General features: G+C 63.3%; 38 protein-coding genes and 2 tRNA genes (1 of these 40 only partly in view). 35 read left to right on the forward strand and 5 right to left on the reverse strand.

Going from position 1 to position 48,316, the window contains the following annotated elements; genetic code table 11:
- The 23 genes from eno to HMPREF1155_RS05140 all read left to right on the forward strand — a co-directional run.
- Positions 1-891, forward strand: partial view of a phosphopyruvate hydratase gene (eno, locus tag HMPREF1155_RS05030; protein ID WP_006363196.1) — the 3' portion only. The gene continues 411 nt to the left of window position 1, outside the view; only the last 891 of its 1,302 coding nucleotides appear in the window; its start codon lies beyond the left edge, outside the window; it ends in the stop codon at positions 889-891.
- A gap of 422 nt (positions 892-1,313) precedes the next feature.
- The gene (locus HMPREF1155_RS05035; protein WP_039993392.1) at positions 1,314-2,783 is read left to right on the forward strand and encodes a basic amino acid/polyamine antiporter; all 1,470 of its coding nucleotides are present in this window, start codon (positions 1,314-1,316) and stop codon (positions 2,781-2,783) included.
- Positions 2,784-3,118: 335 nt separating this feature from the next.
- Complete coding sequence (locus HMPREF1155_RS05040) at positions 3,119-4,027, forward strand: septum formation initiator family protein (RefSeq protein WP_009077937.1); 909 nt, start codon at positions 3,119-3,121, stop codon at positions 4,025-4,027.
- 42 nt (positions 4,028-4,069) lie between these two features.
- Positions 4,070-5,059: a Ppx/GppA phosphatase family protein gene (locus HMPREF1155_RS05045; protein ID WP_009078051.1), complete on the forward strand. Its 990-nt coding sequence runs from the start codon at positions 4,070-4,072 to the stop codon at positions 5,057-5,059.
- A 52-nt stretch (positions 5,060-5,111) separates the two neighbouring features.
- Positions 5,112-5,196, forward strand: a tRNA-Leu gene (locus HMPREF1155_RS05050).
- Positions 5,197-5,275: 79 nt separating this feature from the next.
- Positions 5,276-6,337, forward strand: a complete 1,062-nt coding sequence (locus HMPREF1155_RS05055) for a polyprenyl synthetase family protein (RefSeq protein WP_039993394.1) — start codon at positions 5,276-5,278, stop codon at positions 6,335-6,337.
- Positions 6,338-6,393: 56 nt separating this feature from the next.
- Entirely contained in the window at positions 6,394-7,137 is a 744-nt protein-coding gene (locus HMPREF1155_RS05060) for a peptidoglycan-binding protein (RefSeq protein WP_006363189.1), read from the forward strand.
- Between the two features lie 143 nt (positions 7,138-7,280).
- Entirely contained in the window at positions 7,281-8,432 is a 1,152-nt protein-coding gene (locus HMPREF1155_RS05065; protein ID WP_009077968.1) for a C40 family peptidase, read from the forward strand.
- Between the two features lie 542 nt (positions 8,433-8,974).
- A complete protein-coding gene (locus tag HMPREF1155_RS05070; RefSeq protein ID WP_009077749.1) occupies positions 8,975-10,255 on the forward strand; it encodes a C40 family peptidase in 1,281 nt (426 codons plus the stop codon).
- 112 nt (positions 10,256-10,367) lie between these two features.
- Positions 10,368-10,444, forward strand: a tRNA-Pro gene (locus tag HMPREF1155_RS05075).
- 61 nt (positions 10,445-10,505) lie between these two features.
- The gene (gene tatA, locus HMPREF1155_RS05080) at positions 10,506-10,766 is read left to right on the forward strand and encodes a twin-arginine translocase TatA/TatE family subunit (RefSeq protein WP_006363183.1); all 261 of its coding nucleotides are present in this window, start codon (positions 10,506-10,508) and stop codon (positions 10,764-10,766) included.
- Positions 10,767-10,865: 99 nt separating this feature from the next.
- Positions 10,866-11,333, forward strand: coding sequence for a transcription elongation factor GreA (gene greA, locus HMPREF1155_RS05085; protein WP_174222057.1), 468 nt, complete (start codon positions 10,866-10,868; stop codon positions 11,331-11,333).
- Positions 11,334-11,435: 102 nt separating this feature from the next.
- The gene (gene lysS, locus HMPREF1155_RS05090; RefSeq protein ID WP_009077895.1) at positions 11,436-12,944 is read left to right on the forward strand and encodes a lysine--tRNA ligase; all 1,509 of its coding nucleotides are present in this window, start codon (positions 11,436-11,438) and stop codon (positions 12,942-12,944) included.
- 364 nt (positions 12,945-13,308) lie between these two features.
- On the forward strand, positions 13,309-15,906 hold the full coding sequence (locus tag HMPREF1155_RS05095; protein WP_009078064.1) for an ATP-dependent Clp protease ATP-binding subunit: 2,598 nt from the start codon (positions 13,309-13,311) through the stop codon (positions 15,904-15,906).
- A 111-nt stretch (positions 15,907-16,017) separates the two neighbouring features.
- Positions 16,018-16,851: a 2-C-methyl-D-erythritol 4-phosphate cytidylyltransferase gene (ispD, locus tag HMPREF1155_RS05100; RefSeq protein ID WP_006363178.1), complete on the forward strand. Its 834-nt coding sequence runs from the start codon at positions 16,018-16,020 to the stop codon at positions 16,849-16,851.
- A 12-nt stretch (positions 16,852-16,863) separates the two neighbouring features.
- The gene (gene ispF, locus HMPREF1155_RS05105; RefSeq protein WP_009077856.1) at positions 16,864-17,364 is read left to right on the forward strand and encodes a 2-C-methyl-D-erythritol 2,4-cyclodiphosphate synthase; all 501 of its coding nucleotides are present in this window, start codon (positions 16,864-16,866) and stop codon (positions 17,362-17,364) included.
- A 141-nt stretch (positions 17,365-17,505) separates the two neighbouring features.
- The gene (gene cysS, locus HMPREF1155_RS05110; protein WP_009077810.1) at positions 17,506-19,011 is read left to right on the forward strand and encodes a cysteine--tRNA ligase; all 1,506 of its coding nucleotides are present in this window, start codon (positions 17,506-17,508) and stop codon (positions 19,009-19,011) included.
- Positions 19,012-19,803: a 23S rRNA (guanosine(2251)-2'-O)-methyltransferase RlmB gene (gene rlmB / locus HMPREF1155_RS05115; RefSeq protein WP_009078073.1), complete on the forward strand. Its 792-nt coding sequence runs from the start codon at positions 19,012-19,014 to the stop codon at positions 19,801-19,803. It begins immediately after the preceding gene.
- Between the two features lie 6 nt (positions 19,804-19,809).
- Entirely contained in the window at positions 19,810-20,391 is a 582-nt protein-coding gene (locus HMPREF1155_RS05120) for an NYN domain-containing protein (RefSeq protein ID WP_006363173.1), read from the forward strand.
- Positions 20,388-20,858: a 23S rRNA (pseudouridine(1915)-N(3))-methyltransferase RlmH gene (gene rlmH, locus HMPREF1155_RS05125; protein ID WP_009077950.1), complete on the forward strand. Its 471-nt coding sequence runs from the start codon at positions 20,388-20,390 to the stop codon at positions 20,856-20,858. Before HMPREF1155_RS05120 ends, rlmH begins: the two co-directional genes overlap by 4 nt.
- 82 nt (positions 20,859-20,940) lie before the next feature.
- Positions 20,941-23,670 carry a DUF3825 domain-containing protein gene (locus HMPREF1155_RS05130; protein ID WP_009078053.1) on the forward strand — a complete coding sequence of 910 codons (2,730 nt, stop codon included), beginning with the start codon at positions 20,941-20,943 and terminating at the stop codon, positions 23,668-23,670.
- A 141-nt stretch (positions 23,671-23,811) separates the two neighbouring features.
- Positions 23,812-24,297, forward strand: coding sequence for a rhodanese-like domain-containing protein (locus HMPREF1155_RS05135; protein WP_006363170.1), 486 nt, complete (start codon positions 23,812-23,814; stop codon positions 24,295-24,297).
- A gap of 192 nt (positions 24,298-24,489) precedes the next feature.
- The gene (locus tag HMPREF1155_RS05140; RefSeq protein ID WP_009078055.1) at positions 24,490-25,275 is read left to right on the forward strand and encodes an enoyl-CoA hydratase/isomerase family protein; all 786 of its coding nucleotides are present in this window, start codon (positions 24,490-24,492) and stop codon (positions 25,273-25,275) included.
- A gap of 335 nt (positions 25,276-25,610) precedes the next feature.
- On the opposite strand, the gene HMPREF1155_RS05145 is transcribed toward HMPREF1155_RS05140, so the two are convergent.
- Positions 25,611-27,164, reverse strand: a complete 1,554-nt coding sequence (locus HMPREF1155_RS05145; protein ID WP_009077838.1) for a helix-turn-helix transcriptional regulator — start codon at positions 27,162-27,164, stop codon at positions 25,611-25,613.
- 742 nt (positions 27,165-27,906) lie between these two features.
- On the opposite strand from HMPREF1155_RS05145, the gene HMPREF1155_RS05155 reads away from it, so the two are divergent.
- The 7 genes from HMPREF1155_RS05155 to HMPREF1155_RS05185 all read left to right on the forward strand — a co-directional run bounded on the left by HMPREF1155_RS05155 (position 27,907) and on the right by HMPREF1155_RS05185 (position 36,471).
- The gene (locus HMPREF1155_RS05155) at positions 27,907-29,196 is read left to right on the forward strand and encodes an MFS transporter (protein WP_006363164.1); all 1,290 of its coding nucleotides are present in this window, start codon (positions 27,907-27,909) and stop codon (positions 29,194-29,196) included.
- A gap of 73 nt (positions 29,197-29,269) precedes the next feature.
- Positions 29,270-30,250: an acetyl esterase gene (gene aes / locus HMPREF1155_RS05160; protein WP_006363163.1), complete on the forward strand. Its 981-nt coding sequence runs from the start codon at positions 29,270-29,272 to the stop codon at positions 30,248-30,250.
- Positions 30,251-30,343: 93 nt separating this feature from the next.
- The gene (gene caiA / locus HMPREF1155_RS05165) at positions 30,344-31,492 is read left to right on the forward strand and encodes a crotonobetainyl-CoA dehydrogenase (RefSeq protein WP_009077932.1); all 1,149 of its coding nucleotides are present in this window, start codon (positions 30,344-30,346) and stop codon (positions 31,490-31,492) included.
- A gap of 118 nt (positions 31,493-31,610) precedes the next feature.
- Positions 31,611-32,822: an L-carnitine CoA-transferase gene (gene caiB, locus HMPREF1155_RS05170; protein ID WP_009077861.1), complete on the forward strand. Its 1,212-nt coding sequence runs from the start codon at positions 31,611-31,613 to the stop codon at positions 32,820-32,822.
- Positions 32,823-32,905: 83 nt separating this feature from the next.
- Positions 32,906-34,462 carry a crotonobetaine/carnitine-CoA ligase gene (locus HMPREF1155_RS05175; RefSeq protein ID WP_009078076.1) on the forward strand — a complete coding sequence of 519 codons (1,557 nt, stop codon included), beginning with the start codon at positions 32,906-32,908 and terminating at the stop codon, positions 34,460-34,462.
- A 124-nt stretch (positions 34,463-34,586) separates the two neighbouring features.
- Positions 34,587-35,954 (forward strand): MFS transporter, encoded by a 1,368-nt coding sequence (locus tag HMPREF1155_RS05180; RefSeq protein ID WP_009077864.1) that lies wholly within the window; start codon positions 34,587-34,589, stop codon positions 35,952-35,954.
- 34 nt (positions 35,955-35,988) lie between these two features.
- Positions 35,989-36,471, forward strand: coding sequence for a hypothetical protein (locus HMPREF1155_RS05185; protein WP_009078036.1), 483 nt, complete (start codon positions 35,989-35,991; stop codon positions 36,469-36,471).
- Positions 36,472-36,620: 149 nt separating this feature from the next.
- Here HMPREF1155_RS05185 and HMPREF1155_RS05190 read toward each other — a convergent pair whose 3' ends face one another.
- Positions 36,621-38,747, reverse strand: a complete 2,127-nt coding sequence (locus HMPREF1155_RS05190; RefSeq protein ID WP_009077802.1) for a heavy metal translocating P-type ATPase — start codon at positions 38,745-38,747, stop codon at positions 36,621-36,623.
- A gap of 120 nt (positions 38,748-38,867) precedes the next feature.
- Positions 38,868-39,101 carry a DUF6110 family protein gene (locus tag HMPREF1155_RS05195; protein ID WP_006363156.1) on the reverse strand — a complete coding sequence of 78 codons (234 nt, stop codon included), beginning with the start codon at positions 39,099-39,101 and terminating at the stop codon, positions 38,868-38,870.
- Positions 39,102-39,526: 425 nt separating this feature from the next.
- On the opposite strand from HMPREF1155_RS05195, the gene HMPREF1155_RS05200 reads away from it, so the two are divergent.
- The 4 genes from HMPREF1155_RS05200 (at position 39,527) to fusA (ending at position 44,703) form a co-directional block, all read left to right on the forward strand.
- A complete protein-coding gene (locus HMPREF1155_RS05200) occupies positions 39,527-39,931 on the forward strand; it encodes a heavy-metal-associated domain-containing protein (protein ID WP_006363155.1) in 405 nt (134 codons plus the stop codon).
- Between the two features lie 223 nt (positions 39,932-40,154).
- Entirely contained in the window at positions 40,155-41,399 is a 1,245-nt protein-coding gene (locus HMPREF1155_RS05205; RefSeq protein ID WP_009077929.1) for an MFS transporter, read from the forward strand.
- 257 nt (positions 41,400-41,656) lie between these two features.
- Positions 41,657-42,460, forward strand: coding sequence for a TM2 domain-containing protein (locus HMPREF1155_RS05210; RefSeq protein ID WP_009077866.1), 804 nt, complete (start codon positions 41,657-41,659; stop codon positions 42,458-42,460).
- A gap of 173 nt (positions 42,461-42,633) precedes the next feature.
- Positions 42,634-44,703, forward strand: coding sequence for an elongation factor G (fusA, locus tag HMPREF1155_RS05215; RefSeq protein ID WP_006363151.1), 2,070 nt, complete (start codon positions 42,634-42,636; stop codon positions 44,701-44,703).
- 249 nt (positions 44,704-44,952) lie between these two features.
- Here the strand turns inward: fusA and HMPREF1155_RS05220 are convergent, their stop codons facing one another.
- Both HMPREF1155_RS05220 and HMPREF1155_RS05225 read right to left on the reverse strand, forming a co-directional pair.
- Positions 44,953-45,738, reverse strand: coding sequence for an ABC transporter ATP-binding protein (locus tag HMPREF1155_RS05220; protein WP_009077816.1), 786 nt, complete (start codon positions 45,736-45,738; stop codon positions 44,953-44,955).
- Positions 45,739-45,762: 24 nt separating this feature from the next.
- Complete coding sequence (locus HMPREF1155_RS05225) at positions 45,763-46,881, reverse strand: iron ABC transporter permease (RefSeq protein ID WP_009077782.1); 1,119 nt, start codon at positions 46,879-46,881, stop codon at positions 45,763-45,765.
- 151 nt (positions 46,882-47,032) lie between these two features.
- Here HMPREF1155_RS05225 and HMPREF1155_RS05230 point away from each other — a divergent pair, with 151 nt between their 5' ends.
- Positions 47,033-48,148 carry an ABC transporter substrate-binding protein gene (locus tag HMPREF1155_RS05230; RefSeq protein ID WP_009077972.1) on the forward strand — a complete coding sequence of 372 codons (1,116 nt, stop codon included), beginning with the start codon at positions 47,033-47,035 and terminating at the stop codon, positions 48,146-48,148.
- Positions 48,149-48,316 lie beyond the last annotated feature (168 nt).

Here is a 48,316-nt window from a genome sequence, read left to right on the forward strand (position 1 = left end):
AATGCGCACCTGCTCCCCACGCCCATGATGAACATCCTCAACGGCGGCGTGCATGCGGACAACAACGTCGACTTCCAGGAATTCATGATCATGCCGGTCGGCGCCTCGTCGTTCGCGGAGGCCCTGCGCTGGTGCTCCGAGATCTATCACGCGCTCAAGCGCGTCCTGCATGAAGCCGGGCTCGGCGGCGGCGTTGGGGACGAAGGCGGCTTCGCTCCGAACCTCAGGACGAACGAAGAGCCCTTCGCCTACATCATCCAGGCGTGCGAGGAAGCAGGCTACAAGCCCGGCGTCGACATCCTCTTCGCGATGGATCCGGCATCCACCGAGTTCTACGATGCCGAACGCGGCCGGTACGTGCTGGCGGGCGAAGGCGTCGAATACACGAGCGAGCAGATGGTCGATTACTGGGAGGCGTTGGTCGACAAATATCCGATCGTCTCCATCGAAGACGGCATGGCTGAAGAGGACTGGGAAGGCTGGAAGATGCTGACCGATCGCATCGGCGATCGCGTCCAGCTCGTCGGCGACGATCTGTTCGTCACGAATCCCGACCGTCTTGCGCGCGGCATCGAAACGGGCGTCGCGAACGCCATCCTGATCAAGGTGAACCAGATCGGCACGCTGACCGAGGCGCTCGATGCCATCCAGATGGCCAAGCAGGCTGGGTATGCCTGCATCATCAGCCATCGTTCCGGCGAAACGGAGGACACCACGATCGCCGACCTCTCGGTTGCCGTGAATGCGGGGCAGATCAAGACCGGCGCGCCGTGCCGCAGCGATCGCGTCGCGAAGTACAATCAGCTCATTCGCATCGAAGAGGAGCTGCATGCCACGGCTCGTTACGCCGGACTCGGGGCGTTCTACAACATCGACGCCTCCGAGCGCTGACGCGCAGCGGGTCCGTCGAGCCTATCGATCGAAGATGAAGCCGGCCTTCGGGAAGAGGGTCGGCTTCGTTGCGCTACGGCATGCATAGCCCGCTACGGTATGCATAACCCCGCCACGGTATGCATAGCCGTTGGCTCGGCGCTGCGGGCGCCCCTTTCTCCCATCAGGGTATTCGAATGCGTAAACCTGTAATAAATCTAGAAAATATGCATATAGATGCAAGAAATATCGAAAAATCTAGTGTTTCATGCATACCGCGCAACCGTCTCCGTAGTATTGTGTAGCAAGCCGCGAAGCGCATGATGCGCGTGCGCCGTCTGCAGGGTCTGCCGATTCGCCGATCCGGCGGGCGCGTATGCAGTGCGAAGAGGGCGCGGCAGGATGCACCATTCGTCTCATTTCGAAGAAAGTGGGTTTTCAGCATGGCAGATAGGGAAGGCTTGCGGGTCAACGACCCCAATGGCCTGGGGATGCCTCATCTCATCGCCGCCATCGTCACGGCGGTCGTCGGCGGCGGCGTGTTCACCATGGTCGGCGACATGGCGCATTCCGGCGCGCATACGGGCGCGGTGCTCATCGCTTGGCTCATCTGCGGCATCGGCGTGTTTGCGCTCATGATGTGCTTCTACGGGCTCAATAGGTTCAAGCCCGAGCTGACGGGCGGCATCTACAGCTATGCGCGTGCGGGCTTCGGTAAGTTCATGGGCTTCGTCTCGGCATACAGCTACTGGGTCAGCGCCTTCATGGCCACGGTCTCCTATACGGTGCTCCTGTTCGCGGCGATCGGGTACTTCTTCCCGGTCTTCGGAGAGGGAAACAACCTTCCGTCCATGATCGGCGCTTCCATCATCGTCTGGATCTGCTGGTTTCTGGTCACGCGCGGCGTGAAGGAAGCGGCTTCGGTCAATATCGTGACCACGATCGCCAAGATCGTCCCGATCTTCGTCGCGCTGTTCGCCATCATCTTCGCCATGAAATTCGACCCGCAGATCTTCATGAGCAACTTCTGGGGCACCGCCGACGGCGCATTCAACGGTGGGGATGTGTATAACCAGATCGTAAGCGTTATGAGCGTCACGCTCTGGGTCTTCCTGGGCGTCGAGGGCGCGGTGGCCATCTCCGGGCGCGCCAAGTACTCCAAAGACGTCGGTCGCGCGACCGTCGTCGCCTTCGTGTGCATCTTGGCGCTGTACCTGATGATTTCCATCCTGTCCATGGGCGTTCTGACGCAGGAGGAGCTCGCCGAGCTCCCGAACCCGGCGCTCGCGGGCGTGCTCGAAGCCGTCGTGGGTCCGTGGGGCGCCATGCTCGTCAACGCCGGCGTCGCGCTTTCGCTGCTCGGATCCATGCTCGGCTACACGCTGCTTTCGTCCGAGAGCGCTTTCGAAGCCGCCGAGCAGGGCGTCCTGCCGGTCCAGTTCGCCAAGCACAACGACAAGGGTGCGCCGATCTTCACCGTCACGCTGACGTGCGGCATCGTCGAGCTCTTCCTGATCGCGACGATCTTCTCGGCATCCACCTACCAGTTCTTCTACAACGTCTCGTTGTCGCTGATCCTCATCCCGTACTTCTTCAGCGCGTTCTACTTCGTTTTCGTGACGTTCAAGAAAGACGGCATTGACGGCCTGAGCGCAGGGCGTATCAACTTCTACCGCGTGATCGCGATCATCGGCGCCATCTATTCGATCTTCCTGATCTATTCCGGCGGCCTTGCGTACTTCATGATCACGACGATCTTCATCGGTCCCGGTCTTGCGCTCTACATCCTGGGCGAGAAGCAGCGCAACGAGCCTATCCTGCCGAACGTGGGCGACAAGATCATGGCGGCCGTCATCGTGATCTTCTTCTTCATCAGCGTGTATTGCATCGCGACAGGGATCATCGTTCCCTAAGCGCAGGCATTCCGCGAGCATTGCATGCCCGGGCCTCGATTCTGAGGCTCGGGCTTTTCTGCGCGTTCGGGGGTGGATGCCATCACGGCCATGTTCGTCGCCGACCTGTTTTCGGCTTGTTCTGCGCGTTCAGAGGCGGGGTGCGGCGTCCATCCGTTCGCTTCATGGATTTCCGGCTTCGAGGAGCCGGTTCTTCCCGGCCGTTGGTCCGTCTCGCTCGTTTTGGGGAATTCCTCTCGTGCGCAGCGAGAAACCGTGCGGGCTGATACCATAATGGAGTTATGCGGCGCAATCACGGCATCTCAACGCACCACGCCACCAGGAGTTCTTACCATATGCCAACGAACAGGGATAACGTCATTTCCTTCGATGAAGCGCATGCGCGCCGCCGACGCTCGTCGCGCGCGGGCGTCCGTGCGCCGGAGACGCCGGCGTTCGACGATGGCGAGATTCCAGCCGATTTTTCCTCCGCGTACGAGGATGCGGGTGCGGGTTCCCCACGTTCATCGGCGCGCTCGTCCATCGCCGGCGCCGACGGCACCCCTTGCGCGGCGCTGTATTCCGGCAACGCTTCCTCCGACACCGAGACGAAGCGTCGTCGGCGCAGCAAGGAACGGGCGTCGCGCATGTTCGACAGGCAGTTCGGATCGGACGATGCGCCCGCATCGTCGTCTCGTGCGGCCCTCTATCGCGGCGAGCTCGGGCGTTCCCATCGCCGCGCGATAAGCGAACTCGACGGGGATTCGTCGCGCGCGCGGGCCTCCTCGTCGCGCCTTGCCTCGCGCACCGCACGTCGAGGCGGACCGCCGGCCCTGTTCATCGTCGCAGTCGTCGTCGGCGTCGTCGCGTTCGCCGGCCTGTTCCTGTATTCCCCGGCGAAGAGCCTCTATACGCAGGTCCGCGACGAGCAGCGGGCCGAAGCCGAGTACCAGGCCGTCGTCGAGCGCAACGAAGCCATGACCGACGATATCGAGGCGCTCAAGACCGATGAGGGCATCGAGGATGAAGCGCGCTCGCAGCTCGGATGGGTGTCGGAAGGCGAGGAGGCGGTCGTGGTCAAGGGGCTTGACGACAAGAAATCCGCCAACGCGAACGACGCCGTGCATTCCGCCGTCGTCTCGTCCGAGGTGAAGGCGCCGGCAACATGGTACTCGCCGTTGCTCGACAAGATGTTCGACTATCCGTACGGCCCTGACGAGGACGCATCCGATACGGATGCGTCCTCCCCGTCATCCGGTTCGTAGGGCGCCGCATGCCCGCCATCGCAGCAAGACCGAGGAGCACGCATGAGAATCGCAGCCATCGATATCGGGACGGTCACGAGCCGGCTCTTCATCGCCGATGTGGATGCATCCGGCGTTCGTCCCGTCGAACGCATGAGCGTCATCACCAACCTCGGCGAGGGCGTCGATGCCACGGGCCGTCTGTCCGCAGAGGCGGTCGATCGCACGATCGGCCGAATCGCGCAGTACCGTCGGAGAATCGACGCCTGCGGAGAAGAGGGCGTCCCGGTCGATCGGGTGGTGGCCGTCGCCACGAGCGCAAGCCGCGACGCCGAGAACTCCGCCGATTTCGCGGTGCGCCTCGAAGGCATCGGCATCACGTTGAGCGTCATCCCCGGCGAACGCGAAGCGGAGCTTTCGTTTCTCGGCGCCGCGAACGGGTATCGCGGGCGCAACGTCGCCGTGGTCGACATCGGCGGCGGATCGACGGAGGTCGTCTTCGGGCGTGCCGAAGGCGCTCCCGACCAGATGGTTCCGCACGTGAACATCAGCGCGCGTCGCTCGTTCGACGTAGGATGCCGCCGCATGGCCGAACGTTTCCTCGCGGACGATCCCCCTGCGCCGCGACAGATCGCGGACGCGCGTGGATGGGTGGAATCCGAGATGGCGGATTTCCTGCGCGCATCGCTGCGGGCCTGCCCGATCGACGAGCTCGTGGCCGTGGCGGGAACGCCGACGAGCGTCGTCGCGGTACGGGATCGTCTGGTGCCCTACGATCGGGAACGCGTGCATGGCGCAGTCGTGACCAGGGACGAATTGGAGAAGGTCTCGCGCGATATGTGCGCGCTCACGCTCGAGGCGCGCATGCGCGTTCCGGGCCTGCAGCCGCAGCGCGCCTCGGTCTTTCCCTCGGGGCTCGTGATTCTCTCCGCCGTGATGGATATGCTCGGTGCGCGCTCGTTCCGCGCAAGCGAAGCCGATCTGCTGCTCGGCATCGTCTTGGACGCCGCGCGCGGCCTTGGCGAGATTCGTGCAGACTTCCGCATGGCGTGAAAGGTACGGCCCTCCTTTGCTATCATGGCCTTTTGTCTGGCATGATGCATGCGGGAGCGTGGCGGAATCGGCATACGCAGAGGACTTAAAATCCTTCGCCTTCGGGATTGTGGGTTCGAGTCCCACCGCTCCTACCATATAGGGCGCATGCGCATCCGGACGACGGCTTCGGTTCGCGCTTCGTCTTGAGGAGATCTGGTTTTGAGCACGCCTTCTATGGAATCACATGCGGCACTGGTGGACGATCTGCTTGCCGGGGTCGTCAATCCTCCCGAGACGTTCGAGGAATACCTCTCTTCTTATGCGCAGGTCGTCGGCGACCTTGTGAACGACTTCATTCCGAGCGGCTCGCACGACGGCATGGACGACTACCTCTACGCCCCGCTGCTCGGCTACAGCCGAAACGGCGGCAAGCGCCATCGTCCGCTCATCTGCCTGGCCGCCTGCGTGGCGGTCGGCGGCGACGTGCGGCGCGCGGTCTCTTCCGCGGCCGCCATCGAGCACTTCCATACCGCCGCGCTCATCCACGACGACATCGCGGACGAGGCGACGCTGCGCCGCGGCGAGCCCTGCTTGCATCTCACGCAGGGCCTCGGTCTTGCCATCAATATGGGCGATCTCGGGCTTTCCCTGGTCAACGGCACCGTGGTGCGGGATCCTCTGCTGGAAGACGGCGTCAAGGTCCGCGTCATCGCCGAGCTCATCGAAATGACGCGTCGCACGATCGAAGGCCAGGCCCTCGATCTGGGCTGGGCCCGCGACGAGCGCTACGACATCACGCCCGAGGATTACCTGGTCATGGCGACGCACAAGACCGCCCACTATTCAGGGGCCGTGCCGCTTGCCGTCGGCGCCATCGTCGGCGGGGGATCGGAAGCCGAGATCGAAGGCCTGCGCGCGTACGGCCTCGACACCGGCCTCGCATTCCAGATCCAAGACGACCTTCTCAATATCGAGGGCGATCCCGCCGTGGTCGGCAAGGATTTCTGCAGCGACATCACCGAGGGGAAGCGCACGCTCATGGTCGTGCATGCCCTGCAGAACTCTGCGGATCGCAGCCGGCTCGTCGACATCCTCTCGGCGAAGACGACCGATGCCGACACGCTGCGCGAGGCGGTCGCCATCATGCGCGCCAGCGGCTCGATCGACTACGCGCGCGCCTATGCCGAAGACCTGACGAACATCGCCAAGGATCGTCTGGTCGGCCTTATCGGTCCGAGCCCGGCCCGCTCCCTCCTGATTTCCATGGCCGACTACTTCGTGAACCGATTGAAATAACCGAGGATCGTCGGCGGGCGCCCTGCCCGCCGCACGCGAACGGGAGTGAACCTTCCATGCAGACCATTCATCGCCAGGACAACGACCAGGAATCCATCGCCTTGGGCGGCAGGCTCCTGTACTTGCGCACGCCCCAGTTCCAAGGCGAAGACGTCGAGGATCTCCAGACGGCTCTCGGCGCGCTCGGGTTCTCGTGCGGCGGCGTCGACGGGACCTTCGGCGCCTATACGGAAGGAGCGCTGCGCAAGTTCCAGGTGAACATGGGTCTCGTGTCCGACGGCATCGCAGGCGTGAAGACCTACGACACCCTCAAGCACCTGCATGGCGCCTGGGCCGACAAGCCGACGCTCGAAACCAGCTCGTACATGGGATTCGCCCGCGCGGCCGACGTTCTCGAGCATCATGCGGTCTGCCTGTTCGGAACAGGTTCTTTTACGCGTAAGATCGCGTCGTACCTTTCGAACCTGGCGCTTGCCACCAATCCGCGTTCCAAGATGCTTTCCGCGGAGACGCTGCTCGTCGTCCCCGACGCATCCATGCTGCTCACGCATATCGTGCTCGAAGGAGAGGGCATGGAGGAAGGCGTTCCTCGCGTCAGCTGCGGCGATGCCGAATCGCTCGCCGTGCGCGTTTCGGGCGCCATCGACGTCGCGCGGAAGAAGGCCGAGGAAGGAGCGCCCCTGCGCATCGCCGTCGAGGTTTCCGTCCCCGATGCCGCAGAAGATTCGCCCGAGTTCGACAAATCCGCCCATCATCACGCGATAGCCCTGCTCGATGCCTTCTGCGTGGCATTTTCATAGCAAAGTCCCCGTTCATCGCGCGTGTACATCGTTATGAGGAAACTCGATGGTAAATGGCGGGCGGCGGAATCCGTCGCGCATGCTTTTGATAGGCTGGACGAGTCGATACCTGCGCTTCCCGTACTGACGTGAAGGAGTCTTACGTGACGCAATTTTCTCGCCGGGCATTTCTCGGGGGTGCCGCCGCTTTCGGCGCCGCACTCGCCGCACCTCGCATCGCATTCGCCGACCCCACCTCAAGCGACGTTCAAGCTCAAGCCGACGCCGTGCGCGTGAAGCTTGACGACATGCAGTCGAAGCTCGAAGCCGCGTCCGATGATTACTACACCGCGCTTTCCCAGCATGACGCCGCCGAATCCAAGATGGAAGAGGCTCAGGACCGCATAGACGATAACAACGCCCGCATCGCCGACCTCCAGGATCGCCTGGGCGGCCGCGCGCGCAACATGTATCGCGACGGCCAGACCACGTTTCTGGATGTGGTGCTCGGGTCGGCCACGATCGATGATTTCGTCAAGAACTGGGATGCGCTCAAGGAAATGAACGCCCAGGACGCCGATCTGGTCGCCGAGACCAAGGCCCTGCGCAAAGCCAATGAAGCCGAGGAGAAGGAATACGCCGACCAGGCGACCCTCGCTCAGCAGAAGATGGACGAGGCCGACAGCATCCGTCTCGAAGCCGAGAAGCTCGTCGAGCAGTACCAGGCCGAGGTCGACTCCCTCGATGCCGAAGTCGCCGCGCTCGTGGAGCAGGAGCGCCAGGCTGCCGCCGAGGCCCAGGCCGCCCAGCTCGCCGCTTCGTTCACGCCTTCGTCGAACGAAGGCTCTTCATCCTCGACGACGTCGTCTTCCTCGTCCTCGTCATCCTCCCATTCATCCAACAACGCGAACGACGACTCCGACGACTCTTCGTCCAACAAGCCGTCTTCTTCGCACTCGAACTCTTCGGGCGGCGGGTCTTCCCACCCCGAAGTCATCGACATCGCGGCGGGCTTCATCGGCGTGCCGTACGTGTGGGGCGGCACCACGCCGGCCGGTTTCGACTGCTCCGGCCTGACGAGCTACTGCTATGCGCAGATCGGCATCAACATCGGGCGCACCACGGGCGCCCAATACGGCACGGCGCATCAGGTCCTGCCTCTTTCCCAGGCCCTTCCGGGCGACGTGCTGTATAGCGGCAATCATGTGGGCATCTGCACCTCGGCCGGCGGCGGGGAATACATCCATGCCCCTCGTCCTGGCGAAAGCGTCTGCTACGCCAGCTGGAATCTCTTCTACTGCGCGCTGCGCTGGTAAGGGCTTTCCGCATTCGTTTTTGCAGGGCAGGGTCGGCTTCGGCATCCGAGCGTCGTGACCCCGCTGCGTTCTCAGGGCTCCGCGTCCTCTTTTCCGCGTGGATGCCGATACGGACGACGGCGTTGCGTGAAGGCGATTCGCCAAGGATCCATGCTCGTGCCGCATGCGATTTCCGATCTTCCGAACCCTGAGCTTCTCGCGAAGCTTCAGAGGCTGCAGTCCGTCTTTTCTGCGGGCATCGGGCGATTTGTCGCCTTTTTCTGTAAAAGGGCGTGCCGGAAATATTTTTTCGCGATGCGTGCAGAGGATTCTTCTTGCGTGCCGTGCAAGTCCGGTACATGCGCTTTCTCAATATCTCGTGGCTTCATCGCCGGCGTCTCTTGCATATGGTGGGTGGCCCAACGCATGCGCCGCGCGTATGCGCGATGCAGAAAAAGAGGCGTGTCATCTGCATCTTTGAAAGGCGTCTCGGGATTTGGTATGCTCGACGGGCTTGGCGTCGCGTATCCGATGCCGGGCCTACATATTCGAAGGGACTCGTTATGAACACTCCAAACGCAGCATTGACGAGGCGGGCCTTCTTCGGCGGAGCGGCGGCGTTCGGCGTCGCGCTTGCGTTGCCGAAGGGCGCATATGCTGACGATCCTGCAACGTCCGACGTGAAGGCGCGCGCAAGCGCCGCGCGTGACAAGCTGAACGATATGACCGTCCGGCTGGGCAAGTCGTCCGATGCCTACAACCAGGCGCTCGAAGACTACGATGCGGCCGTTGCCAGCATGGACGACGCTCAGACGCGCATCGAGGAGAACGATGCGCGGATCGCGGATCTCCAGAGCCGCCTCGGCACGCGCGCCCGCAGCATGTATCGCGAAGGGCAGACCACCTTCCTCGATATCTTCCTGGGATCGTCGTCGTTCGACGACTTCGTCAGGAACTGGGACGCTCTGACCGATATGAACAGCCAGGACGCCGACATGGTCGCGCAGACGAAGGACCTGCGCGTCGACAACGAGATACAGAAGGAAACCTACGCCCAGGCCGCCGCCACGGCCGATCAGAAGCTTCAGGAGGCCGATGCCGAAAAGCAGAACGCCGAAGCCCTGATCAAGCAGTACCAGGCCGAGGTCGACTCTCTCGACTCCCAGGTGGCAGAACTGCTCGAACAGGAACAGCAGGCCGCCGCCGCGGAGGCCGCGAGCGCCGCGGCATCCGTGGGCGCATCGGCTCCTGCGGCATCGAACGGCGGTTCTTCGGGTTCCGGCTCCACATCCGGTTCGAGTTCGTCCTCATCGTCGAACTCGTCGGATTCCGCCCCTGCGGCGCCTTCGCATTCCGATTCGGATTCCGATCCGGATGCAGGCTCGGATTCGGATTCGCGCCCCTCGGCTCCTTCGAGGCCTTCGAGCCCGTCTCATTCGCATTCGTCGGACTCGTCTTCGTCCCGTTCCTCCTCAGGCGGATCGAACTCCTACGGATCAGCGATCCTTGCAGCGGCGGAAAGCCAGCTCGGCGTTCCGTATGTCTACGGCGGCACCGAGCCGGGCGTGGGCCTCGACTGCTCCGGCCTGACGAGCTACTGCTGGCAGGAGGCGACGGGCAGGTGGATCGGGCGCACGACCGATGCCCAGTACGCGTCTGCCGACTGGATCGGTTCGCCGAGCCAGGCGCAGGTGGGCGACGTTCTGTACAAAGACGGCCACGTGGCGATCTGCGCGTCGGCCGGCGCGGGAAGCTACATCCACGCCCCGCTGCCGGGCAAGGTGGTGCAGTACTGCTCGGCATCCTGGTGGAACCCTTGGACCGCGGCCCTGCGCTGGAATTAAGAAGCCTTCGAGGACGCCTTTCGGGGCGTCCTCGTCGTTTGCGGAGGTTTTCTAAAGCGACGTCGCCCTTCGGGGCTTTGTGGTAACATACCCCGTGCTGTTTGCGGGAAGTCGGGACGTGGCTCAGCTTGGTAGAGCGCTGCGTTCGGGACGCAGAGGCCGCAGGTTCAAATCCTGTCGTCCCGACCATGCTCTCGCATGCAATCGAGCGTTCATCCTTGTCGGTTGAGCGAAAACGCTTGGAGGAAGAATGAAAATTTTTGGCCTGGGAATGCCTGAGCTCCTCATCATCCTGGCGGTCGCACTCCTCATCTTCGGCCCCAAGAACCTTCCGAAGCTCGGCAGCGCCCTCGGTCGCACGGTGAAGAACCTGCGCGAAGGCATGGGCGGCGGCAAGCAGGAACTCGAGGAAGAGGTCGCCGAGGAAGAGAAGCCCGTTCGCAAGAAGAAGAAAAAGGCTTCCGGCTCCGAAGCCGCGGAAACCGACGGCGACTCGACGAGCGAAGAATAACGCTCGCAATGCAATTCGAGTGGGCATGCCGATTCGTCGGCATGCCTTTTTTGGTACCGGGCCTCGGCCCGCAGGATACGAATGGAAGCGCGGATCAACATGGCTAACGAAATCGTCCTTACTCCCGAAGGCAAGCAGAAGCTCGAAGAAGAGCTGCATTTCCTCGAAACCGAGAAGCGCGCGGAGGTCGGCGAGCGCATCCGCGTCGCCCGCGAGTTCGGCGACATCTCCGAGAACTCCGAATACGACGACGCCAAGAACGAGCAGGGCCTGATGGAAGCCCGCATCGCGCAGATCAACGACATTCTCTCCAACGCCGTTCTGGTCGAAGCCCCCAAGCGCTCCAACCGCGTGAACATCGGCAGCACGGTCACCGTGGACATGGGCGGCCGCGAGCGCGTCTTCACCATCGTCGGCGCGGCGGAAGCCGATGTCTCCTCGGGCAAGATTTCCAACGAAAGCCCCGTCGGCGCGGCTCTCCTGGGCGGCAAGAAGGGCGACCATTTCACGGCCGAAGGCCCCACGGGCCGCGTCATCGAGATGGATATCGTCAAGATCGAGCACTAAGCCCGTCGGCTGCATCGCCGATCGATCCTGCAGGTTTCCCATGACGCCGCACGCCCCTCATGCCGTTCGGCGTCGTGCTGGATGCGAGCGAAGGAATTCCAGATGACCGAAGTCAACCCCGACGTCGAACGCGCCGAAATCGAAGACGATCCCATCGAGGTCCGCCGCAATAAACGAGCCGCCCTCATCGCTGCCGGCAAGAACCCGTACGGTTCCCGCTTCGAATACTCGCATCATGCGCGCGATCTCGAGGAGGCGTACGCCGATCTGGAGGACGGAGCGTCCACCGAAGACGTGGTGAAGGTCTCGGGCCGCATCATGGCGATTCGCAACCAGGGCAAGATCGCCTTCATCGTGATCCGCGACCTCACGGGCGACATCCAGCTCTTCTGTCGCGTCAACGTCTTGGGTGAAGAAGCATATGACGAGGTGAAAGACCTCGATGTCGGCGATTGGGTCGGCGCCGAGGGCACCGTCATCCGCACGCGTCGGGGCCAGCTCTCCGTCGCGCCCACGTCGGTGCGCCTGCTTTCCAAAAGCCTGCGTCCGCTTCCCGAGAAGTTCCATGGCCTTTCCGACAAGGAAATCCGCTATCGCCAGCGCTATGTCGACCTGGTCATGAATCAGGATGTGCGCGATACCTTCGTGAAGCGGTTCGCCATCGTCTCGGCCATCCGCCGCTATATGGAGTCGCAGGGCTTCTTCGAAGTCGAGACGCCGATGCTCCAGCCGATCATGGGCGGCGCGAACGCCCGTCCCTTCGTCACGCATCACAATGCGCTGGATATGGATTTCTATCTGCGCATCGCCACCGAGCTTCCCCTGAAACGCCTGCTCGTCGGCGGATTGGAGCGCGTTTTCGAGATCGGGCGCATCTTCCGCAACGAAGGCATGGATCCCTATCACAATCCTGAGTTCACGACGATCGAAGCCTACCAGGCGTTTTCCGATCTCGAGGGCATGATGGACCTGACGCGCGGCATGATCCAGGCTGCAGCCCAGGCCGCCTGCGGCACGCTTCAGGTCGAATACCAGGGGCGGGCCATCGATCTTTCCGGCACCTGGACCACGCGCACGATGTGCGATCTTGCCAGCGAATACGCGGGCGAAGAGGTCGGCATGGACCGTTCGTGGGAAGACCTCGCGGCCATCGCGCGGCGCGGCGGCGCTTCTATCGAAGCATCGTGGGGCAAGGGCAAGCTCATTTCCGAGATCTTCGAGGCCTTCGTCGAAGACAAGCTCGTTCAGCCGACGTTCGTGACCGAGCATCCGCTCGAGATCTCGCCCCTTGCGAAGAAGCTTCCCGACAATCCCGAGTTCACCTATCGCTTCGAACTCTTCATCTGCGGCCATGAGTACGCGAACGCGTTCAACGAGCTCAATGACCCGATCGATCAGGAAGAGCGGTTCGCAGCCCAGATGGAGGCGAAAGCCGGCGGCGACGACGAGGCCATGGAATACGACAGCGACTACATCCGCGCGCTCGAATACGGCATGCCGCCCGCAGGCGGCGTGGGCGTGGGCATCGATCGTCTGGTCATGCTCCTGACCGATTCCGAGACCATTCGCGATGTGCTGCTGTTCCCGCACATGCGGCCCGAAGCCAAGTAGGCGCACGGGCGGTTCTTCTCCATAACGGCGCTTCTCCATGGCGCATTCGAAGGCGCGCAGATCGCATACGCGCGCCTTTCCGTCTACGGACCGTCATGCCTCGTGCGGCCGTGCGAGGCGGATCCGACGTTCGGCAACCGTACGGCAACGCCGTATTGCATGCTTGCATGCCATAAAATCTAAGTCGTATAGTGTTAGAAAATATGAAAAGCATGCGTGGAAGTCGTTGCAGAACCATGATAAAGGGCGCGCCTGCCGCCCCGATGCTTCGGGCCTGCATTAGACTGAAACGGAAAACTGGGGCTGCAGGGCATTCATATGCGGGGCATTCCGCAGCATGCAGCCGAACGGAAAGGTGAAGCACATGGCTTTCGAAAAGTTCACCGACAAGGCGCGCCATGTCCTGATTCTCGCTCAAGACGAGGCACGCGCCCTGGGTGCGGCCGAAGTAGGAAGCGAATTCCTTCTGCTCGGGCTCATCCAGGAGCCGGAGGGCATGGCGGCGCAGGCGCTCAGCCAAGTCGGTATCGTCTACGACAAGGCGCGCGCGGTCGCCGCGCGCAGGACCGAGGAATCCAAGAAGGATGCGGTCGAAGCGCCCGAGGGGCAGACGGGCAAGACGCGCCTGTCGTTCTCGTCCGCTGCGAAGCGCATCCTCGAAAACGCGTTGCGCGAGGCCATGCAGATGGGCCAGACCTACATTTCCACCGAGCATCTGCTGCTCGGCATCTTGCGGGAAGACGCCTGCGGCGCGCTTCGCGTTCTCTCGGAGCTCGGCATCGAGGCGGATGCAGTCCGCTCCGCACTGAACGACCTGGTCGGCAAGCCCTCTCCGGTCGCACCCGGCATGCCGTTCTTCAGCGGCGCCGATCCCAAGGGCGACTCGAGCATGCTCGAGGAATTCGGCACCGATCTCACGAAGAAGGCGCGCCGCGGCACGCTCGATCCGGTCATCGGGCGCTCTGCCGAAATCGAGCGCGTGCTGCAGGTGCTTTCGCGTCGCCAGAAGAACAACCCGCTGCTCATCGGCGAGCCGGGCGTCGGCAAGACCGCCGTGGCCGAGGGCCTCGCGGAGCTCATCGCCGCGGGCCAGGTTCCCGACATCATCCGCGACAAGCGCGTCATCACGCTCGACGTGTCCGCGCTCGTGGCCGGCAGCAAGTATCGCGGCGAATTCGAAGACCGCCTGAAGAAGGTCGTCAAGGAGGTCATCAAGGCCGGCGACGTCATCCTGTTCATCGACGAGATGCATACGATCATCGGCGCCGGCTCGGCCGAAGGCTCCATCGATGCGGCCGCCATCCTGAAGCCGCCGCTGTCTCGCGGGGAAATCCAGGTCATCGGCGCGACGACCACCGAGGAATATCGCAAGCATCTCGAAAAGGACACGGCGCTCGCGCGCCGCTTCCAGACCATCACGGTCGGCGAGCCGTCCGAGGAACAGGCCGTGCGCATCCTCGAAGGCCTGCGCGACCGCTATGAGGCGCATCACCATGTCCGGTACACCGACGAAGCCATCCAGTCGGCCGTCTCCATGTCGGTCCGCTACATCCAGGATCGCTTCCTGCCCGACAAGGCCATCGACGTGATGGACGAGGCCGGGGCGCGCGCCCGCATTCGCAACCGCGTGCTTCCTGAAGAGGTTCTCAAGCTCGATGACGAGCTGCGCCGCGTGCGCAACGACCGCGAGGACGCCGTCGCCAAGCAGGAATACGAAAAGGCCGCCAAGCTCCGCGACGAGGAGACGGTGCTGACCGCCAAGCGCGACGAGGCGCAGAAGAAGGCCGAGGAAGAAGCCGACGCCATCGTGTCCGAGATCGGCGAATCCGAAATCGCCGAGGTCGTGAGCCTTGCATCGGGCGTGCCCGTGCACGACCTCACCGAAGACGAGGCGAAAAAGCTTTTGCGCATGGAAGGCGTGCTCCACGAGCGCATCATCGGCCAGGAAGAAGCCGTCACGGCGCTCTCGAAGGCCATCCGCCGCAGCCGCAGCGGATTGAAGGATCCGCGCCGTCCCGCCGGGTCGTTCATCTTCCTCGGGCCGTCGGGCGTCGGCAAGACCGAGCTTTCCAAAGCGCTCGCGGAGTTCCTGTTCAGCAGCGAAGAGGCGCTCATCTCGTTCGACATGTCCGAATACATGGAGAAGCATACGGTCAGCCGCCTGATCGGCTCGCCGCCGGGCTACGTCGGCTTCGACGAGGGCGGTCAGCTCACCAAGGCGGTGCGCCAGCATCCGTACTCGGTCGTGCTCTTCGACGAGATCGAGAAGGCGCATCCCGACGTCTTCAACATCCTGCTGCAGATTCTCGAGGAAGGTCGCCTGACCGACGCCCAGGGCCGTACGGTCGACTTCCGCAACGCGGTCATCATCATGACCTCGAACGTCGGCGCTCGCGACATCGTGGCTTCCGCGCCGCTCGGCTTCGCTCCCGACAATCAGGTCGGCCTGTCCGACAAGGAGATCAAGAGCCGCGTGATGAGCGAGCTCAAGAAGCTCTTCCGTCCCGAGTTCCTGAACCGTCTGGACGAGATCATCGTCTTCAAGAGCCTCACGAAGGATCAGATCGCCCGGATCGTCGAGCTCATGGTCGCCGATCTTCGCGACCGCCTGATCGAACAGAACATGACGATCAACCTGACCGAGGCCGCACGCGATCACATCGCCAAGGAAGGCACCGACACGGCCATGGGCGCCCGCCCGCTGCGCCGCGCCATCCAGCGCCTGCTCGAGGATCCGATCTCCGAGCAGATCCTCGAAGGAACCTGGGTCGACGGATCGGTCATCGACGTCGACTTCGACGGCGAGAAGCTCGTATTCACGCCGGGCGAGGGCGCGATCCCCGCTCCGCGCAAACGTGATAGTATTGCTCGCGAGGCGGAATCGTTGCTGCCGCAGTTCGACCTGAGCCATGCGGGCGTCGCGCCGTCGGCGGGCGGCTTGCAGGGCGGCGCTGCGGATTAAAGGATCATCGGCACGCCGCGCCGGCCGCGTTCTCGGCCGGCGCGGCCGTCGTGCAAGGTCGCATGCGATCGCGCTTCGCCTAAGGGACATGATGGTAAGGAGCAGATCGCAATGTCTGACGTTTTCCCAGGCGGGGTGCATGATCCCGTGCAACATCCGCAGATGCTCGTCGATCCTGCGGCCGACGATGCGGAATGGTCGTTCTCCCTGGCGTTTTCCGGATACGGCAAAGTAGGGAGGAAGGCCAAGGTCGCGGCCATCATCCTGGCGGGCGGCTCGGGCCAGCGGTTCGGGGCCGACGGCGGCAAGCAGATGGTCGGCATCGACGGCCATCCGATGCTGTCCTGGTCGCTTTCCGCATTCGATTTCGTGGAAGACATCGGGCTCATCGTGGTCGTCTGCCCGAAGGAGCGCATGGAGGAATACCGCACGCGCGCGATCGAGCCGTATCCCTTCGTCACACCCATCGCGCTCGCCCCTGCGGGGGATTCCCGCCAGGAAAGCGCGTTCAACGGCTTGGAGGCGACGCCCGAGGAATTCGAGTTCGTCGCCATGCACGACGGCGCCCGCCCTCTCATCACCCCGGCATTGATCGAGCACACGATCAACACCCTCAAAGGCACCATCGACGCGGACGGCGCGATCGTCGCCACGCCCGCCATCGACACGCTCAAGGTCGTGCAGAACGGCGCGATCGTCGGCACGCCCGACCGCACGATGTTCTGGAACGCGCAGACGCCCCAGGTCTTCCGCGCCGGCGTCTATCGTCGCGCGCAGGCCGGCGCCTTGCGCGACGGCTTTCTCGGCACGGACGATTCGTCGCTGCTCGAGCGCATGGGCGGGAAGGTGCTCGTGGTCGAAGGCAAACGCGACAACATCAAGCTGACCGTGCCCGAGGATTACACGGTGCTTTCCGCCGTGGTTCAGGGAACGTCCCTACGTTAGGAGATGAGCAGCATGGAAACCACCAAGTCGGCATTCAGCATGAGGATCGGCATCGGCTACGACGTGCATGCCTTCGCCGAAGGCCGCAAGCTCGTCATCGGCGGCGTCGACATCCCGTACGAGCGCGGGCTCGCGGGGCATTCCGATGCCGACGTGCTTGCGCATGCTATCGCCGATGCCATTCTTTCGGCCGCTCGCGCCGGAGACATCGGCGAACTCTTCCCCGATACCGACCCGGCCTTCGCCGGGGCCGATTCCCTGGCCCTTCTTTCCCAGGCGGCGCATCGCGTCCATGAGCTCGGATTCGAGATCGTGGACGTCGACAGCGTCGTCGTCGCCCAGGCGCCGAAGCTGTCGCCCTATCGCGACCGGATGCGCGAGAATCTGGCATGGGCCTTGGGCGTCACGGCCGATGCCGTTGGCGTGAAGGCCACGACCACCGAGCATCTGGGATTCGAAGGACGGGGCGAGGGAATTTCCGCGCAGGCGGTCGCCCTGCTGGCGCGCGTCTAGCGCGAAGCCCTGCCGACCTGCGACCATTTTCTAGAATGATGGCGCGCGCGATTGTCGCGCGCCTTTTCTATCGTACGATATCCCGTGCCCACGACGCCGGTTTCGCCGCACGTCACGAGCCTTTGCGAGCGAAGGATGCCCATGATTCGACTTTACGATACGCAGAGCCATGCGAAACGCGACTTCCATCCCGTCGAGGAGGGGAAGATCCGCATGTACGTCTGCGGCCCGACGGTCTACAACTACATCCACATCGGCAACGCGCGCACCTTCATCAGCTTCGACGTCATCCGCCGCTATCTCATGTGGCGCGGGTTCGACGTGACGTTCGTCCAGAACGTCACCGACGTCGACGATAAGATCATCAAGAAGGCGAACGAAGAGGGGCGCAGCTCCGCGGAGGTGGCCGCCGAATACACCGAGGCGTTCATAGCCGACATGCATGCGGCGGGCGTGCTGGATCCCGACATCCGTCCGCGCGCGACCGAGGAGATCGATGCGATGATCGACTTGGTCGGACGTCTCGTCGATGCGGGCCATGCCTATGAAGTCGAAGGCGACGTCTACTTCGGCGTGCGGTCGTTTCCCGCCTACGGCGCGCTGTCGAACCGCAATGTGGACGATCTCGAGGGCGGGCATCGTGAGCTGCGCGCCGACGGGCAGGGGCTCGAAGGGCGCAAGCGCGACGAGCTCGACTTCGCCGTCTGGAAGGCCGCGAAGCCAGGCGAGCCGAGCTGGGACAGCCCGTGGGGCAAGGGCCGTCCGGGCTGGCACATCGAATGCAGCGCCATGAGCCGCACGTATCTGGGTCTTCCGCTGGATATCCATGGGGGCGGCTCCGACCTGGTCTTCCCGCACCATGAAAACGAGATCGCCCAGTCTGAAGCCGCGTACGGAGAGACGTTCTGCAACTACTGGATGCACGGCGGCATGCTGCAGATCAACCAGGAGAAGATGTCCAAGAGCCTGGGCAACTTCCTTTTGCTGCGCGACGTCCTGAAAACGACCGACGCGCGCGTCCTGCGCATGCTCATGCTGCAGACGCACTATCGCAGCCCGCTCGACTTCAGCGACGAACGCCTGGACGAGGCGGCGTCTTCGCTCGAGCGCGTGGAGAACTTCATCGACCGCATGGACTGGCTCGTGAAGCATCCCGTCGAAGGGGAGGGAATCGGCACGCAGGCGTTTTCCGTTCCTCTCCAGGCGCTGCGCGAAGGGTTCGTCGCCGCGATGGACGACGACTTCAACACCGCCGGCGCGCTCGGGGCGCTCTTCTCCTGCATCAACGATGTGAACGCCGCGCTCGGCACCGCGTCGCTCGGGCAGGGCGATATCGAAGCCGCCTCCGATGCGCGCGATGAGGTCGTCGAGCTCTTCGGCGTGTTCGGCATCGACGTGCCGGGACGTGCTACGGACGCGCAGGATGCCTATCCTGCCGAAGTCGTGGCGCTTGCGCGCGAGATCGCGTCGTTTGAGGGCGACGACGCGCAGGCCGCCGTCGAGGCCCTGCTCGAGACGCGCGCCCAGGCGCGCGCTTCCAAGATGTGGGCGGTCGCCGACGCGGTGCGCGACGGCATGGGCGCGCTCGGGTTCGTCATCGAAGACACGCCGCAGGGCGCTAAAGTCACGTACGAAGGAAACCGTTAAATGGTCGATTACATCGAAGGGAAGCGACCGGTCATCGAAGCGTTGCGCTCCGAGATGCCGATCCGTCGCGTGCTCATCGCCGACAACCTCAAGCGCGACGGCCAGGTCGCCGACATCCTGCGCAAGGCGCGCAAGTTCGACGTCGAGGTGGTTCCCGTTCCGCGCAAGGAGCTGGATGCGAAGAGCGAACGCGGAAGCCACCAGGGCGTCATGGCGGAGACCGGCCCGTATCGCTATGCAAGCCCGTCGGACATCCTGGACGAGGCGGAACGCCACGCGGCCGACCATGGCGGCGCGGCCCTCGTCGTGGTGCTCGACCATATCACCGATGCCGGCAATCTGGGCGCCATCGCACGCTCGGCCGAGGTCGTGGGCGCGAGCGGCATCATCATCCCGAACAAGCGCAGCGTCTCGGTGACGGCGGCCACGTACAAAAGCTCTGCCGGATCGATCAACCACCTGAAGATCGCCCAGGTCGCGAACCTGAATGCCGTGCTCGAGCGGTTGAAGAAGAACGGTTTCTGGGTGGCCGGCGCCTCCGAGCAGGCGCATCATACGGTCTGGAAGGCTCCTCTCTACGGAAAGATCGCGCTCGTCATGGGCAACGAGGGATCGGGCATCTCCCATCTGATGCAGGACAATTGCGATTTCCTCGTCAAGCTTCCCCAGGAAGGCAAGGTCGGCTCGCTCAATGTGGCGCAGGCTTCCACGGCGGTCATGTACGAATGGCTGCGCCAGTGCACGGCGCGCGCCGAAGAGGCCGCGGCCGGCGCGCCGGCGGGGCGGGCATAGGCGTCCATGGCACGCACGCGCCGCAAGCTGCTCATCATCGACGGATACAACGTCCTGCGTTCGGGGGAACGCTACCTGCATCTGCGCGATGCGGGGCCGAACCCCGATTTCGCCGACGATGCGTTCAACCGCGCACGCGAGGCGCTGATCAACGACGTGGTCATGTATGCGGGCGGGGATGCCGAGGCCGTCATCGTCTTCGACGGCAACCACGAGCCGCCGGGAGATGCGGGCGAGAAGGTCGCCGGGGTCCGCATCGTATTTTCCACCGCAGGCAGCAGCGCCGACCGCGTCATCGAGAAGCTGAGCCGGGACGCGCGCGACCGCGGCATCGAGGTCATGGTGGTCACGAGCGACGCGACCGTCCAGAACACCGTCTTCGGGTTCGGGGTCGATCGCATGAGCGCGAACGGCTTCAGCCGAGCGGTCGCGCGCGACGAGCACGAGCGCTCCCTCGACGAAGCGCCGGGAATCGCCGTCAAGAACACCGTCGCCGAACGCCTGTCGCCGGGCATGGCCGAGAAACTCGCCGCCCTGCGCGACTCGCTGGGCGCTGCGGGCGGAGGCTCTCCGAGAGGAACCGCATGAACATCGAAGTCGTCGCCGTCGGCAGACTCAAGGAGCGCTTCTGGGCGGATGCGTGCGCGGAATACATCAAGCGTCTGTGCGGATACTGCACGCTCGCTGTGCGAGAGGTCCCCGATCGCGACCCGCGGATCTGCGGGGGCGAAGAGGCGTCCCGCACGCTTGAGGGCAAGGGGATTCTGGATGCGCTGCCGTCGCGCGCGCACGTGATCCTTCTCGACATCCAGGGAAAAGCGCTTTCAAGCGAAGACATCGCGTACCGCCTGGACGATCTCAAGCTCTCGGGCGTAAGCGACGTTGCCTTCGTCATCGGAGGATCCGACGGCGTGAGCGCGGACGTGCGCGCCCGTGCGGACGAGCGGGTATCGTTCGGCCGCATCACGCTGCCGCACAACCTCGCGCGCGTGGTCGCGCTCGAACAGATCTACCGTGCCTTCAAGATCAGCAGGCACGAACCGTACCACAAGTAATCGCGGCCCCGTGCCGCATGTCGCGCGGCCTCGTCGGCCGCATCGGCGGCCAGGCGGCCGCCCTATCGAAAAGGAGAAGAAGGTGCCGTCGAAGAACACGCAGCCTCCTACGCTGTCATTCGAGGATGCGCAGCATATCTACCGGATCCTTACCAAGTCGTTCACGTTCGAGGAGGAATATCCGCTTGCGAATCTCGGGTGGTGCTTCGTGCGCGAAGGCATCGACAAGGAATCGTACGGCTTCATCAAGCTGCGCACGATGCTTGCCGAGCTCGAGTTCGTGACGCTTTCATCGCGCGAGATCAGCGGCGAGTTCCAGTCGACCTTCATCCTCCATGAGGCGCCTGGGTATGCACTCGATGCGCCTGAAGGCGCTTCAGGGGAACCAGGCCGGGCCGATACCGCGGATGCGGCCGACGGCGCTGCGGAGACTGGAAGCTCGCGCTTGGATGCGCCCGGCGGCGCCGGTTCGGAAGATGCCGACGGATCGGAAGCGGCGGACGATTCCGCAACCGATGCGCAGGGTTCCGACGAAGCTCCTGCGACGGAAGCCGCTGCGAAAGCATCTTCCGAGATCGCCGCAGCCGAAGAGCCCGCGCCCAGCGTCGAGGCTCAGGCCGAGCCCGAGGCAGAACCGGCCGAAAAAGCCCCGAAGAAGCCCGCGCGCGCACGTGCGACGCGTTCCCGCAAGAAGAAGGAAGAGCCGGCCGCCGACGAGGTCGAGGCGCCTTCGGCCTCGGCCGCATCCGCGTCCGATGCCGCATCCGCTTCGAGCGCCACGCCTGCGGATTCGTATGCCGAGGGGGCCGACGCGAAAAGCGCGCCTGCGGAAGAAGCGGAAAAGGACGCGTCCGACGAGACGTCCGCACCCGCCAAGCCCGCGCGCGCACGTGCGACCCGGACGACCAAAGCCGCCAAAACCACCAGGACGCGCAAGACGGCCAAGAAGGCCGAGGCCGAGAAGCCTGCCGCATCCGACGATGCGGAGGAGCACGCGAATCCCGGCTCGGACGCAGCCTCGACGGCTGCGCCCGACGGCGCGACGGCACCCGTCGCCGATGCCGTTGCCGAGGTTTCGTCTGAAAGCGAAGCGGCCTCTGCTGCGGCCGCCGATGCCGACGCTGCTGCCGAACCTGCGTCTGCACCGGTCAAGAAGACGCGGCGCACCACGCGCAAGAAAGCTGCTCCGAAGACGAAGGCCGCCGATGCCGAACCGGCCGAAGCGGCGGAGGCCGCACCTTCGCAAGCCGATGCGTCCATCTCCGACACGGAGGCGATCGATACGGAAGCCGAGGCCGAGAAGAAGCCCGCACGCACCCGCACGACGCGTCGCCGCACCTCCACGAAGATGAAGACCGAGACGGAATCGGACGATGCCGCCGACGGGGCCGAAGGCGCCTCTGCGTCCGAAGCGGCCGCACCCTCGTCCGAGAAGAGCGCCGCCTCGTCCGAGACGCCCGAGGCACCCGTCGCGTCCGGCAAGAGCGCGTCTGCACCTGCGGAAACCGTCGAGGTGCCTGCGCCCGATGCGTCCTCGTCTTCCGAATCCGCGCCCGAATCGGCATCTGAGGCAACGCCTGAAGCAGCGCCCGCTCCGTCCTCTTCGCGCCGCGGCAGGCGCGGCGGCCGCGGCCGCGGCCGGGGTCGCGGCGATGCGGAGCGGAAAGAGGATGCTTCCGCCGATCAGGGTGCCGAAATATCCGAGCAGTCGGGAGATGCCAAGCCCGCTGCGGGAAGGACGTCTTCGCGCACGCGCGGACGCCAGCAGAAATCCGTGGCGGCATCCGATGTGCTGCGCTCCACGATCAGGCGTAATCGCCGCTACGCGCCCGCACGCGTGTTCGAACGCTTCGCATATCTGGGGCACTGGAAGGATTTCCTGAAGAGCCTTGCGGCCATCGCGCTTCCGGAGCCATGGGACTTCAACGGCGATGCCGACGCCGCTCCGCGTCGATACACCATCCTGAGCAACTACATCCGCTACACGTTCTATCGCCTGACGCTCGAGGACAAGATCGGCTACTCGTCCGACGAGACGTTCTGCGCGTTCAACACCGGGCTCGTGGATACCCATTACGACGACATCTATGCCTGCTTCGAGCGCAACGAGAAGACCGAGGCCTTCCAGCCCTGGTCGTTCACGAGCTTCTGCACGGCGGGCACGGGACGCTACGGCAAGCAGCTCGTGCGCGAGCTCAACCCGCTTCCGCAGCCGGCGAGCTACCTGTCGCGCAAGGAAGACCTGCTGTTCGATCTCGACCGCCAGATCGTGTGCGACATCGAGCATATCGTCATCGACAACATCCATCGCCTGCCGCTCGAATTCTTGCGCGACGAGCTCGCCTCGTCGAAAGAATGCATGGCGGTGCTCGCCGATATCGAATCGGCCCCGGACGCAGAGGCGGAAGCCGAGGCGTATGACAGTCTGCGCACCATCATTTCCACGAAGTCGCGCCTGTTCAGCCGCTTGAGCAATAGCGTGAACGCCGCGATCGACATCGCGCGCCGCCAGGTGCGCTGGAACTACAAGACGGCTGTGCCTGCGTACTATCCGCGGACCAACAACATGAACCTGCTGCTGCCGCTGAACCTGACCGAAGACAACATTCCCGATGTCGCGCTCGTGGTCGAACTGCAGAAATCGGGTAACTACCAGGGGCAGACGATCATCACGATGGTGCAGGCCTATCGCGACGCGCGTCTGGTGTGCCGCCCGTACATCGACTGGCTGTCGCCGGCGACGATCGTCGACGAGATGGATGATGACGACGATGACGACGGGCAGGATCCCGAGGGCGAGACCGAAGCCTGAGCCGGATGAGCCTCGCTCGCGTGCATGGCGCAGCGTGCTCCGGGCAGCCAGGCGTGCATCGGGCCTCGCTGTGCGCCCGTATGCGTGGGTGCATGACGGGGAATCCGAACGGCGCCGTTGGATAACGAGGAAGGAACCACCATGAAGATCGATATGGCCGAGGTCGAAGACCTGCTGGGAGAAGATCCCCATATGCTGCTCGTCGACGTGCGCACGCGTGCGGAATTCGATGAGGGGCACATTCCCGGAGCGGGGAACATGGCCGTGGACGACATCTGCGACTGCCTGTACGACGAAGCGATCGCCGAACGCGGGCTCGATGGGATCGCGCACGCGCGGGGCATGGAACTGTCCGACGACGCATCGGTGATCGTGCTGTATTGCCGAAGCGGCCAGCGCAGCGCGCGTGCCGTCGAGCATATGGAGGCGCTCGGATACATGAACGTGTACGACGCCGGCGGCATCGGCGGCTGGCACGGCGAAGTGGTGACGAGCGCTCAGGAACGGGCCGAGAAGCTTCTCGAAGCGGATAAGGCGGCCGTCGCAGCAGCCCGGAAGACCGGACATGCGCGAGGGCATGGCCATGATCGCGCCTGCAGCTGCGGGCACGATCATGCCGAGGACTGAACCCGTTCTCGGCATGATCGGATTCCCCCGTCCTCTGGCGATCTGAGAACGTCCTGCTCAGATAACTAATGAAAAATTAAGTATTTACGCAAGCGCCTGCTTTGGTTCGTTTCAAGGTAGGCGCCTCCCTCTGTCTTGGACATAGAATCCGCAGTAGAGAGTTCCATATCGAGAGAGAGGGAAGAGGGAGACATGGCGGATTACTTTGGAACCGATACGGTCGCATCCGAACTGCGTGAAGACGGGCTTCTCGTCATTCGCATCAATCGTCCCGACGTCGCGAACGCCTTGAACGGCGAGACTTCCGCGGCGATGGAGAACATCATGAACCATGCCGAGGCCGACAAGGCGGTTCGCGCCATCGTGGTCACGGGCACCGGCAAGGTGTTCTGCGCAGGCGAAGACCTCGGCGAGCTTTCTGCGGGCGGGGAATGCCAGACCGTGACCGAGCACGGCTTCGGCGGCCTGACGGCGCGTCTGTGCTCCAAGCCCGTCATCTGCGCCATGAACGGCTCTGCGGCCGGAGGCGGTCTCGAGATCGCCCTTTCGTGCGACATGGTCGTCGCATCCGAGCGCGCGAAGATGGGATTCACCGAGGTGGGCCTGGGCATCATCGCCTCGACGGGCGGCCTCGTCCGCATGGCGCGCGACGTGAACCGCAAGGATTGCATGGAGCTTCTGCTCACCGGTCGCCGCATCAAGGCCGACCAGGCGAAGGCGCTCGGCATGATCAACTACGTCGTTCCTCCCGAGGAGGTGCTCGACAAGGCGATCGAGCTCGCGGAGGAATGCCTCAAGAACGCGCCGCTCGCCCTCAAATGGACCAAGTACGTCGTGCATGCCGCCGATCAGATGTCCGAGGAGGACGCGATGCGCTACAGCGACGCCGCGTACCGGTTCCTCGAGAAGACCGAGGACGGCATCGAGGGGCCGAAGGCGTTCGTCGAGAAACGCGATCCCGTCTGGGTCGGCCGCTAGGCTTCGATCGGCGCATACGAAAGCCCATCGAAAGGAGGGGTGCGCAGGGCGCGCATCCCTTCTTTTTTCGCGTGTCCCTTCATCCGATGGCGATCGAAGAGGGCGACGGCCGGATTCGTCGTGCGCATATGCGGCGCAAGGAATCTAGGCACGGAATGCGCGAGCGGGGGTTTTCGCGATGCGAGCTAGGCACGGCGGCCTCGATGCGGGCGTCCCTTCGACGCGCGGCCTTGCGGGCGGCACGAGCCTTCCTTCTGGCGCGACCCGCGATCAGGCCTCCCGTTCGGGCGCAACCTGCGATCAGGTTCCTCGTTCTGACGCGATCCGCGACCCTCCTACGAGGGAAACGGCCAGTAGTCGGGAAGCGTGTCGATCGCGGCCCTGTCCGTCGGCGCTGTTTCTCCGGCGGGCACTTTGCGCTTGGTGACGTATTCAATGAGGTCGGACCGCTTGTGGATCTGGGTCTTCGCGTAGATGTGCTGGATATGGGTCTGCGCGGTGTAGCTGGATATGAAGAGCTGCTTGCCGATCGCTTCGGCCGTGTATCCGCGCACGACGTACGAAAGGACGTCCTTTTCGCGCGAGGACAGGCCGAACTCCTTCGCGACGGCTTCGATCTGCAGGTCGAGCTCGGCAAGGGAGTCGATGGGGGCGGTCAGCGCGGCGATCGCGTATTCGCGACGCACGAGCGGGATGATGAGCACGACGAGGATGATCATGAACGCCATGGTCACCGGGGTGAGCAGCAGCTTCTCAAGGGCGGCGTTGTGCTCGAAGACGACGGCGATGCCGTTGCCGACGAGTATGCCGGCGCGTGCGAATCCGCCGGAGAAGCCGAATGCCGTCGCGGGGCTGATATATCCGTTCGACGAGAGGACGCCGATGTACATGAGGAGCAGGATCTCGCAGATGAGGGATATGGTCAGCGCCGTAAGGAAGGCGGGAAGATACAAGGCGACGTCGTTCGCGGCATAGAGGATGACGGCTATGGTCGCGAATGCGAGCATCCAGGGGAACAGACGATAGATGTCGAATTTCCGGGACAGCTTCCCGAATGCGCCTATCACGCCTAAGACGGTGCCTCCGACCAAGGCGCCGACCGTGAACGTCGAATCTCCGAACGCCAGGTCGGGCACGGGAATGATGGCGACCACGAAGTAGCATGCAGCGCATGCGCTGATGCAGATTCCTCCGACGACCAGGGCGTTTCTGAATCCTTTGCTCCGTTCGTTCTGGGGGAGCGGCTTGGGGTAGTCGAGGCACGTCGCGCTCGTGCGGATGCGGATCAGACACCAGCTCGACATGATGGGCAGCAGCGCGACGAACGCGTCGCCTGCCAGCGTCGGCAGGACGATGGTCGCCGCGAGGGAGAAGAGCACGACGGCGCTCACGGTCAGCGCGACCTGTCCGATATGGTATGACGCCTTGATCGTCGCGTACCATTCGCCCCATTGGATCCAGAGCAGCGCGTTGAAAATGCCGAGCGCGATAGGCAAGGCGATGGTCATGACCGGGTTTTCCGTGGTCGAGATGCCGAGGCAGAGCGCGAGCCCTCCCAGGGAAAGGACCGCAGGCGTCACGTAGAGCAGAGGCTTCACGTCCGAGAGGTGCCGTTCGCTGCGCAGAAGCAGGGGCGTGACGAACAGGGCAAGGGTCGAAGAGGCGAGCATGACGAGCCAGGCCACCGTGACCTGCCACGCGAGCAGCTCAACGTTCAGATATGCGTTCGGGACGAACCATATGCAGTGAAACCATGCGATGATGAGCGATATTCCCACGTAGAGCGTGATGGCCGGCTTGCGCTTCTTCGCGGCGGCCTTATCCGTCAGGACGCAGGAATCCTGCGCGGCCCCCTCGTGCGATTTCCTGGATTTCACCTGATCGGCCATAGCGACTGCCAATCCCTTCTTCGCGTTTCCCTATGCATCGGAGGTTCAGAGGCAGGCCGCGTCGAATTATGGAGCCGCGCCTCGTGACGGATGGGATATGAGATTCATCGAGCTTGGTGCTGACGGGTTCATTAGATTAAACCACCCCGGCGACGTTCTGTCATCGGGAAACGGGAAAGGAGAATGCGCCTTTCCTTCGCACGGGGCTTTCAACGGATCGGCTTTCGTCAGCCGATGCGCTCGATGCCGGCATGCACCGTGCGGCGCAGCGCTTCTCGCGCAGCCGTTCCTCCGAAGGAGGAGGACGACTGCGCGTCCCGAGGATCGCGAAAGGTTCGATTCGTTCGGTCCTTCACGGCGGCACGGACGTTCGGGCTGCGTTCCGGCTTTGAGGCCCGGATCGAAAATCGCATCACCATACACAATATATTGACGCATGAAATGAAAAGCACATTATTTTGCGTACTAGAAAACTAAGTAATCGGCCATTACTCGTTTTCGAGCGATGCTTCATGAATCCTCCATGTGGAGAATCTCCATAAAACGACGCCGGAAGGACGGCAATGGATGGGCGTTCTTCCGTGGCGCGTCGTGAAGGGGACCTCACGCGGCGAAGGGAGGCGAGAGAGGCGGGGTCCCGTCCTGCGAGCGCATCTCCCCTATTCCTTTACGGTGACGGGCCTATAAGGAATCGGGGAGCTGCAGGGTTGGATGCATTGCATACTCGAAGAAGGGAAGGCTCATGCTGCTTGCAAAGAGCAAGGGTGAAGTCACCTACAAAGATATCTCCGGACTTCACAAGTGGTTCCTGATCATTCTGATCTCGATGGGTTCATCGGTCGTATACACGCCGATGTATCTGAAGAACATTTTCTACGATCCCCTGATGCAGGCCATCGGATGCAGCAATGCCGACTTGGGCATGATGGTTTCCATGTACGGCATCGCGGCGGTCGTCTGCTACCTGCCTTCGGGCATCGTCGCCGACAAGTTCCGCATGCGCACGCTTGCGACCGTCGGCTTCGTCGGGACGGCGGCTCTCACGTTCGTCTACGCCGCGCTTCCGTCCCTCGTCGTCTGCTACATCATCTTCCTCGGCATGGGAGTCACCTCGATTCTCATCTGGTGGGGCACCCGCTACAAGGTCATCCGCCTGTGCTGCGAGGAAAACGAATACTCTCAGAAGATCGGCATCAGCTATTCGATCTACGGCCTGGCGGGATTGGTCGTCGGCCTCGTCAACACCGCGATCGTCGCATCGTTTGCCGACGCCGTCACGGGCGTGCGCGTCATGATCGTCTTCCTCGGCGCGATCCTGCTCATCATGGGCGTCCTGTCCTATATCCTGATTCCCGACTTCAAGGGTGAGATCAGCCAGAACTCCGGTCTCTTCGATCTCAAGGATGCCGTCGAGGCGTTCAAGTGGCCCGGCGTCATCTGGGCGGCGCTCACGATGTTCTTCGTGTATTCCGTCTATCAGGGCGCGACGTACACCACGCCCTACATGACGCAGGCCTTCGGCGCGGACGACACCCTCGTCAACGTCATCGGCCTCATCCGCACCTACGGAATCGGCCTGCTCGCCGGTCCGGTCGTCGGCTGGCTTGCGACGAAGATCAAGAGCGCTTCCAAGGCCATGGTCATCTGCTTCCTGCTCTCCATCGGCCTGCTCATCGGCTTCATCATCATGCCGACCACTGCCGGCGTGGCCGTCGTCGCCTCCATGGTCGTCCTATTCGGCTTCACGACCTACGGCGCCTTCTCCATCGGTTCTTCTCCGCTGTCCGAGATCAAGATGCCGATGCGCATCTTCGGTACGGCCACCGGCCTGCTGTCCGTCATCGGCTTCATGCCGGACATGTTCATCCACGCTTGGTACGGCTCGATGATCGATGCGAAAGGCCTCGATGCCTATCCGCAGATCTTCGGGATCGAAACCGCTCTCGCCGTGATCGGGATCTTCTGTCTGGCCATGCTTCTCCGCACCGTGAAGAAGCATTCCCAGCAGATCGAAACCGAAGGCACCGAATAACCGGCATCACGTCCGCGTCGGCCGCCTCGAACCTTCGACGGCCGACGCGCATCCGAGACGGAGAGGAGATCTTATGGACAACAAGCTCGATGTCATGCCTCTCATGACGGATCAGATGAAGGCCGTCGTGCGCAAACAGAAAGAGCTCGTGGAGGATGCATTCGCGACGGATGTCGGATACGACGAGATGCGTGCGAACTACATCAAGGAGCGCCGTTTCTGGAACGAAGGCGGCCCCGTGATGTCCTCTACCGAAGAGATGGCCCTCGAAGGCCCGGCAGGCCCGTTCCGCGTGCGTCTGTATCGTCCGACCGCATCGGTCGAGGCGCGCCCTGCGATCGTCTATATCCATGGGGGCGGGTTCGTCGTGGGAAACTGCGATACCCACGACCGCGTCTGCCGGCTGATCGCCGCAGGGACGGATGCCGTCGTCGCGAGCGTCGACTACCATCTGTCTCCCGAATCGAAGTTCCCGACGAATATCCGGGAATGCGCGCTGGCGGCGCGGCACATCCATGAGCATGGTGCCGAGCTCGGCATAGACGGCGACGATATCTCTCTTGCCGGCGACTCGGGCGGCGCGGTGCTTTCCATGGCGACCAACCTATGGCTTCGCGACGAGGTGGGCGATAACGCGTACGTGAAGGCCCTGCTGCTCTACTACGGCTACTACGGCCTGCGCGATTCGTGCTCCCGCCGCCTCTTCGGATCCTCCATCGACGGTCTGAGCAAGGAAGATCTGGCGTATTACGATTCGTGCTGGATAGGCGACCTGACGGATGAGGCGCTGGGCAGCCCGTACTACGACATGCTTTCGAACGATCTCAAGACGTCCATGCCGGGCTGCTACATCGCGTCGGCCGGGCTCGATCCTCTGCGCGACGACAGCGCATGCCTGCATGCGATCCTCGACGAGATGGGCGTTCCCAACGTCTATGAGAATTTCGAAGGCGTCCTGCATGCCTACATCCATCACACGCGCATGCTCGACGAAGCCAACGTCTGCATCGAACACAGCGTCGATTTTTGGAAACGGCGACACGAGTTCGCTTAGCAAGAAGGCCGGCAGCGGGCCTTACGGCCCGCAGGCGCCGGCTCACCCGACGGCGCGCCGCAACGCGCGCCCCCGATACAGAGGAGGACCTCCATGGACTTCAGTTTGACCGATGAGCAGGAGTTGATCGTCGAGAGCTATCGCGACCTCATGGAAAGCGAGAATTGGGAGACGTATTTCCACGAGTGCGACGAGAATCACACGTATCCCCTGCGATGGACGAAGGCGCTCTGCGACCTCGGGTTCGACAGGATCCTTCTTCCGGAGGAGCACGGCGGGCTCGGGCTCGAGGACCCCAACGTCACGCTCATGGCCATCTACGAGGAGCTCGGCCGCTACGGCGCCCCGACCTACGTGCTCTATGAGCTCACCGGCTTCACGACCATCCTGCGCGAGGGCACGCCTGAGCAGATCGACGCCATCCTCAGCTCCCTGGGCTCAGGCGAGCAGATCTTCAACTCCGCCTGCACCGAGCCCGGCGCGGGTTCCGATGTCGGCGGCCTGACCACGACCTACACACGCCGCAATGGGAAGATCTACCTCAACGGCACCAAGACGTTCATCACGTCGTCCAAGGGCGTCAAGTATCTGATCATCATGTGCCGCGATGCCGATAACCCCGATGTCATCAGCGAATTCTTCGTCGATATGTCCAAGCCCGGCATCGAGCTGTCCCCGCTGCCCAAGCTCGGCCTTCGCATGGATTCCTGCTGCGAGGTCTATCTCAACGACGTGGAGATGGAGGAGAAGGACTTCTTCGGCACGGAAGGCAACGGCTTCAACCGCGGCATCGCCGACTTCAATTTCGAACGCTGGCTTGTCGGCGCCTGCGATTACGGCACGGCGATCTGCGCGTTCGAAGATGCCGCGAAGCACGCCTGGCAGCGTATCGCGTTCGGCAAGCCCGTCGCCCGCTTCCAGCTCAACACGCTGAAGTTCTGCACCATGAAGATCAAGCTCGACGCCATGAAGCACATGCTGTACGAGGCGGCCTGGAACGCCGACAGGAACGCGGGGAACTACGACGCCGGCGCGGCCGCGGCATGCAAGTACTACTGCGCGAACGCATCCTTCGAGGTCGTCGACGATGCGATGCAGATCATGGGCGGCATCGCGGTCGCGAGCGAGCATCGGGTCAACCGCATCTGGCGCGACCTGCGCGTCGATCGCGTATCCGGCGGCACCGACGAGATGATGATCCTCACCGCGGGCAAAGCGGCCATCAAGCCGTTCCGCCCGTAGGCCCGCACGTCCATCGAACGATTCGGGAAGAGCGCGGAGTGCGGCCGCCGAGGCCTCGCCGATGCGCGCGACGACGGCGCGTCGCGCTCCGCCTTCATACGAGTAAGGAGACCACACCATGTCACTTCCAACCGAGAAGCCTTCGTTCGGCGTCCTTGATGGCGTGAAAGTCGTGTACGCAGCCGTCGAAGAAGCCGTTCCGCGCGCGTGCGACCTCATGGCCGACTGGGGCGCCGACGTCGTCTGGCTCGAGAACACCGGCGCCGGCGACACCGTGCGCGACACGAAATGGGTCAAGCAGGCCGAGCGCCGCAACCAGCGTTCCGTTTCGATGAACTACTTCAGCGATGAGGGCAAGGAGATCATCCGCAGGCTCGTCGCCGACGCCGATATCTTCATCGAGGCGTCGAAGGGCGGCACGTGGGCGCGCAAGGGCATCACCGACGAATTCCTGTGGGAGGCGAATCCCAAGCTCGTGATCGCCCATGTGTCCGGCTTCGGCCAGACCGGCGATCCGGGCATGGTCAAGCGCGCCGCCTACGACCTGACGGTCATGGCGTATTCGGGCTACATGAGCCAGAACGGCACGCCCGATCAGCCGATGAATCCCGGTCCGTACACGGGAGACTACATCAATTCGCTCATGCTGCTCAGCGCCACGCTTGCGGCGCTGCGCAAGGCCGACCGCACCGGGCAGGGGGAGAGCATCGATTTCGCGATGTACGAGACGTTGCTCACCATGGGTCAGTATTACCTGGTCGATTACTTGAACGAAGGAATCGTCTGGCCGCGCCCCGGCGCCCGCAACCAGAATCTCTGCGGCATCGGCGAATACGCCTGCGCAGACGGCTTCATCGGGCTGTGCCTGTACGGCGTCAGCCAGAACAAGTACCTGCTCGAGACCATCGGGCTCGGCCATCTTTGGGGGACCGAGGACATTCCCGAAGACTGTTCCGCCCTGTGGCTCTCGAACCCGCATGCGGCCGAGATCGAGGCGCGCCTCGACGCCTACTGCCTCGCGCACAGCAAGTTCGACATCGAGCGCGATTTCTCCGAGCACCGCATCGCCGCCCAGGTCGTGAAGGAATTCCCCGATCTGGTCGAGGAAGAGCACATGAAGCTGCGCGAGAACTGGCTCGAATGGGAGATGGAAGACGGCGGTACGTTCAAGGGCCTGAACGTCTTCCCGAAGTTCCAGCAGACGCCCGGCCAGGTCTGGCGTCCGCTGCCTTCCCTGGGTGCGGACACGGCCGACGTCCTTGCGAAGATCGGCTATACGCCCGAGCAGATCGCAGATCTCGAGGCCGCAGGGATCGTGAAGACCGCGTAGCGTGCCTTTCCGCGGGCCGGCCCGTGCGCGGGCGGCCCGCATACGTCATGGCCGCGATCGACAAAGGGGGGCGATAAGGCGTCATGCGTCTGTCCGACAGAGAGACATTGCGTACCTGGTGGACGGGGCTCGTCGAGCGCTGCGGCGATCGGTGCTTCCTGCGTTTCCAGGCATGCGACGCTTCGACGAGGTCGTTCACGTATGCCGAGTTCTACGCGTACGTGAGGCGCATGGCCAACTTCCTCATCGAAGACGGGGTGCGGCCGGGAGAGAACATAGCGGTGCAGCTGTACAACTCTCCGGAGTCGATCGCCGCCCTTTTCGCCATCACCGAGGCAGGCGCGGTTTCGGTGCCGTTGAATATCCAGCATAAGCTGGATGAATGCGTGCGCGTTATCGAATGCTGCAACATAGGGCGCATCATCACGGACCCTGATTTCCAGGAATACTACGATGGGCGCGAAGGATCGTATGCCATGCCCCGTCTGTACGTGAGCCACGCGTCGGACGGAACGCTTTCGCCCGGATCGATCGACTTCGATGCCGCGGTCGCGCGGCAATCGGACGTGCTGTCGGAGGTCAGGCCCCAGGCAAGCGGCGACGTCGTCGAGATCATGTTCACGTCGGGGACGACCTCGGCGCCGAAAGGCGTGGAGGTGACCCATGCCAACTTCGTGCTGAGCGGGCAGTACGGATGCTGGCAGCATGCCATGCGGCCAGACGACGTCTTCTTGACGACGATGCCGGCGTTCCATTCGAACTTCCAGCTTGCCGCCTTGACGCCCGTGCTCGCGGCAGGAGCGACCCTCGTCTTCGTGGCCAAATACAGCGCGCGAAGGTTCTGGTCCCAGGTGGTAAGCCATGGCGCCACGCTCACCCAGATGGTGTCCATGATGGTGAAGACCACGTTGATGCAGCCGGCCGATGCGCACGAGCGCGACCATCGCCTGAGAAGCATCCAGTATTATCTTCCTTTGAGCGAAGAGGAGAAGGATCGCTTCGAGGATCGGTTCCGCGCGCGTCTCCAGAACTGCTACGGGCTGACCGAATCCATCTGCTGGGCGGCGACGGAGCCTCCTTTCGAACGGGGGCCGTGGCCTTCGGTCGGGCGCGTCGGCATCGGATACGCCGTCGAGGTGAGGCGCGCCGACGGCTCGTGCGCCTCTTCCGGCGAAGAAGGGGAGATCTGTATCCAAGGCGTTCCCGGAACGACGCTTATGAAAGGGTACTATCAGGATGCGGCCGCGACCGCGCAGACGCTAGACGGCGACGGATGGCTCCATACCGGCGACGTGGGCGTCTTCGATGAGCGCGGATGGCTCTTCTTCGTCGACCGCGATTCGAACATGATCAAGCGGGCGGGCGAGAACATATCCGCCGCCGAAGTAGAGCATGCGATCATGGAAATGCCCCAGGTGAAGGAAGCTGCCGTCATCGGCGTCGCGGATCCTGTGCGCGACGAGGCCGTGAAGGCCTTCGTGGCGCTGGAAGCCGGCGCGCACGTCTCGGCCGACGAGATCCGGTCGTTCTGCGCGCAGCGTCTCGCGGATTATAAGGTTCCGGGTTTCGTCGTCTTCGTCGATGCCCTTCCGAAGACGAGCGTGGGGAAGGTCGCCAAGAAGCTCTTGCGCGAAGAATAGGTCTTTTCGCATCGATGGGTCAGCGCGTTTCGCTTCACGGCAGGCGTTGCGGCTTTGCATCGGAAGGAGAGGCGTTTCCCGGCGCGCCGCGTTCGCGCCGAATCCGACAAGGAGTGATGCGTTCATGAGCGATATCAAAGGCAAAACCAAGGTCGTGAGTCCGCCGGGTTCGTCCGACCGTTCCGACCCTTCCATCGTCATCGACGATGTTCCCATGACTCCGTTTTTACGCCGCGTCTCGATCTTCTCAAGCGGAGGGTCGTTTCTGGACGGATACGTCCTTTCGCTGATAGGCGTGGCATTGACGCAGATCAAACCCATGTTCGATCTGACGCCGTTCGAGAGCGGAGCCGTCGGAGCCTCGGTCATGCTGGGCATTCTTTTCGGAACGATATTCGGCGGGTATCTGACCGATGCCATCGGACGCAAGCGCATGTTCACGCTCGACGTGATCGCCATCGGGGTCTTCTCGGTCCTAAGCGTCTTCGCGACGACCCCTGCCCTGCTCATAGCCGCCCGTTTCGCCGTCGGCCTCTTCGTCGGAGCGGACTATCCGATCGCCACGTCGCTTATCGCGGAATATACGCCGCGCAAGCACCGGGCGATTTCCATGGGGGCCGTTTCCGCGGCCTGGTACCTCGGCGCCACGGTTGCGGCGTTCGTCGGATACGCCCTGTACTCCGTCGACGGAGGCTGGCGTTGGATGCTCGGAAGCGCGGTCATTCCCTGCGCCGTCCTGCTCATCGGACGGCATGGCATTCCCGAATCGCCCATCTGGCTCGCCCAGAAGGGGCGGGTCGAGGAAGCGCGCAAGATCGTCGAGGACATCTACGGCCCGGGCGTCGAGATTCCGCACGAAGACGTCACGGAGAAGATCCCTCTGGGGCGGCTGCTTGCGAGCGGATACCTCAAGCGCATGCTCTACGTCGCCATCTTCATCATGTGCCAGGTCGTGCCGATGTATGCGATCTACATCTTCGGCCCCGACATCATGTCCGCCTTCGGGCTCGGCGAAGGCAGGGCCTCCATCCTCGGCGAAAGCGCCGTGAGCCTGTTCTTCCTCGTGGGAACGATACCGGCGATGTTCTGGCTCAATTCCATGGGCCGCAGGAAGCTCGTCATCCTCAGCCTTTCCATGATGTTCGTCGGGCTGCTCGTCCTCGGCATCTGGCCGACTGCCCCGATGTACGTCGTCATCGCCGCCTTCGGGCTCTACGCCTTCTTCAGCGGAGGGCCGGGAATCCTGCAGTGGCTGTATCCGAACGAGCTGTTCCCGACTTCGGTGCGCGCTTCTGCGGTCGGCATCGCCATCGCCTTCACGCGCATCTTCACGATCGCGTCGACCTACGGCATGCCGTTGTTCTTGGAAGCCTTCGGGATCGGTGCGACGATGCTGGTTGCGGCCGGGCTCGTGGGGACAGGGCTGGTGCTGTCGTATATCATGGCGCCGGAGACCAAAGGGCAGACGCTTCTGGAGTCGAGCTCTTTGTGAGGGTCGGCATCTCAGGCATGGAAGGGCGTGCGATATGGACGTGAGGATAGCGCTCGATGCGCGGAACAAGAAGATGATCGCGATCGTCGTGCTGGTGCTTGCGGGGACGATCGCGGCCGTCGGCGGGGCCATGGTCGCATTCCCGGACAACGTCCGCGCGCGCCTGGCCGTTCTCGTCCTCGCGCTCGCCGCGGTCGTGGGCGCGGTCTTCTGGATCCTTCAGAAGTTCGTGGCGCGGCGCTCCGAAGAAGACGCGCGGGCGGCGGGCGAGCGCATCATCGACGCGTACCGCGACGGCGGAAGCGTGAAGGGGCTTCTGGGCGAATGCGAACGATACCTCGATGCGAACATAGCCCTCGAGGCGAGGATCGATTTCATGGAGCGCATCGCGCGCATGCTGATCGAAGACGGGCATGCGCGCGATGCGCGCACGGTCGTCGCGTTCATGACCGATCGCAATCTTCTGCCCGACGGGGAGCGCAAGCTGGATGCCGCCGTGCGTCGGCTCGGCATGTGATCGCCTGCATGAAGAACCGCGCCCCCGAATCCCGGAACGAATGGCTTCCTGGTTCTGGGGGTGCGGTTCGGATCTGGGGGAGTGCGGTTCGATAAGGCTTCGCCTTTTCCGTCCATGCGCGCCTGCATGGCCGTCGGCCCTTCGCCGGCTTAAACGGCTTCGCCCTCGACGAGGATCTGCGGCCGTTCGGGCACGGCGATGTAGTTCCTGGTGTTGGCAAGCCCCATGGCCACGGTCGATCCGTTATGCAGGAGCGACGACGTCTGGGGCGTGATGACGCCGGCGATGCCGAGCGCGAGCAGCGCGGAGTTGAACGCCATCGTGCGGACGAACGAGCCGTCCAGCCGCTCGATCAGACCCTGGCTCAGCTTGCGCAGGTTCACGATGCTCTCGAGGTCGGATCCCGTCAGGACGATGTCGGCGACTTCCTTGGCGATGGCCGAGCCCTGGCCCATCGCGATTCCCACATCGGACTTCGAAAGGGCGGGGGAGTCGTTCACGCCGTCGCCCACCATGGCGACCACGTAGCCTTCGGCTTTGAGCTCATCGAGATAGGCGAACTTGTCCTCGGGAAGCATGTTGGCCCTGAATTCGTCGATGCCGGCCTCCGCCGCGATGCGCTCCGCCGTCTTCTCAGCGTCGCCGGTAAGCATGACGATCTTCTTGAAGCCGAGCGTGCGCAGCATATGCAAGGAGGCCTTCACATTGTCCTTCAGCGGATCCTGGAGCCCCAGGACGCCGACGAGCGTGCCGTCGACCGCCAGATAGAGCGGGGAGAGCCCGTGGAAGTCGTCTTCGAGCTTCTTGACGAGCGCGCAGGGAATCTCCACGTGCTCGTCTTCCACGACGAAGTGGCGCGATCCGATGACGACGCGCTTGCCGCCGAGCGATGACGCGATGCCGTGCGCGACGATGTATTCGACCTCGGCGTGGCGCTCGCGATGCTTGATGCCTCGTTCGGCGGCGGCGTTCACGACGGCGCGCGCGACGGGGTGCGGGAAATGCTCTTCCAGGCAGGCGGCCAGACGGAGGATCTCCTCCTCGGGCCATTCCGGGACGATGGGGTCGATCCGCACGAGCTTGGGCGTGGCTTCCGTCAACGTGCCGGTCTTGTCGAAGACGATGGCGTCTGCCTTCGCGAAGGTCTCGAAGTGCTTCGCCCCCTTCGTCATGACGCCCATCTTGGCGGCGTTGCTCATGGCGGTCATGACCGCCACCGACCCGGTCAGCTTGAGCGCGCAGGAATAATCGACCATGAGGGCGGCCGACGTCCTGACGAGGTCGCGCGTGGCGAGCGCGACGATGCCTGCGAGCAGGAAGTTGTACGGCACGATCCGATCCGCCATGCGCTCCATGCGCGACTGCGCCTCGGATTTCAAGGCATCCGATTGCTCCACCATCGTGACGATGCTGCGCAGGCGGGTGTCGCCCGCCTCGGATTTGACGCGCACGAAGATCTCGCCGTCTTCGACGGTGGTGCCCGCGTACACATCGTCTCCGACGCCGCGCGGGATGGCGAGCGGCTCGCCGGTGAGCGTCGCCTGGTTGACGGCGGCCTCGCCGCGTTCGATCACGCCGTCGACGCTGATGGCCATGCCGGTGCGCACGACGATCAGATCACCCGCCGCAAGATCGACGGTCGGGATGGAGATCTCCTGGTCGTCCTCGATCTTCTGCGCGCGCTCGGGAATGTCGAGCAGGGACGTGATGAGCTCGTTCTCGGACGCTGCGCGCGTGTATTCCTCGAACGTTTCTCCGACGTTGAGCAGCAGCATGGTCTCGCCGGCCGTCGCGGGGTCTTTCTTGACGAACGACATGGCGATCGCCGCGGCGTCGAGCACGGGGACGGTCAGCCGCCCTTTGAGCAGCTCGTCGATGCCGGCTTTCAGGAACGGCAGGAACGCGGCGACCGTGAAGGCCGCGCGGATGGGTGCGGGAAGGAACCAGCGCTTGGCGAAGTACGCGCCGATGAGGTTCGCCAGATTCAGGAAGAGGCGGTATGCGCGCGGGGCCAGCGTGATGGCGTATTCGCTGCGGGCCTTCTCGATGTCGTCGGGCCCGATCGAGCACAGGTGCCCGATGACCGACCCGCGCGCGCCCTCGACAGGCGTGTACTCGACCGCCATCTGCGCTATGCGTCCGTATACCCGCACCTTGGTCACGTACATGCACTGGTGCGCGACGGTGATGAGCGCGTCGATATCGCGTTCGGGGACGCGACCGGCGAGCCCGAGGCGCATATGCCCGGGAAATTCCTTCATGATGCGTATCTGCATGTCGCAGCTCCTTGCGATGCGTGTGCGTGCGGGCGGCGGCCCTCCTGACGAGAATCGGCTAGCCTCGTGCGAGGGCTAGCCGATTCGTGAAACGTCCGCGCGAGGCGCGGTCAGGCCGGGTTATTCGGCCTCGGCCTCGGGCGCGGCGTTGATGAAGTTGGCTTCGGAGACGATGTCGTCGACCTCGGCCTTGGCCTGCTCGACGATGTCTTCGTAGCTCTGCTTGGCGCGCAGTCCGGCAGCGACGCCTTGGACATAGCATTTACGCGCGGGCTCGCTCTTCAGGGCCTTCAGGCCGAGGGTGCCGATGAGGAAACCGCACCCGATGAAGCCCCACTCCTTCTTTCCGAACATATCCGCATCCTTTCTCTTAGGTGTCGTGTCTGCGTGAAGGTCGGACGCAGCCTTTCGAAAGGGTCGCGAACGATCTCTTGGCAGTGTTATATCACACGCGCAGCGGTTAATCGCGGTAAACATGAAGCGTCATCCTTTTCTAACAAATATGCAGGTCAAATGCACGTATGCGGTACACTTGGGTAACTTTTCCTCTAGGGCCGCGGCAGGGTTTCGAACGTGTTTCCAGGTTTGGGCGCGATGCGATTCGTCGCGCGAGTTCAGCCGAAAGGTGCAGATTCAGGTAACTTGCGCCGCGAAATGTTAGACTCGGGTGCGATCGAGTGCGCGTATCGCGCGCCGACGCACGGATGGGCGCGTCGCAGCCGTGCGCATGCGCCCGTCGCGGACCCGTGAAATGCCGTAGTTTTCAGAGGAGTTTCTTCATGAATGCTTCAACTTTGGTCATCGTCGCCGTCATCGTCGTGCTCGCGTTCTTCGCCGGGCGTCGCATGTTCGCCGTGTATTTCGGGAACAAGGGGTGCTGCGGGGGCGGATCCACGAAACCGTACGCGAAGAAGTTCGCGAACGTGACGGTCGAAGACACCGACGAGTCGCACTATCCCTATGCGCTCGAGCTTATGATCGGTGGTATGACCTGCTGCAATTGCACGCGCGCGGTCGAGAACGCCATCAACAGCCTGCCGGACGTCTGGGCCACGGTCGACCTCGAAAGCCGCAAGGCCACGGTTCGCTCGAAGCAGCCTCTCGATCAGGATGCCGTCGAATCCCTGGTCGATGCGGCCGGCTATTACATCATCCGCCTTCCCAAAGAGGCCGCGGAGAACTGAGCGACGCATCGGGCTTGCGGCTGAACGGCCGTCACGCCGCGCACGGACGTTCCTGCGCAGCGTGACGGCCGTCGTCGCGCATGCGCCGGCTTGAGGCTGCGTGCGAGCGCCTCGTCCGCATCGCCGGCGCCGCGCCGTCCCGTCCGCGCATCCCTATACGGTATAATCCCTCCCGCTGCTTATCCGCAGCGCCGTTCGGCGCGAACCGACGAGGGGGAACGACGTGGCCATTCGCAAGATGACGAAGGCGGAGAAGAGCTGGATCATGTACGACGTGGGCAATTCCGCGTTCGTGCTGCTCTCGACGGCCTTGATCCCGGTCTATTTCAGCTCGATCGCCACAGGAAACGTCGTTGTGGCTTGGGGATACGCCGAAACCATCGCATCGCTTGCCATCGCGCTCGTCATGCCCGTCCTCGGCAGCCTCGCCGACATGAAGGGCATGCGCAAGAAGTTCGTCGCCGGCACGGTGGGCACAGGCGCCGTCGCCTGCGTGGCCCTCGGCCTGCCTTCGTGCGCGTTCGTGTTCCTGCTCGTGTACGTGATCGCGTCCATCATGCTCAACTCGTCCATGGTCTTCTACGACGCCCTTCTGGTGGACGCCACCGACGAAGACCGGTTCGACATCATCTCCAGCAACGGTTATGCCTGGGGCTATCTGGGAAGCACCGTGCCCTTCATCGCGTGCCTGGGGCTCGTGCTGGGTGCGGGGTCGATCGGGCTGTCAACGCCGACGGCCATGAAGCTCGCCTTCGCCATCACGGCGCTCTGGTGGATCGCGTTCACGATTCCCCTGATGCGCAACGTGCATCAGTCGCATTTCAAGGAACGCCCCGAGCGTCTTTTCGCGGATTCGTTCAAGGGCCTGCTTGCGACGCTGAAGAACATCTGGAGCGAAACGTCGCTGCGCTACTTCATCCTCGCGTACTTCTTCTATATCGACGGCGTGCATACGATCATCCGCCTGTCCACGAGCTACGGCACCGATCTGGGCATCAGTTCGACCCAGCTCGTGCTCGCGCTTCTGGTCACGCAGTTCGTCGCCTTCCCCTCGGCCATCGTCTACGGACGCATGGGCGCCCGCTTCGGCACCAAGCGCATGCTGCTCGTGGGCATCCTGGGCTACGCCTTCATCACGTTCTTCGCGGCGCTCTTCTTGCGCAGCGCCGTCGAGTTCTGGATCCTCGCCATCATGGTCGGCCTGTTCCAAGGCGGAATCCAGGCGCTTTCGCGGTCCGAATTCGGCAAGCTCGTGCCGAAGGAGCACGCCAACGAGTACTTCGGCTTCTTCGACATCTTCGGCAAGTACGCTTCGGTCATGGGAACGTTCCTGGTCAGCACGATCACGGTGCTCACGGGCATGAGCTCGATCGGCGTGTTTTCGCTCGTGCTTTTGTTCGCCGTCGGATTCGTCTTCATGTGGAAGGTTCCGGATTCCGTGCGCGCCGACGGGGCTTCCCAAGGATAGGGAAGGCGTCGCGCGGACGCCGTCCTGAGCGGGCGGAGATTCCGGAAGACGTCTCGCGCGCCGCGGCGCGCCGTATGCAGCGGGCTCGGCGCCGCGGTCCCGCGCCATGCGTCCGCATGCCCGGACGAGCTTCGTCTCGCGGTTTGTGCCCGGAAGGCAACGGAGCGTTGACGAAAGGCGGAGAATCTTCCGGAGCCGCTTGCTTTCATCGCCGTCCCCGCTAGGATGTGCCTCACGAATACACGAGGAGGCGACTCATGAGCGATATGCCCCGGTCCGCTGAGGATGAGATAGAAGAGTTGAAGGCCCGGATCGCGGAAGCGCAATCCCGTATCGATGAGCTGTCGTCTCGGGCGACGGACGCACCTTCGGCTCCGGCATCCGCGGATGAGCCCGCCCAGGATGCACCTTCGGCTCCGGCATCCGCGGATGAGCCCGCCCAGGATGCGGCGTTCGCACCGGCTGCCTCGACGCCGCCCGCAGCTTCCGGAGCCGGCGTCCCGGGCCCTTCGTATCAGCAGGCGCCCGCCCAGCCGTTCTCAGAGGGCATGCCGCAGCCCCCGCAGTCCTTCGCACCGCACGGCCCGTTCGCTGCGGGCAGCGTTTCCGCCCAAGGCCCGTCTTTCCAACGGCCTTCGGACGCGTACGCGTATCGGCAGCCGGAGCCGACGTATCAGGCCGCGGCTCAGCAGCCGGGCCCGGCGCAGCCTTCGGGCGCCCCCTGCGGATGCCGGCAGCAGGCCTCTCGATACCAGGCGTCCGGTCCCGCGTCCTATCCGCCCTACGGGTATCGGGATCCCGCGCCCGCGCAGAAGGATCACGTCGTCGCCGGGCTTCTCGCCATCTTCTTCGGCTGGCTCGGCATCCATAAGTTCTATCTGGGCTACCCGATGCCCGGATTCATCATGCTCGGCATCACGCTGCTCGGAGGGACGGTCACCTTCGGCCTTGCCAGCATCGCCATGGGCATCATCGGCGTCATCGAAGGCATTCTGTACCTGACGCGTTCGCAGCTGGAATTCGAGCAGCTCTACGTCTGCGCGAAGAGGGAATGGTTCTAAGCTCCGAACCTATGGTTCTAAGTCCCGCATCCATGGTTCGAAACCCGAACCCGCCGTCGCTTCTCCACGTGTCCGACCTCATCTGTGTGTTATCTGTGAACGTAATGGGGTAGAATTCGAGCCATCCGAAATTACCGGAGAAAGGGCGAACCTGGAAAGGTACGGTGGTTTTCATGGCAGCTCCTGAGACCTTGCATGTCCGCAACATCGTGTTGGTCGGACAGGATGGTGCGGGCAAGACTTCCCTGGCAGAGGCAATGCTTTATATTTCCGGCCAGACTTCGCGCATGGGCACGACCCACGACGGCAAATCCTGCATGGACTACGATCCCGAGGAAATCAAGCGCAAGTTCACGATGAGCACCTCCATCGCCCCTATTCCCTATAACGACTATAAGATCAATCTGCTCGACACGTCGGGCCATCCCGATTTCATCGGCGATACGCTCGCCACGATGGAAGCCGCCGAAATGGCCATGTTCGTCATCGATGCCGTTGCGGGTCCGCAGGTCATGACCACGCGTCTGTGGCACGAAGCCGAATACATGCGCCTGTCGCGCTCCGTCTTCGTCAACCATATCGACCGCGAGAACGCCAGCTTCGACGTCATCATGGCGCAGCTTCACGCGCGCTTCGGCAGCCGTCTGGGCGCCGTCACCATTCCCATCGGCGTCGATCGTGAATTCCGCGGCATCATCGACGTTCTGCGCATGAAGGCGCATTACATCGATGGGGACAAGGATCGCGTCGAGGAGATTCCGCCCGAATACGCCGACGTGGCGCAAGCCGCGCGCGACAAGCTCTGCGATCTGGTGGCCGAGGCCGACGACGAGCTCATGATGAAGTATCTCGACGGCGAGGAGCAGCTGACGCAGGCCGAGCTCGAAAGCCTGTTCGACAAGGCCATCGCCCAGGAGCTCTTCATCCCCGTGTTCGTCGGCTCGACCATCATCCTTCAGGGCATCAAGAGCCTGATGGACGACATCTGCACCTACTTCCCGCATCCGACGGCGCACGGCCCCATCGCGCTGGCCGACGGCGGCGAGATCCGCGTCACCAAGGAAGACCAGCAGCCCGCGGGCTTCGTGTTCAAGACCCTGTCCGATCCGTACGTCGGCCGCCTGAGCTTCGTGAAGATCATCTCGGGCACCTTCGCGCCGGGCGTTGAGCTCATCAACGCGCGCACGCGCAAGAAGGAGCGCATCGGCCACATCGATATCATGGTCGGCAAGGAGACGCGTGACGTGAAAAGCGCGTTCGCCGGCGACATCATCGTCATCCCCAAGCTTACCGAGACCCGCACGGGAGACACCCTTTCTCATACCGGCGACGTCGAAATCGCCCCGCTCCCGTTCCCCGAGCCTCTGTATCCGGTGGCGATCGAAGCCGCCGAGAAGAAGGAAGAAGGCAAGCTCGGCACGTTCCTGGCCCGCCTGACCGAGACCGATCCGACCATTCGCGTCGAGCGTCGCGAAGAGACGCATCAGACCGTCATCACGACGATGGGCGAGGCGCAGGTCGAGACCATCCTCAACCGCCTGAAGGAACAGGCCGGCATCGACGTCAGGCTCGTCGACGTGCGCATCCCGTATCGCGAGACCATCCGCAAGGCTGCCGAGGCGCAGGGTCGCCACAAGAAGCAGACCGGCGGCTCCGGCCAGTTCGGCGACTGCTGGCTGCGTCTTGAGCCGAATGCCGGCAAGGGCTATGAATTCGTGGATGCGATCAAGGGCGGCGCCATTCCCGGCAGCTTGGTTCCTGCCGTCGACAAGGGCGTTCAGGAAGCCATGCTCGAAGGGTTCCTCGCGGGATATCCGATGGAGGACATCAAGTGCACCGTGTACGACGGGTCGTATCATCCGGTCGACTCGAACGAGATGGCGTTCAAGACCGCCGCGCGCATCGGCTTCAGGGCCGCATGCGAGAAGGCCGATCCCGTGGTGCTCGAGCCTATGGCCGATATGAGCATCGTGGTCGGAGAGGAATTCGCCGGTCCGGTCATGGGCGATGTGTCCACGCGCCGCGGCCGCATCATAGGCACCGATTCCGATGACTGGGGAAATACCGTCATCATGGTGCGCGTTCCGTATGCCGAGGTCGTCACCTATGCGAAGGACCTACGCAGCCTCTCGCGCGGCACCGGCAGCTATTCCATCGAGATCGAAGGCTACGAGCAGGCGCCGTTCGACGTCCAGAAGAAGCTCGTGGAAGCGTATCAGGCACGCAGGGCTGCGGGGAACTAGGCGCGTTTCCAGCGCGCCTGTGCGGCGCCGTTCTGCATCGGCATCGCCGAATGCGGCGCCTCGTTCGGCGACGCCGTTTCGTGTTCGAAGGGCTCCGGCGCAGGCCGGAGCCCTTTTTCATGCGTCAAGGCGAAGTCGGACTATGCAGAGGGAACGAAATGCGGCGATGGCGATTCTTCGCGTGCAGGAAGGATCGCGATAGATGCGGCTTGGATAGGTGCGGCCTGAAAGCGCCGGTGCCGCATGCGTTCACAGTCTGCCGGACACGCAGGCGATGCGGTCGACCGCATCCACATAGGCCAGATGCAGTTCGGTGCCGTACAGCTCGCTTAAGCGCGCGCTGGTCAAGGCGGTTGCGGCATCGCCGACGGCCAGGGTGCCGTCGGCGTTCAGCAAGGCGACCTTCCCGCCTAAAAGGATGGGCTGATCGGGATTATGCGTGGTCATGACCACGGCGTACCCGCGTTCGGTCAGTTCTTTGCATGTGCGCAAGACGCGGATCTGGTTGCCGAAATCAAGCGCGCTCGTGGGCTCGTCGAAGAGGATCGCTTCAGGATCCTGCACGATCGCGCGCGCCACGGCGACGCGTTGGCGCTCGCCTCCTGAAAGGTGCGACACGGTGCGGTCGGCGAGCTTTTTCAGATCGAGCTCGGCGATGGTGCTCTCCACGCGCTCGTAATCCTCCTCTTTCGGCACGGCGAACATGCCGATGCGCGGTGCGGCGCCCATGACCAGGTATTCACGTACCGTATAGCCATATGTCACGGCGATATGCTGGCGCACGTAGCCGATATGCGCGGCAAGCTCGCGCGCCGAGCAATCGCAGACGGGACATCCGTTCACGTTCACGTATCCTCCGGTCGGCGTCGCCAAGCCCGCGATGCAGTTCAGCAGCGTCGATTTCCCGGCGCCGTTCGGTCCGAGCAATGTGAGCATCTCGCCCTTCTCGACGGCGAACGATACGTTTCTGAACACGTCGCCGCGACGGTTCGAATAGCGGAACGCGAGGTCTTGGACTTCGATCAAGGGTGCCATGCGCAAGCCTTTCAGACGGATTCGTTAGTCGACATCGCGTTGCTTGATCAGGATATAGCCGAAAATGGGCGCACCGACGAGGCCCGTCAGGATGCCGAGCGGTATTTCGTAGCCCGATATGTTGCGGGCGAACAGATCGACCACCATCATGAACGCGGCGGCGACGAGGATGACCGTGGGGATGAGCCGTTTGTTGTCGGAACCCACGATGCGCCGCGTCACATGCGGAATGATGAGGCCGACCCAGCCGATGGTGCCGGCGATCGAGACCGCGCTTGCCGTGAGCAGCGTCGACGCGACGATGATGACGGCGCGTTCGCGCTTCAGGTCGACGCCCAGCGACCGCGCGTCCTGCTCGCCTAATGAGATGAGGTTCAGACGCCAGCGCATGGCCACGAGCACGACGGCGGCGACGATCATGACGGGGGCGGTGTAGACAAGCACCTTGAAGTCGACTTTCGCAATGGATCCGAGCTGCCAGTACACGATCTCGGCAAGCTGCGTGTCGGGGTCGGCGACGTATTTCATGAGGCCGAGGATCGATGACATGAACCCGCCCACGATGACGCCGGAAAGCACCATCATCACGTTCGATCGGCGGTGCATGAGCTTCGGGATATTCACGGTGACGAATACGGTGATCAAGCCGCCGACGAACGCGAAGATCTGCGTTTGCCAGGTGTTCATGTACAGCAGGATCGACAGGGCGGCGCCGACGCATGCGCCGTACGACACGCCGAGGATGTCGGGCGAAACCAGCGGATTCTGGAATACGCCCTGATACGAAGCGCCCGATAGGGCGAGCGCCGCACCGACGAGGAAGGCGGCGACGACGCGCGGCAGGCGGATGTTCATGATGACGTTGTATTCATTGGGCGTCCAGGTCGCTTCTTGCCCCGTGAACGGCGACGCGAGGATGGCGAGCGTCGTGCCGATATCGGTCGAGAAGCGGCCGATGCCGAGCGAGGCCACGGCGAGCAGGACGACGACGATCCCGCATGCGGCAAGGACGATGCCGAGGGGTATCTGCCGTGCGCCTTCGACGGTCGCGTCTTCGGCGGCGAACCTTCCGGGCCGGGTCTTCCCGGAACGTGCGGCCCGCATGCCTTCGGGCGTTTCGGCGGGTTTTTCGACGTCTGTCATATGCGTCTCCGAATCATCCTTGCAATTCGCACTGCTCGAAAAACGACGGCAGAAGCTTGTATTTATCCTTGTATGAAAATAATATACTTAATCCAGCATGCATAGGGCCTTGCATGCGGGATTCATGGATGGTCGAAGAGGGAGGGAATGCATGGCACGCTACGATGAGATCTCAAGAAGGCAGTTCGTCAAGATCGGGTCGGGAGTCGCCGCGGCAGGCGTGTTCGCCGGCTTGTTCGGCTGCGCGAAGGGGTCCGACTCGGGTTCGGAGGGTTCTTCCGACGGAGCCGCGACTCCTGAGGCCACGACGACGACCATCACCGACCTTAAGGGCGATCAGGTCGAGGTTCCGACGAAGATCAACACGATCGCCGATCTGTGGCATGCGCACAACCAGGTGGTTCTCATGCTGGGCGCAGGGGACAAGCTGGTAGGCACGACCGAGAACTTCAAGAAGGGCGCGTGGGTGCAGGTCGTGTATCCGAGGATCAACGACGTGGAAACGCTGGTCACGGGAAGCGGCGCGGGCGAAGTGAATTACGAGGAGGCCCTGAGCCTTCAGCCCGATATCGTGTTCACGTCCGATGAAGAGGTGACCGCGAACGCTCGCAAGCAGGGTCTCACGACCGTCAACGTCATGTTCCAGGACTACGAGGGCCTGCGCAACGACGTTGCTCTGACGGCGCAGATCCTCGGCAGCGACGCCCAGGACATCGCCAAAGAGTGGGAGAAGATGCTCGACGAGAACATCGATCTCGTGGCCAAGCGCATGAAGGACGTGGCCGACGCCGACAAGACGAAAGTCCTGCATATCGTCAACGGCAAGGACTACAAGATGGTCGACGGCAGGGGTACCATCGTCGACGAATGGATCAAGCTTGCCGGCGGCGTCAACGCGATCGAGCAGAACGGCAACCGTATCGAAATAACCGAGGAAGAGATCATCGGCGCGAATCCCGATGTCATCATCATCGGATCCGGAACCCCCGATCAGGTCGAGGCCCTGAAGGCCGACAGTGCATGGACGGGCGTGAAGGCCGTGCAGGACGGCGCCGTATACGCCAATCCGTCCGGCGTGTTTCCCTGGGATCGTTATTCCGGAGAGGAAGCGCTGCAGGTTCTGTGGGCCGCCAAGGCTCTGAATCCCGACACGTTCTCCGACATCGACATGGTCAAGGAGGTCAAGAAGTTCTACGATCTGTTCTATGGCTTCGCCATGACCGATGATCAGGCGCAGATGATGCTCGCGGGAGAAAAGCCCGCGTAGCCGCCTGCCGATAAGGCAGGGCGAACGCGCGCGGGACGATGTTTCCTGCAGCTTCGCGATCCGACGGGCGATGTCTGCAGGACGAGAGCGGATCCGGTCGCGTGATATCGTGCCTGCCCGTTTCGGATCGAAGACCCGCACACGGACGGCGGCCCCGCATCAAGCGGG

This window comes from Slackia sp. CM382 (assembly GCF_000293015.1).
In the GTDB taxonomy this organism is placed as follows: Bacteria; Actinomycetota; Coriobacteriia; order Coriobacteriales; family Eggerthellaceae; genus Slackia; species Slackia exigua.

Bases quoted from the DNA above. Each gene is read 5' to 3' on its own strand.
- HMPREF1155_RS05035 (WP_039993392.1), top strand. From the start codon at position 1,314: ATGGCAGATAGGGAAGGCTTGCGGGTCAACGACCCCAATGGCCTGGGG.
- HMPREF1155_RS05040 (WP_009077937.1), top strand. From the start codon at position 3,119: ATGCCAACGAACAGGGATAACGTCATTTCCTTCGATGAAGCGCATGCG.
- HMPREF1155_RS05045 (WP_009078051.1), top strand. From the start codon at position 4,070: ATGAGAATCGCAGCCATCGATATCGGGACGGTCACGAGCCGGCTCTTC.
- HMPREF1155_RS05055 (WP_039993394.1), top strand. From the start codon at position 5,276: ATGGAATCACATGCGGCACTGGTGGACGATCTGCTTGCCGGGGTCGTC.
- HMPREF1155_RS05060 (WP_006363189.1), top strand. From the start codon at position 6,394: ATGCAGACCATTCATCGCCAGGACAACGACCAGGAATCCATCGCCTTG.
- HMPREF1155_RS05070 (WP_009077749.1), top strand. From the start codon at position 8,975: ATGAACACTCCAAACGCAGCATTGACGAGGCGGGCCTTCTTCGGCGGA.
- tatA (WP_006363183.1), top strand. From the start codon at position 10,506: ATGAAAATTTTTGGCCTGGGAATGCCTGAGCTCCTCATCATCCTGGCG.
- greA (WP_174222057.1), top strand. From the start codon at position 10,866: ATGGCTAACGAAATCGTCCTTACTCCCGAAGGCAAGCAGAAGCTCGAA.
- lysS (WP_009077895.1), top strand. From the start codon at position 11,436: ATGACCGAAGTCAACCCCGACGTCGAACGCGCCGAAATCGAAGACGAT.
- HMPREF1155_RS05095 (WP_009078064.1), top strand. From the start codon at position 13,309: ATGGCTTTCGAAAAGTTCACCGACAAGGCGCGCCATGTCCTGATTCTC.
- ispD (WP_006363178.1), top strand. From the start codon at position 16,018: ATGTCTGACGTTTTCCCAGGCGGGGTGCATGATCCCGTGCAACATCCG.
- ispF (WP_009077856.1), top strand. From the start codon at position 16,864: ATGGAAACCACCAAGTCGGCATTCAGCATGAGGATCGGCATCGGCTAC.
- cysS (WP_009077810.1), top strand. From the start codon at position 17,506: ATGATTCGACTTTACGATACGCAGAGCCATGCGAAACGCGACTTCCAT.
- rlmB (WP_009078073.1), top strand. From the start codon at position 19,012: ATGGTCGATTACATCGAAGGGAAGCGACCGGTCATCGAAGCGTTGCGC.
- HMPREF1155_RS05120 (WP_006363173.1), top strand. From the start codon at position 19,810: ATGGCACGCACGCGCCGCAAGCTGCTCATCATCGACGGATACAACGTC.
- rlmH (WP_009077950.1), top strand. From the start codon at position 20,388: ATGAACATCGAAGTCGTCGCCGTCGGCAGACTCAAGGAGCGCTTCTGG.
- HMPREF1155_RS05135 (WP_006363170.1), top strand. From the start codon at position 23,812: ATGAAGATCGATATGGCCGAGGTCGAAGACCTGCTGGGAGAAGATCCC.
- HMPREF1155_RS05140 (WP_009078055.1), top strand. From the start codon at position 24,490: ATGGCGGATTACTTTGGAACCGATACGGTCGCATCCGAACTGCGTGAA.
- HMPREF1155_RS05145 (WP_009077838.1), bottom strand. From the start codon at position 27,164: ATGGCCGATCAGGTGAAATCCAGGAAATCGCACGAGGGGGCCGCGCAG.
- HMPREF1155_RS05155 (WP_006363164.1), top strand. From the start codon at position 27,907: ATGCTGCTTGCAAAGAGCAAGGGTGAAGTCACCTACAAAGATATCTCC.
- aes (WP_006363163.1), top strand. From the start codon at position 29,270: ATGGACAACAAGCTCGATGTCATGCCTCTCATGACGGATCAGATGAAG.
- caiA (WP_009077932.1), top strand. From the start codon at position 30,344: ATGGACTTCAGTTTGACCGATGAGCAGGAGTTGATCGTCGAGAGCTAT.
- caiB (WP_009077861.1), top strand. From the start codon at position 31,611: ATGTCACTTCCAACCGAGAAGCCTTCGTTCGGCGTCCTTGATGGCGTG.
- HMPREF1155_RS05175 (WP_009078076.1), top strand. From the start codon at position 32,906: ATGCGTCTGTCCGACAGAGAGACATTGCGTACCTGGTGGACGGGGCTC.
- HMPREF1155_RS05180 (WP_009077864.1), top strand. From the start codon at position 34,587: ATGAGCGATATCAAAGGCAAAACCAAGGTCGTGAGTCCGCCGGGTTCG.
- HMPREF1155_RS05185 (WP_009078036.1), top strand. From the start codon at position 35,989: ATGGACGTGAGGATAGCGCTCGATGCGCGGAACAAGAAGATGATCGCG.
- HMPREF1155_RS05190 (WP_009077802.1), bottom strand. From the start codon at position 38,747: ATGCAGATACGCATCATGAAGGAATTTCCCGGGCATATGCGCCTCGGG.
- HMPREF1155_RS05195 (WP_006363156.1), bottom strand. From the start codon at position 39,101: ATGTTCGGAAAGAAGGAGTGGGGCTTCATCGGGTGCGGTTTCCTCATC.
- HMPREF1155_RS05200 (WP_006363155.1), top strand. From the start codon at position 39,527: ATGAATGCTTCAACTTTGGTCATCGTCGCCGTCATCGTCGTGCTCGCG.
- HMPREF1155_RS05210 (WP_009077866.1), top strand. From the start codon at position 41,657: ATGAGCGATATGCCCCGGTCCGCTGAGGATGAGATAGAAGAGTTGAAG.
- fusA (WP_006363151.1), top strand. From the start codon at position 42,634: ATGGCAGCTCCTGAGACCTTGCATGTCCGCAACATCGTGTTGGTCGGA.
- HMPREF1155_RS05220 (WP_009077816.1), bottom strand. From the start codon at position 45,738: ATGGCACCCTTGATCGAAGTCCAAGACCTCGCGTTCCGCTATTCGAAC.
- HMPREF1155_RS05225 (WP_009077782.1), bottom strand. From the start codon at position 46,881: ATGACAGACGTCGAAAAACCCGCCGAAACGCCCGAAGGCATGCGGGCC.
- HMPREF1155_RS05230 (WP_009077972.1), top strand. From the start codon at position 47,033: ATGGCACGCTACGATGAGATCTCAAGAAGGCAGTTCGTCAAGATCGGG.